The organism is Acholeplasma laidlawii PG-8A, from assembly GCF_000018785.1.
Classification (GTDB): domain Bacteria; phylum Bacillota_I; class Bacilli_A; order Acholeplasmatales; family Acholeplasmataceae; genus Acholeplasma; species Acholeplasma laidlawii.
The window spans coordinates 1,095,755-1,153,425 of sequence record NC_010163.1; the positions used below are offsets into that span (position 1 = coordinate 1,095,755).

Annotated in this window: 53 protein-coding genes and 1 riboswitch (2 of these 54 running past the window's edge); of the genes, 8 read left to right on the plus strand and 45 right to left on the minus strand. The window is 31.4% G+C overall.

Features of this window, described 5'->3' with window-relative positions; translation table 11 throughout:
- From ACL_RS05260 to ACL_RS05290, 7 genes are all read right to left on the minus strand, one after another.
- Nucleotides 1-730: the 5' portion of a glycoside hydrolase family 16 protein gene (locus ACL_RS05260; RefSeq protein WP_012243004.1), read on the minus strand. 1,727 nt of this gene lie to the left of the window's left edge; only the first 730 of its 2,457 coding nucleotides appear in the window; it begins with the start codon at nt 728-730; the stop codon falls past the left edge of the window.
- 13 nt (nt 731-743) lie between these two features.
- Nucleotides 744-1,913 (minus strand): ROK family transcriptional regulator, encoded by a 1,170-nt coding sequence (locus ACL_RS05265; protein WP_012243005.1) that lies wholly within the window; start codon nt 1,911-1,913, stop codon nt 744-746.
- Between the two features lie 96 nt (nt 1,914-2,009).
- Complete coding sequence (locus ACL_RS05270; protein ID WP_012243006.1) at nt 2,010-4,829, minus strand: hypothetical protein; 2,820 nt, start codon at nt 4,827-4,829, stop codon at nt 2,010-2,012.
- Between the two features lie 53 nt (nt 4,830-4,882).
- Complete coding sequence (locus ACL_RS05275) at nt 4,883-5,752, minus strand: carbohydrate ABC transporter permease (RefSeq protein ID WP_012243007.1); 870 nt, start codon at nt 5,750-5,752, stop codon at nt 4,883-4,885.
- On the minus strand, nt 5,752-6,696 hold the full coding sequence (locus tag ACL_RS05280) for a carbohydrate ABC transporter permease (RefSeq protein ID WP_041634198.1): 945 nt from the start codon (nt 6,694-6,696) through the stop codon (nt 5,752-5,754). The genes ACL_RS05275 and ACL_RS05280 overlap by 1 nt, the downstream gene beginning before the upstream one ends.
- A gap of 5 nt (nt 6,697-6,701) precedes the next feature.
- Entirely contained in the window at nt 6,702-8,150 is a 1,449-nt protein-coding gene (locus tag ACL_RS05285; protein ID WP_012243009.1) for an ABC transporter substrate-binding protein, read from the minus strand.
- 248 nt (nt 8,151-8,398) lie between these two features.
- Nucleotides 8,399-10,540: a UvrD-helicase domain-containing protein gene (locus ACL_RS05290; RefSeq protein ID WP_012243010.1), complete on the minus strand. Its 2,142-nt coding sequence runs from the start codon at nt 10,538-10,540 to the stop codon at nt 8,399-8,401.
- Nucleotides 10,541-10,842: 302 nt separating this feature from the next.
- Between ACL_RS05290 and ACL_RS07305 the strand changes: the two genes are divergently transcribed.
- Nucleotides 10,843-11,628 (plus strand): sce7726 family protein, encoded by a 786-nt coding sequence (locus ACL_RS07305; protein WP_012243011.1) that lies wholly within the window; start codon nt 10,843-10,845, stop codon nt 11,626-11,628.
- 5 nt (nt 11,629-11,633) lie between these two features.
- Here ACL_RS07305 and ACL_RS05300 read toward each other — a convergent pair whose 3' ends face one another.
- The 13 genes from ACL_RS05300 to ACL_RS05360 all read right to left on the minus strand — a co-directional run bounded on the left by ACL_RS05300 (nt 11,634) and on the right by ACL_RS05360 (nt 23,048).
- Nucleotides 11,634-12,662 carry a hypothetical protein gene (locus ACL_RS05300; RefSeq protein ID WP_012243012.1) on the minus strand — a complete coding sequence of 343 codons (1,029 nt, stop codon included), beginning with the start codon at nt 12,660-12,662 and terminating at the stop codon, nt 11,634-11,636.
- Nucleotides 12,663-12,680: 18 nt separating this feature from the next.
- Nucleotides 12,681-13,718, minus strand: coding sequence for an XRE family transcriptional regulator (locus ACL_RS05305; protein WP_012243013.1), 1,038 nt, complete (start codon nt 13,716-13,718; stop codon nt 12,681-12,683).
- Between the two features lie 17 nt (nt 13,719-13,735).
- Nucleotides 13,736-14,047 carry a type II toxin-antitoxin system RelE/ParE family toxin gene (locus ACL_RS07605; protein ID WP_012243014.1) on the minus strand — a complete coding sequence of 104 codons (312 nt, stop codon included), beginning with the start codon at nt 14,045-14,047 and terminating at the stop codon, nt 13,736-13,738.
- Between the two features lie 459 nt (nt 14,048-14,506).
- Entirely contained in the window at nt 14,507-16,000 is a 1,494-nt protein-coding gene (locus ACL_RS05315; protein WP_012243016.1) for a flotillin family protein, read from the minus strand.
- A gap of 120 nt (nt 16,001-16,120) precedes the next feature.
- Nucleotides 16,121-16,366, minus strand: coding sequence for a GlsB/YeaQ/YmgE family stress response membrane protein (locus ACL_RS05320; RefSeq protein ID WP_012243017.1), 246 nt, complete (start codon nt 16,364-16,366; stop codon nt 16,121-16,123).
- A gap of 169 nt (nt 16,367-16,535) precedes the next feature.
- Nucleotides 16,536-16,787 carry a hypothetical protein gene (locus tag ACL_RS05325; protein WP_041634208.1) on the minus strand — a complete coding sequence of 84 codons (252 nt, stop codon included), beginning with the start codon at nt 16,785-16,787 and terminating at the stop codon, nt 16,536-16,538.
- A 69-nt stretch (nt 16,788-16,856) separates the two neighbouring features.
- The gene (locus tag ACL_RS05330) at nt 16,857-17,183 is read right to left on the minus strand and encodes an SHOCT domain-containing protein (protein WP_012243019.1); all 327 of its coding nucleotides are present in this window, start codon (nt 17,181-17,183) and stop codon (nt 16,857-16,859) included.
- Nucleotides 17,184-17,214: 31 nt separating this feature from the next.
- Entirely contained in the window at nt 17,215-19,209 is a 1,995-nt protein-coding gene (locus ACL_RS05335; protein WP_012243020.1) for an InlB B-repeat-containing protein, read from the minus strand.
- A gap of 397 nt (nt 19,210-19,606) precedes the next feature.
- Nucleotides 19,607-20,200: a GIY-YIG nuclease family protein gene (locus tag ACL_RS07310; RefSeq protein WP_012243021.1), complete on the minus strand. Its 594-nt coding sequence runs from the start codon at nt 20,198-20,200 to the stop codon at nt 19,607-19,609.
- Between the two features lie 123 nt (nt 20,201-20,323).
- Nucleotides 20,324-20,572, minus strand: a complete 249-nt coding sequence (locus tag ACL_RS05345; protein ID WP_012243022.1) for a hypothetical protein — start codon at nt 20,570-20,572, stop codon at nt 20,324-20,326.
- Between the two features lie 37 nt (nt 20,573-20,609).
- On the minus strand, nt 20,610-21,461 hold the full coding sequence (locus ACL_RS05350) for a type II restriction endonuclease (protein WP_012243023.1): 852 nt from the start codon (nt 21,459-21,461) through the stop codon (nt 20,610-20,612).
- On the minus strand, nt 21,458-22,228 hold the full coding sequence (locus ACL_RS05355) for a DNA-methyltransferase (RefSeq protein ID WP_012243024.1): 771 nt from the start codon (nt 22,226-22,228) through the stop codon (nt 21,458-21,460). Before ACL_RS05355 ends, ACL_RS05350 begins: the two co-directional genes overlap by 4 nt.
- On the minus strand, nt 22,221-23,048 hold the full coding sequence (locus ACL_RS05360) for a DNA adenine methylase (RefSeq protein ID WP_012243025.1): 828 nt from the start codon (nt 23,046-23,048) through the stop codon (nt 22,221-22,223). The genes ACL_RS05355 and ACL_RS05360 overlap by 8 nt, the downstream gene beginning before the upstream one ends.
- Before the next feature lie 250 nt (nt 23,049-23,298).
- Here ACL_RS05360 and ACL_RS05365 point away from each other — a divergent pair, with 250 nt between their 5' ends.
- Nucleotides 23,299-23,877 carry a recombinase family protein gene (locus ACL_RS05365; RefSeq protein WP_012243026.1) on the plus strand — a complete coding sequence of 193 codons (579 nt, stop codon included), beginning with the start codon at nt 23,299-23,301 and terminating at the stop codon, nt 23,875-23,877.
- Here ACL_RS05365 and ACL_RS05370 read toward each other — a convergent pair.
- The 6 genes from ACL_RS05370 to pfkA form a co-directional block, all read right to left on the minus strand.
- On the minus strand, nt 23,872-24,252 hold the full coding sequence (locus ACL_RS05370) for a (deoxy)nucleoside triphosphate pyrophosphohydrolase (RefSeq protein WP_012243027.1): 381 nt from the start codon (nt 24,250-24,252) through the stop codon (nt 23,872-23,874). The two genes, ACL_RS05365 and ACL_RS05370, sit on opposite strands and share 6 nt — an antisense overlap.
- On the minus strand, nt 24,236-27,196 hold the full coding sequence (locus ACL_RS05375) for a DEAD/DEAH box helicase (RefSeq protein WP_012243028.1): 2,961 nt from the start codon (nt 27,194-27,196) through the stop codon (nt 24,236-24,238). Before ACL_RS05375 ends, ACL_RS05370 begins: the two co-directional genes overlap by 17 nt.
- A gap of 35 nt (nt 27,197-27,231) precedes the next feature.
- Complete coding sequence (locus ACL_RS05380; RefSeq protein WP_012243029.1) at nt 27,232-28,371, minus strand: nucleotidyltransferase domain-containing protein; 1,140 nt, start codon at nt 28,369-28,371, stop codon at nt 27,232-27,234.
- A gap of 17 nt (nt 28,372-28,388) precedes the next feature.
- The gene (locus tag ACL_RS05385) at nt 28,389-30,248 is read right to left on the minus strand and encodes a polysaccharide biosynthesis protein (protein WP_041634919.1); all 1,860 of its coding nucleotides are present in this window, start codon (nt 30,246-30,248) and stop codon (nt 28,389-28,391) included.
- A 355-nt stretch (nt 30,249-30,603) separates the two neighbouring features.
- Nucleotides 30,604-31,974, minus strand: a complete 1,371-nt coding sequence (gene pyk, locus ACL_RS05390; protein WP_269460507.1) for a pyruvate kinase — start codon at nt 31,972-31,974, stop codon at nt 30,604-30,606.
- 17 nt (nt 31,975-31,991) lie between these two features.
- Nucleotides 31,992-32,942, minus strand: a complete 951-nt coding sequence (pfkA, locus tag ACL_RS05395) for a 6-phosphofructokinase (protein ID WP_012243032.1) — start codon at nt 32,940-32,942, stop codon at nt 31,992-31,994.
- A 273-nt stretch (nt 32,943-33,215) separates the two neighbouring features.
- On the opposite strand from pfkA, the gene ACL_RS05400 reads away from it, so the two are divergent.
- From ACL_RS05400 to ACL_RS05410, 3 genes are all read left to right on the plus strand, one after another.
- Nucleotides 33,216-34,460 (plus strand): 6-phosphofructokinase, encoded by a 1,245-nt coding sequence (locus ACL_RS05400; protein ID WP_012243033.1) that lies wholly within the window; start codon nt 33,216-33,218, stop codon nt 34,458-34,460.
- A gap of 120 nt (nt 34,461-34,580) precedes the next feature.
- Nucleotides 34,581-35,918, plus strand: coding sequence for an NADP-specific glutamate dehydrogenase (gene gdhA, locus ACL_RS05405; protein WP_012243034.1), 1,338 nt, complete (start codon nt 34,581-34,583; stop codon nt 35,916-35,918).
- 92 nt (nt 35,919-36,010) lie between these two features.
- Complete coding sequence (locus tag ACL_RS05410) at nt 36,011-37,462, plus strand: O-antigen ligase family protein (RefSeq protein WP_041634220.1); 1,452 nt, start codon at nt 36,011-36,013, stop codon at nt 37,460-37,462.
- A 25-nt stretch (nt 37,463-37,487) separates the two neighbouring features.
- On the opposite strand, the gene ald is transcribed toward ACL_RS05410, so the two are convergent.
- From ald to ACL_RS05440, 6 genes are all read right to left on the minus strand, one after another.
- Nucleotides 37,488-38,594, minus strand: a complete 1,107-nt coding sequence (gene ald, locus ACL_RS05415; RefSeq protein ID WP_012243036.1) for an alanine dehydrogenase — start codon at nt 38,592-38,594, stop codon at nt 37,488-37,490.
- 20 nt (nt 38,595-38,614) lie between these two features.
- Nucleotides 38,615-39,613, minus strand: a complete 999-nt coding sequence (locus ACL_RS05420; protein WP_012243037.1) for an oxidoreductase — start codon at nt 39,611-39,613, stop codon at nt 38,615-38,617.
- A 131-nt stretch (nt 39,614-39,744) separates the two neighbouring features.
- Nucleotides 39,745-39,847: riboswitch (purine riboswitch) on the minus strand.
- Nucleotides 39,848-39,921: 74 nt separating this feature from the next.
- A complete protein-coding gene (locus ACL_RS05425; protein ID WP_012243038.1) occupies nt 39,922-40,287 on the minus strand; it encodes a Fur family transcriptional regulator in 366 nt (121 codons plus the stop codon).
- Entirely contained in the window at nt 40,288-41,103 is an 816-nt protein-coding gene (locus ACL_RS05430; protein WP_012243039.1) for a metal ABC transporter permease, read from the minus strand.
- Nucleotides 41,096-41,791, minus strand: coding sequence for a metal ABC transporter ATP-binding protein (locus tag ACL_RS05435; protein WP_012243040.1), 696 nt, complete (start codon nt 41,789-41,791; stop codon nt 41,096-41,098). Before ACL_RS05435 ends, ACL_RS05430 begins: the two co-directional genes overlap by 8 nt.
- 4 nt (nt 41,792-41,795) lie before the next feature.
- A complete protein-coding gene (locus ACL_RS05440) occupies nt 41,796-42,722 on the minus strand; it encodes a metal ABC transporter substrate-binding protein (protein ID WP_012243041.1) in 927 nt (308 codons plus the stop codon).
- A gap of 91 nt (nt 42,723-42,813) precedes the next feature.
- On the opposite strand from ACL_RS05440, the gene ACL_RS05445 reads away from it, so the two are divergent.
- Both ACL_RS05445 and ACL_RS05450 read left to right on the plus strand, forming a co-directional pair.
- On the plus strand, nt 42,814-43,281 hold the full coding sequence (locus ACL_RS05445; RefSeq protein WP_012243042.1) for a methylated-DNA--[protein]-cysteine S-methyltransferase: 468 nt from the start codon (nt 42,814-42,816) through the stop codon (nt 43,279-43,281).
- Nucleotides 43,278-44,153 (plus strand): GNAT family N-acetyltransferase, encoded by an 876-nt coding sequence (locus tag ACL_RS05450; protein WP_012243043.1) that lies wholly within the window; start codon nt 43,278-43,280, stop codon nt 44,151-44,153. The genes ACL_RS05445 and ACL_RS05450 overlap by 4 nt, the downstream gene beginning before the upstream one ends.
- Nucleotides 44,154-44,199: 46 nt before the next feature.
- Here the strand turns inward: ACL_RS05450 and ACL_RS05455 are convergent, their stop codons facing one another.
- The 7 genes from ACL_RS05455 to ACL_RS05485 all read right to left on the minus strand — a co-directional run bounded on the left by ACL_RS05455 (nt 44,200) and on the right by ACL_RS05485 (nt 51,171).
- Nucleotides 44,200-45,783, minus strand: coding sequence for an ABC-F family ATP-binding cassette domain-containing protein (locus ACL_RS05455; protein ID WP_012243044.1), 1,584 nt, complete (start codon nt 45,781-45,783; stop codon nt 44,200-44,202).
- A gap of 79 nt (nt 45,784-45,862) precedes the next feature.
- The gene (locus ACL_RS05460) at nt 45,863-46,552 is read right to left on the minus strand and encodes an LrgB family protein (protein ID WP_012243045.1); all 690 of its coding nucleotides are present in this window, start codon (nt 46,550-46,552) and stop codon (nt 45,863-45,865) included.
- Nucleotides 46,545-46,889, minus strand: a complete 345-nt coding sequence (locus ACL_RS05465) for a CidA/LrgA family protein (RefSeq protein WP_012243046.1) — start codon at nt 46,887-46,889, stop codon at nt 46,545-46,547. The genes ACL_RS05460 and ACL_RS05465 overlap by 8 nt, the downstream gene beginning before the upstream one ends.
- A 189-nt stretch (nt 46,890-47,078) precedes the next feature.
- Nucleotides 47,079-48,152, minus strand: coding sequence for a bifunctional diaminohydroxyphosphoribosylaminopyrimidine deaminase/5-amino-6-(5-phosphoribosylamino)uracil reductase RibD (gene ribD, locus ACL_RS05470; RefSeq protein ID WP_012243047.1), 1,074 nt, complete (start codon nt 48,150-48,152; stop codon nt 47,079-47,081).
- A gap of 109 nt (nt 48,153-48,261) precedes the next feature.
- A complete protein-coding gene (locus ACL_RS05475) occupies nt 48,262-49,230 on the minus strand; it encodes an electron transfer flavoprotein subunit alpha/FixB family protein (RefSeq protein ID WP_012243048.1) in 969 nt (322 codons plus the stop codon).
- A gap of 14 nt (nt 49,231-49,244) precedes the next feature.
- Nucleotides 49,245-50,039, minus strand: a complete 795-nt coding sequence (locus ACL_RS05480; RefSeq protein WP_012243049.1) for an electron transfer flavoprotein subunit beta/FixA family protein — start codon at nt 50,037-50,039, stop codon at nt 49,245-49,247.
- 4 nt (nt 50,040-50,043) lie between these two features.
- On the minus strand, nt 50,044-51,171 hold the full coding sequence (locus tag ACL_RS05485) for an acyl-CoA dehydrogenase family protein (RefSeq protein ID WP_012243050.1): 1,128 nt from the start codon (nt 51,169-51,171) through the stop codon (nt 50,044-50,046).
- A 126-nt stretch (nt 51,172-51,297) separates the two neighbouring features.
- On the opposite strand from ACL_RS05485, the gene ACL_RS05490 reads away from it, so the two are divergent.
- Complete coding sequence (locus ACL_RS05490) at nt 51,298-51,993, plus strand: Crp/Fnr family transcriptional regulator (RefSeq protein ID WP_012243051.1); 696 nt, start codon at nt 51,298-51,300, stop codon at nt 51,991-51,993.
- A 44-nt stretch (nt 51,994-52,037) separates the two neighbouring features.
- Here the strand turns inward: ACL_RS05490 and ACL_RS05495 are convergent, their stop codons facing one another.
- The 6 genes from ACL_RS05495 to ACL_RS05520 all read right to left on the minus strand — a co-directional run.
- Nucleotides 52,038-52,469: an acyl-CoA thioesterase gene (locus tag ACL_RS05495; RefSeq protein ID WP_012243052.1), complete on the minus strand. Its 432-nt coding sequence runs from the start codon at nt 52,467-52,469 to the stop codon at nt 52,038-52,040.
- A 159-nt stretch (nt 52,470-52,628) separates the two neighbouring features.
- Nucleotides 52,629-53,216 (minus strand): hypothetical protein, encoded by a 588-nt coding sequence (locus tag ACL_RS05500; RefSeq protein WP_012243053.1) that lies wholly within the window; start codon nt 53,214-53,216, stop codon nt 52,629-52,631.
- 84 nt (nt 53,217-53,300) lie between these two features.
- Nucleotides 53,301-54,305, minus strand: coding sequence for a YeiH family protein (locus ACL_RS05505; protein ID WP_012243054.1), 1,005 nt, complete (start codon nt 54,303-54,305; stop codon nt 53,301-53,303).
- 134 nt (nt 54,306-54,439) lie between these two features.
- Entirely contained in the window at nt 54,440-55,579 is a 1,140-nt protein-coding gene (locus ACL_RS05510; protein WP_012243055.1) for a C39 family peptidase, read from the minus strand.
- A 109-nt stretch (nt 55,580-55,688) separates the two neighbouring features.
- Nucleotides 55,689-57,518 (minus strand): hypothetical protein, encoded by a 1,830-nt coding sequence (locus ACL_RS05515; RefSeq protein ID WP_012243056.1) that lies wholly within the window; start codon nt 57,516-57,518, stop codon nt 55,689-55,691.
- Between the two features lie 9 nt (nt 57,519-57,527).
- Nucleotides 57,528-57,671, minus strand: the 3' portion of a protein-coding gene (locus ACL_RS05520; protein WP_012243057.1) for a hypothetical protein. The gene runs 1,350 nt beyond the window's last position; only the last 144 of its 1,494 coding nucleotides appear in the window; the start codon falls outside the window, past its right edge; the stop codon is at nt 57,528-57,530.

The following is a 57,671-nucleotide window of genomic DNA, read 5'->3' on the forward strand; positions in this document are numbered from 1 at the left end:
AGTCTGTTTCAAAATCAGGTACACCTGCCCATGCATCTGGAAACCAGTTACCAATATTAAATTCTCCTGCATGATCTGGTACATAAGAAGATTGTGATGAAACTAATACATCATCAATATAATAATCAATACGTTTTGGATCTGTAAACCAGTCAAAACGGTATGTACGCCACTCAAAATCATTTTGTGCAAAATCTAAGGTATTAGACACTGTACTATATTCTGTTAAACTAATCCAGTTTGTAGTCCATACTTTTCTAAAGTCATTTTCGACGTTACTTTCGATATCTATTTCATGGTTCATACCATTATCATAATAGTAAGTCCACATAGCAGTAGTTGAACCAAAACGTGGCATAATACGCATACGTACTTCAAATCTACCAGGACCTAGTGCTTCTCTTGTTGTAATCATTGCACCTGTACGTCTGCCATGATTATTTCCAATACCACGAAGTGGACCATCATACAAGTCACCATTGGTTTGAAGAACTACAATACCGTCATTTGTGTAATGGACGTTTTCATAGATGACACCACCATTACCTACACCCCACTTACTATTACCAATAACCCACATATTCGGGTCAATTCCGTTATCAAAATCATCAAATACAATATTCTCTAAATCTAGATATTTATCTGGATCAAATTTTGGTTCTTCTTTTTCTACACAACTTACCAATAGGATAGAAAGTAGAAAAATCATGATTAAGCTTATTTTCTTCATATATTTGTCCTTTTTACTTTTTAGCAACGACACCAAATGCATTGGTTACACCCACATGGATGGCACCATAAATAATGTTTTCATCACCTAGGGTCGTAAACTTAATACTAATGTCTTTAATCTTTGGATCAAGTCCTTCTAAGACCCAATCGAGATATTGTTGACCTAGTGCTTTAATTCGGCCCCCAACAAAGAATTGTCTGTAGTTAAATATATAACTTAAGTTAGAGATTAACTCTCCTAACTTATGTGCAGTATATTTAACAACCTCTAATACTAATGCATCCTTTTCATAGAATGCTTTTACTACATCCCTATATCTAAACTTTTCACCAATCATTGTTGATTTCCCCATAAATTGTTGATAAGTTATTTGTTTTTTTATAGAGTTAATCGAACATATAAGGTCATACACTAAGTTATTACCAAATTGATCATATGTAGAGATAAGTCCAAACTCTGCTGCATATCCATGATCACCTTCAATAATCTTATTTTCATTAAGAATCGCACCACCCATACCAGAGTCCACATATATAAGTATTCCATTTTCAGTGATACGCTCTATTTTTCCATAATGCTGCTCACCAATAATTGCTAAGTTAATGTCATTTTTTAAAATGACATTAAGATGAAGTTTTTCTTCAAAGAATGCTCTAACTGAGACATCTTTAATTAAATTAAACTTCACTGAATTTTCAATTTCATCAGTAAACTTATTAATCTGACCAGGTGCAGATACGATAATTGAGATGATACTTAGAAAATCCTTTTCAAATTGTTTTTTCTTATTTAAGATAATTGTGCATATTTCATTTAAATCATCTAAGTTTAAAAATTCTCTGTCTTCTATAATCGTTTCATCAAAGATTTCTCCATTTAAATAAGAAAAGACAATTTTAATATAAGTAGATCCAAATTCAACAACACCTAAAATACCTGCTTCTTGTTTGATTGCATAAAGGGTGCGCTTATATTTTTCATTTTCATTATCGCTGTCTGCTAGATTTTCTACCAGATTCATACCTTCCATTTCAGAAAGTATCTTGAACACAGCTGTTTTAGATAATTTAAGGGCTTTTGCAATATGTGTTGCAGATAATTTTTTTGTGTATAAGAGTCTTAAGATAGACTCGATATTATTTTCCCTAATACCAGTATTTTTTACACCTTGTGCTGTCATTTTTTAAATCTCCTTTATTCCTAATTTATTAACATACTGATTAGGCAAACCACTTGCATAAGTGATTTGCCCAACCAATATTCATTTATATATCTGTTATGCTTGTTTTAATACAGGGGTGCTACCATCAATGATTGTCCATACATCACTACTAAAGTTTACATAAGTTGCTGCTGCAACAAAGCTTTCAGCACTAATGATATACGTACCATCATCTGCTACACCACCAAATGATACTAAGTTTGGAGTACCTACTGTGTCAACATTTGCAAACACATTTTCTAAAGTACCAAAGTTAGTAACTACTAGACCAACCGCTGTTGGGCCATTATCAGATACTGCTTTACCTAATACGATAATATTTTTAAGTAGTCCGTGGTTATGTTCTACAATTGCACCACCGTTTGCACCCCAAACATAAACTTCAATGTCTACAACAACATCTTGAATTGTTCCTGAGTTATTTGCAGCGAGTGCACCAGACCATGCGTTTGCTTCAAGAAAGCCTTCAAAGTGTGTGTTTTTAACAACACCAGTTTCTCCGATATAACCAAAGAAACCTTTATTCCATCCACCACCTGGCATATTGATACCTGAGATTTTATAACCTTGACCATCAAATACACCTGTAAATGGAATACCTACGATTGCTTCATCTTCATTAGGTGCAATACCAACTGCAGTCCAGTCCGTTGTTAAGACAATATCATTTTTAAGTTTATATGTTTTTGATAAAGCTTCTGGGTCAGTTTGACCAGCCAGTAGACTTAATAATTCTGCTTCTGTTTCAATATAAACTACTACTTCAGGTAATACGGTATCCTCATTAATTAATTGAGGTACTTGACCATCTACAATTAACCAAGTTGCACTATCAAAGTTTACATAAGTTGCTGCTGCAACAAAACTTTCAGCACTAATAATGTGTGTACCATCATCTGCTACGCCACCATTAGATACTAAGTTTGGTGTACCTACTGTATCAACATTTGCATATACATCTTCTAGTGTACCGAAGTTAGTAACAACTAGTCCAACTGCTGTAGGACCACTATCTGATACAGCTTTACCTAATACGATAATATTTTTAAGTAAACCATGGTTATGTTCTACAATCGCACCACCATTATTACCCCAGACATATACTTCAATGTCTACAACAACATCCATAATAGTACCTGAATTATTTGCAGCGAGTGCACCTGACCATGCGTTTGCTTCAATATTACCTTCAAAGTGTGTATTTTTAACAACACCAGTTGTTCCAATGTAACCAAAGAAACCTTTATTCCATCCACCACCTGGCATACTAATACCTGAGATTTTATAGCCTTGACCATCAAATACACCTGTAAATGGAACGCCTACAACACCTTCATCTTCATTTGGTGCAATACCAATTGCTGTCCAATTAGAAGTTAAGACAATATCATTTAATAATACAAATGTTTTACTTAAATTGTCTGGGTTTGTTTGTCCAGCAAGTAAGTTTAATAATTGTGTTTCTGTTTCAATATATACTGTATCATCTACAATTTCAGGATTATATACACCTGTAAATGTTTTTTCAGCACTAATTTCAGTACCATCAATTGTCACTACTACTGTAAATTGGAAGTTTGCAGAAATTAAAGCTGTATCAAATGTTACTAAACCTGATTCGCTTACTGATACGCCTGCCACTGCTTCTTTAAGTGCATAAATAATAACTTCACTACCTTCTGGGTTAATGACTTCTGCATTTATTTGTAGTTCACTTGATACTTCAACATCATGATTTAACTCAGTATTTTTAATTGTAATACCTAATTCAGGAACGATCACTGGTGGAACGAATCCTTCATGTTTTAATAATGGATATGTTCCATTTTCAATATACCAAACATCTGCATCAAATGAAGCCCAAGTTGAAGATGTTTTCATATCTACTGTAGGTAACATATACATTGGGTTTGTTGATGGACTAAATGCTGTATAGTTAGGTGTTTCAAGTGCTTGGTAGTCACCATACACTTCAATCATTGATCCATCATTAGCAACCACTAAACCAGCAGAACGACCTGATGTATTAGGGTTTGTTTCACTAACAACTTTACCAATACCGTAAGCATATTGGATTAAACCTCTATTAACAGATACTAGCGAACCTGCGGATGTACCTGTTACAGTAACTCTTACATTAGATACAACATTTTCTATTAAACCTTCGTTAATACCTGCGATACCACCGGACCATCCAGTTGCATTTACTATACCTTCAAATGTTGTATTCTTAACAATTGCAGTTGCACCAATTTGAGCAAAGAATCCTGCATTAAATAATGGTTCTTCACTTTCAACTAATATGCCACTAATTGTAAAACCATTTCCATTAAAGATACCATTAAATGGCGTACCTGGAATGATTTGTCCAGAATCAGTTTCAACTTCAGCAATACCAATTGGTGTCCATGGAGCTGTTAGTTCAATATCATTCATTAATACATAAGATAATGATAAACCACCTTCATTTGTATGAATTGCACGTAGTTCTTCTTCTGTTCTAATTTCAACAACTTCAACACCAACATTTACAACTGTAAACTCTAGTGTTGCACGAATTGTTGGATCATATACAGATGTTGCTACGACTGTAAATTTCATACCATCTTCAACAGCATTACCAACATTTAACTTATTACCAGTAATGGATACACCGGATACAATACCTTGGATACTAAATCTAATTTGTTGATTAGATCCTTCAGGTAATGCTTTTGCAACTAGTGTATGTTCACCTGGTGCTACAGTCGTTGAAGTCATATTAAATTCGATAGATTCAACATCTGGCACTGTAGTTGGTGGTTCTTCACTTGGGGTACAAGCGACTAACACAAGTGATAACACCAATAACATCATTGTAATTATCTTTTTCATTTATTTACCCTCTTTTTTTCTGTACTTATTGAGTACAATTTAATTTTAATTTATTAACCTTTTAATCCGCCGGCTACCATGTTTTCCATGATAGTGTTTCTAAATGCTATAAAAATTGCTAAGATTGGTACAATCGAGATAATCATAGTTGCAAACATTTCTGCGTATGCACCAGTTGAAACCATTGTTTGTGTTAAGTATCTAATACCTACTGCAAGTGTTGGATAGTTCTTTAGGTATATGGATGGTGTAATATAATCATTCCAAATACCAATACCATAAATAATAGCAAGAGATATCATAATCGGCTTGGCCATTGGTAACATAATTCTTAAAAACACTTGAAAATCAGAAGCACCATCTACAAATGCAGCTTCTGCATATGTAGGGCTTATGTTTTTAAAATACCCATGCATAATAAAGAATGTAAACCCAAATGAACCAGAATATAATATTAAAATCCCGAAAATAGAATTATATAAACCTAAGTTTTGCATCAATCTAAACTGTGCAGGCAGTGTACCTACAATCGGCATAATAAGCGTAAAGAGCGCTACACTATATAACAAATTACGTCCTTTAAATTTATAACGAGCAATGACATATGCTGCCATCGTAGATAATAACGTGTTAATTACAGTAGCTGCAAGTGTGATACCTACACTTAATAAAAACATATGCGTAATATTAAATGTACCTGCAGAAGTTTGCATGTTATAACCTAAGACACTCGTATAATTTCTAAAACTAAAACTTTGTGGTAATGCCCAAACATTAGTAAAGAATTCTTGATTGGTTTTAAATGAGTTTACAAACATCCAAGCAAATGGGAATATTAATGTAAATGCGTATACTGAAAATATTATAAATATGACCCAAAGTATTATTTTTGCTGGTGTTGAATAAAAGCGATGTGATTTCATTAGTATTCAACCTCCGTAAAGAATCTATTTAATGTCTTTCTAGTAAGTAATATTATCGGTAACCCAAATAAGGATAATACAATACCAAATGTCGCCATATATGCAATGTTTTGATTTTGAAGAACTGAGTTATATATTGCTAAGGCAATCGTATTTGTATCACCACTTGTTGGTGTTAAGAATAACGGTTGTAAGAGTGCAGTAAATACTGATGTCATACCTAGAATAAAGGTTGTTACAATGGTTGGCCAGATAAGCGGTATTACAACTGTTGTAAACTCTTTAAAAAATCCAATACCTTCTAATTGACCGTATTCCATTAATTCTTCTGGAATACGTGCAATCGCACCAGTCATTAGGATAATATTAAATCCTAAACCTACCCATACGCCATATACAAAGATCATAATTTGATTAGTAGGATAACTACCAAACCAAGATGGTACTACAACATTTGAATCAAACATACCAAAGAACCATTTATATATATCATTAACAGGTCCAAGGTTTGAATCAAATGTAAATGAGAATGCCATCGTCATTACTACAATAGGTAGAATGGAAGGTAGGAAGTATACAACTCTGAAGAACCCTGAAAATGGTAACTTCTTAAATAAGAAGTAAGAAAATGCCATCGATAAAGGTAATATAATTAAACTATTAACTGGCATATAGAAAAGCGAGTTTATAATAGTTCTTCTTGTCCATGGATCATTGATTACGCGGTCAAAAAACATAATGTAGTTATCAAATCCACTATAGATATACTTACCCTCAGTCCAAGAGAATTTTTGGAATGTCAAAACAATAGTATCGATGTTAACATACCCAAAGAACAGTAGAAACTGTAATACAGGGTATGCTAACATAAGCGTAATAAAAATGCGTTGTTTAGTCTTTTTCTTAAATATTCTCTTTTTCTTTATTTCGATACTTTTTTCCACTTAGTTTATCCTGCTATTTCTGATTGCCATTTTGACCAGTTGGCTTTAATGTGATCATAACTTTCTATAAAGATGTTACGAACATTATATTCATTACCTGCCGCTAACCAACCTTCTGGGTTTGTTAGATAATCACGGTTATTATAATGATTAAATAATGTTGCATAATATTGTAGATTTTGTGGTGGCCATTCTAGTCCCACTTTACCTTCTAGTATCATGAGTGAATTACTATAAAGGTTGAATTTTTGACTGTTTTGGTTAATTTCAATAATTGATTTAGAAAACTCTGATAGGTTTGAACTATCTAATTCTACCGTGTCATAGTTCATAGCAAGTAATACACCATTAGTTTTTTCTGTGAATGTTGCAATACTTTCATCTTTTGCTAGGAAGAGTAAGAACTTCTTAGCAAGCTCTTTATTTGGGGCTTTCTTAGGGATAATAATTGAGTCACCAGCACCAACAGTGTAGTTTACTCTAATTGGGTTGCCTTCATTATCTGTTTTAGCACCTGCTACAAATGGTGCTGGCATCATACGCATTTCCATAATATCCGGATTGATATTAGAAATCATTTCTGATTCTAACCATTGTGCATTAGGAATCATTGCTGCATAGCCATTTAAGAAGTCCATTTGAGCTGCCATATATTGTTTACCAACAGAATCCTCAACAGAATACAATGGATTTTTAGCAACCAGGTTCGTCCAAGCTTCTAAAGCCTTGTAGTGACCTTGATTGGTTTCAGGGTTAAAGATTTCACTAGATTCTGCTTTTTTATAATCATTAAAGAATTCTGTACCATTGATTTGAGCCCACCAGTCAAATACTAAGTAATCCCAGTAGTAAGTTTCTTGACTCCATACAAATGGTTTAATAGTAGCTGCATTAGGTTTTAAATCTGTTGGATCTACTTTGATTTTTGCATTATAGATAGTTTCTGATAATGCCACTAATTCATCATAAGTTTCTGGAACTTCCCAACCGTTTTCTCTAAACATTTTAGCGTTATATACAATACCACCTACACCGTTTGTCCAAGGTAATTTATAGTACTTACCACCAAACTTAGCTGTTTGAAGTAAACTTTGGTCTACTTTATCTTTTAATAAGACACCATCTTCTACTTCTTGTTCCATTAGATCATCTAGTGGTTCAATATGTCCTTGAACCGCTAAAAACTCCCAGTTAATACCGTGGGAAAAGAAAATGTCATCGTTTGAACCGTTTTGTAATCTGTTAGGAATATCAGATGCTAAATCTGGATTTGCCTCTACTGTTACAGTTACACCTGGGTTCTCTGCTTCAAATTGTCTAGCTAGTGTATTGATCCATACTTGACCATAACCACCTAAATAGACAGAAATCTTCAAACTATTTGGATCACTTGTTGTACATGACGCTAATATAAGTGCGCTTAATGCAATCAGTGACAGAAATATCTTTTTCATATTACTTACCTCTCATAAGTCAATTTAGTTTACTTTAACATTAGTATATCACATGATGAAATCGTTTACAAGTAAATTTAATTAAAAAAATAGTTATTTTAGGTTACTTATTCATTTTGATGTGATTATGGTGTAAAACCGTTACCATAAATTAAAAAGACAACCCTTGTCTCGGGTTGTCTTCTCTTCTTATCTTATTTATTTAATTGTTACGTGTCACATAGTTTAAAACTTATTTTGTATTATACTTAAGCTATTTTAGCATCTATTAAACTTAAGTGTTTATCATTTAGATTTAGTGCATGATAAAGTTTTATCACAGCAACATAATACCTGATTTTATCTCTGTTTGTTAAACCTTGGTAGATTTCAATGTTTTTCTTGGCTTGATCTTTTTCGTTTTTAGATACAGACTTTTCATAGTCATGTTTATGGTGTGTTGCAGATAAATATCTATAGATATCATGAACACTCTTAAACTCAGAGATGGTAAAGGATTTATCTAATAACTTTTGGTTTATGAGATAATCATAGTCCCTATCCATATTAAACCCACCTGCAGAACCACCTGATAAATAACCTGCAATCCGGTTTCTTTTTTCATTAAATGCCACATCTAATGTCACCTTTAATGTATGTTGGATAAAGTATCTAAATGCTTGCATATAGATATCTATATTAGGGTTTGTCTCTTTACCATTTAATATTTTATCAAAGTTAATGATAAGCTCTATGAGATAAGTAAGCTCATTATATAGTTTAGGGTATGCCTTATACTTAATTTTTACTTCTTCAAAGATATGATGTTGTTCCATTCTTAAATAAGTATTTGTAGGTATATAAATAATATCTTTATAGATGGACTTTTTAACACTAATTTTAATCCAGTTTTCTTTTATTTTCTTGAGTTCTTCTAATACTTCATGGTTACTATTTTTTAGATCATAAAGATAGACTAAATCTCTTGCAGTAAATAAGAGGTTATATACAATCTTTCTTGATTGTTCTAATTGATTAGTTAATAGACTTGTTAGATCTTTAATGAAGACATATTTAAAATCTAGACCCTTAGTTTCTTCTAGTGTGAGCACATTCACACTAGAAGGCTCTACTTGGTAAACCTTCATATAACTTTTAGTTTGTAGGAATATAATAAAGTTTTTAATTGAAATATCTTTGGATATCTTCTGATAAAGACTAATTAGTCTCATATAAGATGCCTTAGTTTGTTTATCTAAACCTAATTCATCCATCGTACGTAGCATGAAGGTTAAAAAGTTTGTTTTATCGATTAAAGGATCTTCTGCATAGTTAGATAGTCCATCCACTAATCTATCACAATCTATCATTTCTTCTTTATCTATATAATTTAATAAACCCTCTTTTTCTAGTCTTTTAATCATTGATGGTTTATCTTCATTTGATACAATCACTGCAATATCAAAAAGTTCTGTTTCAATCTCATCTTCATTTAGTTGTTTGATGGTACTTATCATTTCTTTATAGATTTCTTCTTCACTTGAAAGTATATTTAGATTTGGTTTAAAGTGATCTTGTCTCATATATTTGATTTCTGGAATTAAGCGAGACGTATTCTTTTCAATCATACTAGCAAACCTTAATATAGATAGATTTGTCTTGTAGTTATCAACTAATACTTTTCTTTCAAAGTTCTTATCTAAATACACATCATATAAATAAGTAGACTTAATATCTATATCTTCCATTAATTGATCATCATTACCCAAAACATAAATGTTTTGGGTATTGTCAAATAACTTAAAGACAAACGCCTTATTACCACCATAGATATCTTGTGCATTATCAATAAAGATATGGCTATACATATTATGATACTTATTTTGAAGTTCCTTATCTTCAGAAAAGAGTTTGAATGCATAACTTACAAAATCTTCATTTAAAGAAACTTTATGTGTCTTTAAATAACTTTCATAGATATCATCTATTTTATTCTTATAATTCATAAAAATACTTGGTTTAATCTGATATGCTTCATACTGTTTCTTAGTAATCATAACCTCTTTAGTGATATCATCTTTAATCTTATCTAGTACTTCTTTGCTTAAAAACTTTTTATTATAACCTTCATAGTCTAAAATAACCTTTAAAGCAAACATTTCCAGTGTAAAAATGGATATGTTTGAAATATCTAAAAGTTCATCTAATTTATTCATGATATTATACATATCATTTACTGTTGTTGTAAGTATAAGTATATGTTTAGGATTTAATTTAATTTGTTTCACTAAGTAGTCTATACGTTCTACTAAAACGTGTGTCTTACCAGTACCAGCACTTCCAATTAATAAAAAATATGGTGCATCTGTTTTAATTGCGTACCTTTGATCTTCTGTGTAGTTATAATTCATAGAAATTCCCCTAACTTCTATTGTTGTGTCATAGTAGTATTATATCATGTTCCATATGGCATCAACCTTTATCAAAAGATGATATTTTTTTCTTTTGATATTCTGAAAAAACAACAAGAGCGTATATTCTAGTAACTTTTTCTCTTGTTTTATGGATGACTAAAGTATCTTAATTTATCAAATTTATTCACTTAAACATATTGCCTTAACCATATTTAATTTTGATTTATACAATTTGATTAATCAAGTGTTTTATGGTAGAATCAATACATTAATAATCGCTAAAAGGAGTTAAAGATATCATGTTTAATTTAGATACCATCAAAAATTTATATTATGTATATTCTCCTTTAAAATCAAATCGTGAGTTAGAAAAAAATTATATCACAACTACACATAATGAAGCCCCTTCAAATGTTTCCATTCGAACACATTACAATGATATAATTCTCAAAAATTTTCTAAATGAATCAGTCATAAAGGCAGCTTTTATTCAAAAATATTCTTTTCAAAAATCGCCAGATTCTAATGTCACAGCATTTGAGATTAATGTAGGTGGTAGTAGAGCTGACCTTTGCTTATTAAATGGTAAGAGTGTAGTATATGAAATCAAAACTGAATTTGATACATTTAATAGGTTAGAATCTCAACTACTAGATTACAGAAAAACTTTTGAGTATATCTACTTAATTATCCCAAAATCAAAGTTAGGAGAAGCTCTTAGCTATCTTACACCAAATGACGGCATCATTATCTATTCTCAAAATAGACATCAAAAAATCCTATTTAAAGTTTACAAAGATGCTATAATAAATCCTCTAATTGATTCTAGATTTCAACTAGAGCAATTAACCAAAGCACAACTTTATAAACTAACAGGTGAAAAAAATGGTGATAAGAATGTATTGGTTGATAATATCTTATCAAGTCACACTGCTGATGAAATTAACAAAATATATATTGATTTCATTAAATTGAAGTTTAAGAAAAGATGGACTTACTTATATCATCATAGAAATCATATTAATCCCCTGGATTATCAATGGTTTTTCAAAAACAACATTGACTCAAGCATAATCTATAGATAGTAATTCTATAGATTTTTTTTTATTTGCGTCAAATATCTTAACATAGTATAGTAATTCCATATTGCCCAGTTTCCAAATTTTTCTTTCATGTAGTTTTCCTTCATTAGAGCATAGGCCTTACATTCACCATCAGGATCTAGTTTGTGTTCATATTTTCTAATTAATTGGTCCATGACATATTCAAAACCGCTTGCTCCTTTTTTAGAATCTACATTCAAAACAGAAAAAAATTGGTTTTGATTGTAGTCAAACATTAAAGATAAGGCTGACCCTTCACCATTGCTACCTGTACTCGGTAAAGCATTTTTATATCCAAGATAGTCAGCTACTCCATCAAAATTATATTCATCATAGTTTTTTAAGATGCTGTTATCTATCAAATCTGTAAACACACCATCTTTAAAACTTCTATTTGCTATGCTCTCCTTTCTTGGCGAGTGCAGAATTATATTTTGATATTGTCCAGTCCTATTGTTTAAATCTTCAATATCAAAACAGTATGGTTCAATGGATTCTTCATTGATATCAAATATGAATAAATCGCTTCGTCTTAATATGTTATCCAAATTAGTAAAGTGTTTTTGAAATTTATCAGCTGCTATTCTTATGGCGATAGTATTCGTAAATTTCTGTAGTTCTGTTACAAAATCCACCAATAAGTTGGAGTCATCAAAATACTCTCTAACACCCTTCACCGATATTACTGGCACGCCATAGTTAGATAGCGCTACTTTTTTCAGCATTTCAAAATATTCTTTGTGAGTAGATTTTCGATTTTCGAACGAGAAAGTTAGTTTTTCGTTATCTTTGTATCTATACTCATTCTCAGCGAAAACAAATACATCAATGAAATATTGATAACCAAGATTTTCATCATAGTATTCAAGCAACTCATCAAATGAGTTTACTTTTTTATTGATTTTATCAAATATGACTTCTATTATCGGTGCAATATTACCACCAAATAAATCTCTATACTCTGTAAAAATTTTGTTTTCATACATTCTATTTTTCATAACTGGCAAATAAATCATTTTAAAATCCTCCTTTTACTATTTTTTTAAGTGATTCATTTCATTGTATTCAATTAATTTATCATGTTGTAAAAAAGACACAACAATACCTGGTATTACTTTATTCTTCTTTGAAAAAATAATTATTTCTTCATCACTGAAATTACGTTTTTGAGTAAATTGACTATAAAGTTCCTTATCAATTAAAAATTCTTTTGCCTGTTTATTCGCCAACTCTTCCACTTCTTGTTCATCATCAAGAGTTATATTGTACTTATCTTTTCGAATATCATTATTTTTAATATGTATGAGTTCATGAATCAATGTAAAATAATATCTATCAATTTGCTTATATCTATCAGACAACAAGATAAGCGGTCTTCCATGATAATCCCTAACGGCTCCACGTATTTTAGCATTAGGAATTGATTCGTAAAAGACAACTAGTATACCCAATCTATTGGCAAATTTGGTAATGTTTTGTTTAGCAAGTTCAAAATCTTTTGTGTAGATCAAGTTCTTTATCATGTGAAATTTTCGTAAGAAATTGTCATGATTAAATTCAGGTAAATTTTCAATATCATTTTGCAACTCTATTTCCTGTTCAGCCAATTTTACCCACAATAATATTGCTTCTCTTGTTCCTCCATCTTCATGGAAACTATATTCTATTTGATTAAATAAACCATCAATTTCTTTTACTGATGAAATACCCATTATGCTCAACAATGAGGTGATTTGTTCTTTAACTGACAGTTCCATACCTTTAAATATATGTTTGAGTTGGTATTTTCTAACAATTTCCATAGCATCATGGGTGTCATTCGATTCCATTCTTAATAGATGTAATCTATGTGCAACTTCTAGATCCATCCAAAATTCAGCTTTTACTCCTTTGAATACTTTTTCCAGTTTAAGGGCGAACTCTTCTGTCAATTTAACCTTACCGTTAATTACATTTGAGATATGTCTTTGACTACTCTCAGTGATAGCTGCAAGTTCTTTTTGAGTAATATTATTTGACTCCATATATTCTTTAAGTATATTACCAGGAGAAACCATAAAATTAAAATTCATTATTATATCCTTTCTGCTCAATGAGTATCAACTATATCGAGTATCAATATCTCATCAATATCATTCTCATCTAGTTTACTTTCATCTGGTACAGTAAAAATAAGACGATAATTTCTAGATAGGTCAATCGACCAACAACCTTCGTACTTTCCAGTTAACTTATGTTTCCTGGGAGGAGGATTGTGAGAGATTAGCGATAAATTTCTAACAGCACGTAACTCGGTTAGTCTAGAAATAAGATTACTATAAAGTGGTGCATAGTACTTTTTTATTAATCTATCATTAGTCAATATTTTTGCCAATTTATTTGTATTGAAATTGATTATCACCTATTGCCCCTCCTATCTACCCTTACATTATAATTGATTATACATATTAAGTCAATATAAATAGTAATTAAGGGTAATATTAATTTTGACATAAATAAAAGCCTTGAATCTAAATAGATACAAGGCTTTTACATTAGTGGTTGAAGTTTATTTAAAACCTTATCCCCACTATGAATATAATTCAGATCTACATATCCGGGGAGATTAGCTAATGATCTCAATTATACTTTGGTTTTTCAATAAAGATTTAAATGTAATTTTAAAGCGTTTTCACAACACAGATATCATTATAACAAACTTTTTATGTTTTGTTAAGCCATTATCGGTATATTGGTTGTTTTTATCAAGATTATGAAAAAATTGTAAGTTTAGATATGTTTTTGAGTGAATATTGATTAAAATAATCAAACCTGAGCTAAGTTTCAGGCTTAACTCAGGTTGATTGTTTGATTATTAGTTTTACTTTTTATCTTTTTCAGTTTTTGGTTCTACTGGTTTTGAAGTGAGTTTACCCGATGCATATCCTGCTAACAACGAGGTTAGATCAATACCAGTTGATTCTTGAATAGATGATAAGATTTGAGTGGATGAATTAACGATATCTCCAACTAACTTAGTAGAGTTACCATCACCATACATAGTGATTTTATCTACTTTAGCAAGTGGTGATGCTGCAGCACCAACAATCTTAGGTAATACATCAGAATTTAAGATTAATTCTAAGACCGCTGCATCTTCCATTAACTTCATCGCTTCTGCTTTTTTCTCAATCGCTTCAGCTTCTGCAAGACCTACCGCTTGAATACCCTGTGCACGTTGTTCTTCAGCAAATCTTTGAGCTTCAGCAGCTACTTTAATAGACTCAGCTCGTTTAGCTTCTTCAATATATTTAGCTTCAGCTTCTTTAGAACGAATATAAAGATCAGCTAAAGCCTTTTGTTCAGCAGCATAGCGTTTCGCATCCGCGTCTTTTCTAACGACTGCATCTAAACGTTTTTCTTCAACTTCAATTTCTTTTTGTTTTAATTCAATCTCTTTTGTACGTTTAGCAATCTCTGCTTCTTGAATTGCGATATTTACACTCTTAGATTCATTAGCACTTTGAATTTGATACGCAGCATCTGCTACCGCTTTTTGTGTATCAGATTTTTGTTTTAAAGCTGATTGACGTAATTCTAAATCTGTATTTTGCTCAGCAATTTTTAACTCAGCAGTAATTCTTGCTTCGTTGGCTAATTCTTTTGCTTGCGCTGTTGCAATCTCTACATCTTTTTCAGAGTTTGCACGGGCAATAGAAGCTTCTTTTCTAATTTGAGTAACATTATCAACCCCAAGGTCTTCAATGACACCATTTTTATCACTAAAGTTTTGAATGGTGATATTAATGATTTCAAGACCCATACGGTTCATATCTTGCATTGCAGAGTTATATACTTGTTCTGCAAACTTTTCTCTGTTTTGAACAAGTTCTTTTAACTTCATTTGACCAATGATTTCACGCATGTTACCTTCTAATATTTCTTTAGTAACTACACGTATACCTTCTAAGTCTCTAGATAAAAGAATTTGACCAGCTAAACGGATTGAGTCTTCATCTGTCATAATACGGATGTTTGCTACCCCATCTACAAAGATATTGATAAATTCATTTGTAGGTACAGCAGAATCTGTTTTAATATCTGTTTGAATTAATGATAATGGGATCGCATCAATTCTTTCTAAGAATGGAATACGTAATGTACCCTTTCCTATAACTACTCTTGACTTCTTAGGTCCTGTAATAATATATGCTTGGTTTGGTTTAACCTTAACATAGGATGCTGCAAATAAAACGATCAAAATGACCACAACGGCAATAGATATGCCGATGATGAGTTCTTCCATATGTACTTTCCCCTCTTTCGTATGGTTATGTTTTAACACTTTAGAATAATTATACATGAATTTATACATGATTCCTACTCATTCAATAAAAAATTTTACGTAATTTTTATACTTCAACTTAAGACAACATAAAAACCCTATAAACTTGTTAAATAAACATACAAATTTATAGGGTTATTTAGTACTTTATTACCTTTTCTTAAGTGCTTTTAAGATACTAATAAATACTATAGCGCCTAGAATAGATATAAAAAATCCTGGCCATGAGATATCAGTTGTTGTAAAGTTTTTAAATCCACTTGCAGCCCAGCCTCCTAAAAAGGAACCTATAATACCTACTATGATATCTGCAATAAGTCCTCTTTTATCCTTAGTTATCCAACCTGCAACGATACCAGTGATTGCTCCAAATAAAATCCAAATCAGTAAATTCATCTTTTCGCCTCCTATATTAACGTACTCCCATTATATGTTAAATAGTATGTATCTCCTAATCATTATACAAATAAAATTTACTTTTTATTGGTTTTAATTTTGACATGTAAAAAGGTATTTGATTTTTGTCAAATACCTTTCCTTTGAGAGTCATTAATTTGTTAATTGATTATTCTTTGCTATTAATAGCATCCACAACCTTGTTAAACTTACTTGTTACCTTTTTGATACCTTTGTTGATATCTTGATTGAGTTTGTATGATGGGTTTTCTTTAAAGATTGCTATTACATCATATTTATGTGCATGTATTGCACTTTCAAAATCCCATCCATTTTTTGCTTGATCGTTGATGAGTTCAGCTAACTTTTCTGAACGTAGTTTTGTATCTTTGACGCCTTTAATGATTTCTGTTTTATACATGATCATATTCCCCCTATATCATGATTTTCTTTAAGACCATCATACCATATTTTATTTGCAATGTATTCATTAAAAGCCTAATATGCGTTTTCTACTCTCGTGGTATTCTTCTTCAGAAATGATACCTTTATTATAAAGTGATTGTACTTTATTTAGTTGTGTTTCTATATCATCAGTACTTCTTGATGTACTACTACTACTTGTAACATATGTATTGTCTTCATTCTTAAGTCCAGAAATACTTACAAGTAGTGTTATCAAGTAGATAATGAATGATACCCATATAAAAGGCATGATGAAAGCTAGAAAAAATGAAAGTATTAACCCAATGATACTGATGACCATTGCTGGTTTCCATTTCTTTAATACCACCAAAACTATTGCTACTATATCCATTTAGTTAAATCTCCTTTATTATTATTGTTATTTAGTCGATAACTACTTTTGTTCCAATGTATGCACTAATTTGTTCATAGTTCATCTCATCTTTTTGAATATCAAAAATCGGTATTAGACTTGCATAATCACTTTCTATACGTGATTTTAATGCTGTTGTAATATTTAGTGTGAAGTTAGAAATATTACTATTTTGACTTGTAATGTCTACTGATAATTCATCATACTTTTCTACTTGAATAAATAACATAGGAACTACTTTAGAAACCTTTGTTAATACATCATTTTCCATGACATAAAAGTATTGAATTCTAAATTCTATATCATATCTTCTGGATGCAGTTTTCAGTGTAAATCCACCAAATGATTTTGTCTTAAACGGAGTTGTACCATTGTTGACATAAACTTCTTTAATTTGAGTTTCGGTATCTGTTTCATACTTAATGTTTGTAATACCAGTTTGGCTATCTAAATTAAACCATAGTGTATTATATTGAATTGAAGATAAAGTCTCCTTGACTTCGTATCCTAAAAGTTTACCAGTAGATTTTTGGTATAACTCTACAATCGTTCCACTAAAGCCTAAAATAGCCCCCGCTTTATTTCCTACAACGGATACATATGTATCATCCACTTTAAATTGAGCAGCACTCGATAATGATTTTCCAGCTACTGTCATGTGTTCATATATTGAACCTTCAATATGTCCATTTTCATCTTCTAAAACTTCAATATAAGAAGTTCTAAATCCTAAATATTTTGATGCGATCGTAAAACCATCTTCAAAAACTTCATATTTTACACTATTAGCATCACCAATTTGGATACGGCCATCTTTATCAGAAGTAACCACATTATAGTTTAATGCTATTTGAACAGTTTGTTCACCAAATACAGGTATATTTGCTGTGTAGTCTACAACGTAACTCAGTACTTCACCTTCTAATGAAATATACACATTATATATGCCTAGTTTAAATTCATAGTTAGAAGTATCATCAGGGTTACTATCTAAATAGTTGTTAAATGCTACAACACTTGCTGAACTTATAGTGTCAATTACTGACAATACAGTAAATAAGGTTTCTGCTTGTTCTAGGTTATCTAGTACCATTTGCCATTGTTCACCATATCCACCAAAAGTAATTTGATTAGTATTTACAAATGTAGCATAATTTGAATTTAATTGTGCTTGTGTCTTTAATACACCACCTGCTTGCATATGTGTAGGTAATATGTCTTGTGGCTTAAATTTATATGTATTTAGGAGACTAGATAAGTATTGTCCGATTGCAACTTGTTCATTCCAAATAGCGTAAATTTTCAAATTCGAAGTCATTGTAATAGGCCACTGAACTTCTACCTTAGTAGATAAATTCGTGGTCCAACCAGCAAATTTAAATCCTTCTTTTGTAGGATCTTGTGGTTTATTAATTGACATATCTTCATCTACTGTAATTGCATTCACAGCTGAGCCGCCATCTACATCAAAAGTTAATGTATAAGTAGGTGTTATATATTGCCAATTTGCATAGAGTGTTAGATCAGATGTAACTTCAATGCTATTTACTGAATTTCCAGTAAATTCATCTTCTAAATACCATCCCTTGAATTCGTGATTTGCTTTGTTAGGTGTTGGAAAATCACTAAATAACGTACCTTCATTAACTTTTCTAGTAACTGTACCTTCTGGGCTATTTGTTACAAATGTTATTGTGTATATATTAACCTTATTAGTCCATTTTGCGTAAATAGTCATATTTGAGTTCACTACAGTACTTGATGTAGCTTCTTCAGTCTTAGCATTATTTGTATACCATCCAGCAAAATCAAAATTCTCTTTAGTTGTAGTAGGTAGTGTACCTAAAGTAGATCCCTCATTGACTGTTTTATTAGATACACTTGTTCCACCGTCAACATCAAATGTAACCGTATAAGTCTTTAATTCAGGAGCCGGTTCATCTCCACAGGCAACCAGCACAAAGGCAGCCATTAAAAATCCTAATATGATGAAAATTTTCTTCATTTTTTCCTTATCCTTCTTTCTTTTATTTGTTATTTGTAATAATAAACAATGACTATTAGGTTACTTTTTTAACTTGCCAAACTGAATATAACAAAAAAAGATTCAACAGTGCGTTGAATAACTATATTATTAGTTGATTCTATTTTTCTAAGTATATCCATAATTATCCCCGTTATTAAGCATTTACTTTATTTAATTGTTTATCTTGATTTAATTATAACATGATAATATCATTTTTTAGTTGACCAAAAGTATAATCTTTAAATCTATATTTAGTTTTCATTTGCTTATTCCCCTAAACAGTTGTTATTACTATTAGATCATTTATATCAAATTGTGTCAACAAAGTGATCTGATATAAAAAAAGACCTTAATAAAAGATCATTTATTAATTAAATTAGGAATGTAGATTATAACTTAACATGTCCTCAATTATGTTAAATATTTCGATACCTTTTTCAACCGGTAGTTTGAAAAACTCTCTTTTTTTGGCTTCAGTTTCTTTTCTTAAACTTGGATTCACTGTATCTATAAATGAATGAATACCTTTTTCAATTACAAGAGATTCTTTCATTGATTTGGTCTCTATAATCTTTTCCACTTTAAAAGGAAAAGGTACAGATGAATTATATAAAGATTTCATTCTATTTTTAATTGAGTTTGTTCTACCTATCTTTACCCAACCAGGAATTGATTCATTTGAAACTAAATACACATAATCTTTTTTGCCTTTTTCCAATTCAGAGAAGTAAACTGCATCAAGTTTCATTTGATAAACCCCTGGTTCAATTCTATGAATAATTTCAAAGCGATTTAGATTTTGTAACGTTTGTCTGATCTTTGCCTCTATATGAAAATTATTTGGATATACAGATTTAAACTCATCAAAAAAAGCATTTATATCCTTTAGTGAGAATATATTATGTTTAAACTTACTTTTTATGACCGTATAAACAAGATAGTTCCAACCATTTAATCTTTCAACTTCCATATAATCTCCCCTTAAAACTATACTTTAATATAATTAGATCATGTTTTTACTTTTATGTCAAATTAATTATGTTTTTATAGAAAAAACCAATACAAATCACTGTATTGGCTTATGTTAATCGTATTATAGACTTTGAATTTTTTGACTTACCAAACTATCTAATAGTTCAACATCATCATTTTGAGTATATATTTCATATATTTCTTGAATTATTTCTAATAAAGTAGGTTTTACTGCTTCAGTAATTTGACCAATATTATTCTCATAATACATCATTACCTTATATGCAATAAATACATGTGTAACATATAAATCTTCATTTTCTAATTGAGATTCTAGTTTTTTTGTAAAATCTAATAAATCAAATGCCATATCATCATCTCCAGTAAGATGATTATACTATAAATTACTATGTATTAAATAGTTTATGGAGCACTTTATGTTCTAGATCATATAAGGTATATAAATGTTCTATATCGTTATAAGCTTCCTCTAAATTCTTTTTAGTGGATAACCAGCCTTTTCCATCAGTAATCCAAACAAACGATACATTGTCTATCTCTTTGATATCTTTGGCTAGTTTAGCATAACTTCTTGAAGTCTCGTTTAATTTAGAACCACTTGTTCCATAGTAGTTAGTTTCTATAAGATATATATGACCCATTTTATCTTTTATCACAAAATCAAAACGCTTGTTTGATTTTGTGTCTTTTAAAGTATTAGATATATCTACACCAAATTCCTTATATATTTTACTTGTATTAGCTTCTTCAAGTATGTCTATGCTTGGAATATCTTTCAAGTTCTTTAAAACAATCTGCGACATCATTTTGCCACTTCTATTTTTTCTACTATTAGTATCTAGTCCAACTTCAACACCAGTGACATAATCTACTAGGTTTTTGATACGTTTATCGTAAAACAAGTCTATAAGTCCTGTTTTTCTAATAAACTCTATATAATTGACATTCGGATCATAATAGTTGAAATTATAGGATTTCATTACTTCATCTAACACTTGAATGTTGTTTTCCCTAACTGCGAGTAATACAGGTATAACAGTTATGATATTCGGGTGTTCTTCTAATAACACTTTAAAAGCCTCATCAAAATTATCTTTTCCGATAAGGTAGTTTAATGTATTAAGTTTTAATTCTATGTGCTCTACTATACTAAAGACTTTTTTAAAATCAACAAAATAATCATATGTTGATAAACCCTCTTTTATAGATTCTATAATGTCATCAAATGATCTTTTCATTTATCCACTTCCCCAATGCTTTCTAATCTTTTAATACTCAAATTTAAATAGTCTTTCTCAAAATCAATGCCAATATATTTTCTGTTTAGCATGATACTAGCTACCCCTGTTGTACCACTACCACTAAATGGATCTAGTACAACATCACCTTCTTTAGTGGATGCTAGTATGATTCTTTCTAGTAGCGCTAAAGGCTTTTGAGTTGGATGTTTACCTAATCGCTTTTCAGAGGGTTTTGTCAAACTGAAACGCCAAACATCCTTCATTTGTTTATTGTTGTTTAATGATTTCATGAGGCTATAATCAAAATAGTTTTTACTACCTTTTTTTCTTGCCCAAAGCACCGTCTCTGTTGAATGAGTGAATGCTTTTCTAGCAAGGTGTGGTGGTGGGTTTGTTTTTTCCCAAGTGATATTATTAATGATTTGAAATCCCTCTAGTTCTAGACAAACACCGATAATATAAATATTATGAAGTGTTCCAGATATCCATATGGTACCTGTATCTTTTAATATCCTTTTACATTTGTTTAACCAAGTAGTGTTATATTTAATCTTTTCTTCAATGGTCATTTCTGTTTTATCCCAGGTAGCTTTATTGACAGATACCATCTTGCCACCTTGGCAAGTAATACCATTATTAGATAGAAAATAAGGTGGATCTGCAAAAATCATATCCACAGATTTTTCATCTAACTCATCTAGAATTTCAAAACTGTCTCCTAAATAGAGTTTGGCATTTCTATTATCATAGTATGGTTTATTCATAGTTAATGATAATGACTTCTTCTACATTTCCACGACCATTTGGATTTGAATTTACAACACGCTTTGCAGGGACAACATGTATCTTGTAATCTTTATAAAGATTTCTAATAAAGTCTGTATTATGATTACTTAACATCACTTTCACACCACGCTTATCCAATGCTTTAAATGTTTCAAATAATCGTATTTGATCTTCTTTATTAAAATCGCCTTGAGCATAGGATGTAAAGGAATTTTTATCTTCCCAAGGATCATATGGTGGATCAAAGTACACAAAGTCATCTTTTTTAGCATCCTTAACTACTTCTTCAAAATCTAGATTGTTTATATAGACCTCATTAGATCTTAAGTAGTAATGAATGCTTGTTATGTTATCTAAATCATAAAGTTTTACCTTATCTCTTTTTCCTGAAGGTACATTATAAAATCCTTTTTTATTGACTCTATATAAACCATTAAATCCTGCTTTATTTAAGTAAATTACTCTTGCGGCTTTTTCAAATGGTTCAAGTGCACTATACCCTTCTAATCTGTCCATCTCTCTAACTTCATAATAATATGTTTCATTATGATTCTTTTCATGATGATCTAACTTTAAAAGTAATTTCTTAAATTGTTCATTATCTTGTAGAGATATGTAAACAGATATTAAATCCTTGTTTACATCATTGATATAGGCTACATTAGGAGCAAACTCAAACAAGACTGCACCAGCACCAACAAATGGCTCATAATATGCATTAAAGTGATAAGGCATAAGTTCTTTGATATGACTTAACATTTGTCTTTTCCCACCAACCCATTTTAATACCGGTAACATTCCAACCTCTTTCAATAACAAGAGGTGTATTCCTTAAAGGTACACCTTTAGGGAATTGTCAGTTTTTCAATAAATATTTCACTAAAGCCACAAACCTTAATAACTTGATCAATTTTATTAAAAATGATAGGATTAATATATATCACAAAACGAGTTAACAAAGGTGTACCTTTTAGGAAAAAAGAGGTATTTTTTTATGCCCATTTAATGCTAGAATGGTAACTATATTATTTTAATAGGAGCTAGCATCATGACATACGCATATATAAGAGTTTCTAGTAAGACTCAACTTATTGATAGACAACTATCAGAGATACACAAATTAAACATACCAAATAAAAATATCTTCGTAGATAAAGAAAGTGGTAAAGATTTTAATAGAAAGCAATATAAAAGACTTAAAAGTAAACTCAAAAAAGATGACCTTGTTGTCATAAAAAGTATTGATAGATTAGGTAGGAACTATCAAATGATCATCGATGAATGGGCATATATCACAAGGACTGTAGGTGCAGATATAAGAGTATTAGACATGCCATTATTAGACACTAGATCACACCCAGAAAACTTAGTAGGTAAGTTTATTAGTGATATTGTTCTACAAATACTTTCTTTTGTTGCAGAAAATGAGAGAGACAATATTAAACAAAGGCAAGCTGAAGGTATTAGAATAGCAAAAGAAAAGGGCATCCACATGGGACGCCCTAGATATGTTAAGCCAGATAATTTTGATGATATCGTTAGTTCATTTAAAAATAAACAAATAAGTCTTAATGAAGCCATTTCAACACTAGAATTATCTAAATCAACGTTTTATAAGTATTTATAATTTTTCAATAATAGGTAAATCAGCTGCTGCAAAATCATAGTCAGCCATTTCTTCCTTAGTTAAGAATTTTGTATCTAAGTGTTCATTGGGTTTAAATTCACCCGAAACATATTCAGCAAAATATGCATGTAATGTAATGATAAATGAGTTATACTCATGAACTACAGTAGTCAAAAAGTCAGTTACTTTAATTTCAACATTAAGTTCTTCTTTAATTTCTCTAGCTAATGCTTCTTGATGTGTTTCACCTGGTTCAACTTTACCACCAGGAAACTCCCATTTACGTGCAAGTTCGCCTTGGTCTTTTCTTTGTGCAGCAAAATACTTATTATCTTTTTTTATAACAGCTGCTACGACTTCAATTTGTTTTTTCATTTTCTTTCTCCTTCGTGTAATCATATGTAAGTCTTTGATAAATATCATTTGGTACTCTATGTTCAAATTTAAGTTTAAACGAAATTGGTGCTTCACCCACGTATTCTTCTACAAAAACTTTCCCTAAATAAGTAAAGTCTCTACTATAGCCTTTACCCTTAGTTGCTTCTGTTGCAGATTTTCTAACAAATAAGTGGAGGTTAAACCCTAATTCTTTATGGTTAACTAAATTCTTACCTGTTTCATTTGTGGTTCTTGTAGAACCAGGTGATTGCCAGTGGAATGTATTTTGATCTATAAAATAGTCATCATAGTTAATACTATCATGTACATCGCCTTTTACCAAATTAACTGTTAAGTAATATTCTTTTTCAATTCTAATTAAGCCTGACATTAATAGCCCTGACACATTTTTATCAAACAATGACAGTGTATAGATTTCAGTCTTAGAATACTCATGATAAAGATCTACAAATGGATAAGGTGCCACTTTTCTATCAAACTCATGATGATATCTAGCAAGACCATAACTAATTGTATTGTTGATAATATCTGTGTATCTAACGTTTTCAAAAATATTACTAAAATCATCGGATACTCTGATTTGACTATTTGATTTTTCTATAACCTTTATATTATTCTTTTTATCCGTTACTGAACCAAATTCTAGGAGTAGGTTTTTTACCGAGTGATTAAAGCTATCCAGGTTAGGGTTATCAATGTATTTTTTCATTTTTGAAAATAATTCATTCATTTCTAGTGCTTTATAATGAGTTAGTTCCCTTAATATTGCATATTCATAAGGGCGTTTAATTGGTAACATACTATCGAGATATCCAATTAATTTAATAAATGAATCGTGTAATGAGGAATCTTCTAAAATACCTTTTTCCTGTGATGCTACAAAACTAATATAGGATTTTTTCTTTTTTATGAACCTAATCGGATCAAACTCATCAAATGCAAAGTCTGTTAATCTAGGAACACGTCCTAGATTTTTCTTTTTATCTAGATATGCTTCCTTTAGATAAGTGATCTCGTTAAAGTCAGTAGCCTCTAATTGTGCTAATATTCTTTCCTTTGATACTTTATTCAAACTAATAAAAGTATCTCCCGGTATATCAAAGAAATCATTTGCTGTAGATACAATCAAATCATCCTTATCATAGGCTTTATCACCAATAAGTGCAATCGGAAGTAAAAAGTTCTTGTTATGGTTTGCAATAAAGTCTAATACTGTTAAATATTCTTTATCTTTATATTTTCTTAAACCTCTACCAAGTTGTTGCGTGAAAATAATAGATGAATTCGTCGGTCTTAGCATTAGTATCAAATTCACTGATGGTATATCAATACCTTCATTAAATATCTCTACTGTAAATATATAGGATAAGGGATCATTTGGATCTTCTAATCTTCTAATAGTATCTTCTCTGTCAAGTTCAGCCGTTCCACCAGTTAAGGCAATAGATACTAATCCTCTTTCATTAAAAGCATTAGCCATATATTCAGCATGGGCAATATTCACACAATAACCAAGTGCTTTGGTCTTATCTCCAGAATGTTTGTACTTTTTAATATTCTCAATAATTAACTCTACACGAGCCTTGATATTTAGTTTTTCAGCTAGTTTATCTATTTCAGTATTTAAATTAATATTTTGAATATCCGTTGTTGCATCTTCTATACCAAAATAGTGAAATGGTACTACAAGTTCTTTTTCTAAAGCTTGTCTTAATCTAATTTCAACTGCAATCTGATTATCATATAATTCATAAATATTTCTAGAATCGGTTCTTTCGGGTGTCGCTGTCATACCTAATAAAAACTTAGGTGTAAAGTAACTTGTGATTCTCTGATAACTATCTGCAGCACTACGATGTGCCTCATCTATAATAATATAGTCAAAATAGCTAGGATCAAATAGGTTTAAGTTATCAATTTTAGAAATAGTTTGAACAGATGCAAAAAGATAATCACTTTCTAAATCTTTTTTAGAACCTACAAATTCACCCATTGATACTTCAGGCATAATTGTTTTGAATGTTCTAAGTGCATCCCTTAATATTTTTCCTCTATGTACAACAAATAATACCTTTTTAGGTCTTAACTGGAAAACATCAAATGCAGATAGGTATGTTTTACCAGTTCCAGTGGCAGCAATAATAAGTGCTTTATTACCCCCACTATTTCTAATGTTATTTAGGCCCTCTAAGGCCATTTCTTGCATTTCATTAGGTTTTATTTCATTAACATCTACTTGTTCAATAAAATCTTTAAGTTCGTTATTTTCATCGATATTAAATCCTTGCATCGCATCCACAATCTCGTGATCAGGATTTCTCTTGATAAATTCAAAAAAGAAGTCAAGCATTGCCTTTTTGCCTTCATCAACCATTCTTTTACTCTCATAGAGTGTTTTATATTCTTTTATGACTTTAGGTGTTAATTGTAGGGATTTAGGGTCATTAAATAATTCATCAAAGTTATCGATGATATTTTCTTTAGTTTTGTCATCATTTTTGGCAACATACTTCAAATTCCACTCGTGGTTATTTTTAAGTGCATACTGAGTCATATTACTTGAACCAACTACAATTTCAAAATGATTTCCCATATCGAATATATATGCTTTTGTATGAAACTTTCTAATACTTGTTAAAGCATCATATAGTTTTGCCTCTATATAGTTTTGGTCACCTATCATTTCAAGTGCTCTAGGTGTAGTACCAAACTCATAATTAGTTGTTATAAGTTTTCCTTTGACACCTCTTTTACCTGCATCTATAAGATCATCTATGATGAGTTGCAAGCCAGAGTCACTAATAAAAGCCACGCTAAAAGAAAAACTTTGACATCTTTTCAAAGCATCTTTTAAATAATGATAAAAGCTTGATTTTAAATTGTTCGTAAGAAGTTCTACGGGTTGTTGATTTATTTTCACGTCTACCTCATAAATTCTTGTTAACTTTATTTACATTAAATACCTAAATAATCATATACACCTTTAACACCATCTACTTCAGTGTCATTGGATATTGATTTTAATCGCTTTTTAGTATTCTTAACTTTAAAGACTTGTTTTAGTATTCTAACAAACCACGCCCATGGTAAAAGCCATGGGTGTTTTTTTAAGTAAGTATAAGTTTCTTTGATTCTATCTCTACTCGGGAAAACTTCGCTAAAGAAGAACCCTAATTTAGATTTTTTAAGTCTTGTTTGTTCGTGCGTTCTTTTTGTTAGATACATATCATGTTTAGTACCAGATCCGTGAATACCACTATTCATGATGTAATCTATGACGTGGTAGTCTTGTTCTTGTGGTTTTATTTGATTGGTAAATATTTGATTTAGTCTGATAACTTTATCATTAAAGTCTTTTAAGTTATAAGTTATTAGGTATTCATTTAATTTATTCAAATCCATAATAGACTCATAATACTCAAAATACACCTTCATATCTAGTAAACTACGAATACCTACACCTGAGGTGCGTATATGTCTAATTAAATGTGTTAATAGATAAACATATTCGAAAGCTGGTTCTAACTTATAAGTATAACCATCTACTTGATATACGTGATCCCACACATTTTTAAGTAGTGCTTCATTTTCATATTCATTGCTAGAAGTGATACTTTGGTGTAGTTCTATAAAGTTACCATCAGCTGTTTCATAAACATGATGATGTGAGGTAGCACTTTTAAATTTGTAGTTATGCTTAATTAATACTTTTTTAGCCACATCAAACATATCAAGTGGTACAACAACATCAATATCACCCATACCACGCATATAACTTTCAGGATACAACTCTTTTAAGTGACTACCCTTCAAGAATACATGTTTAATCTTATGAGTGTTAAAAAGGCTTTTTAAATCCTTAATGATAGCTTGTTGCTGGATATCTTTAGATACAAAAGCACCAAATGCTTGCAACAGCATTTGGTGATATTTTGGCGTCTTAAAACTGGACTTATCGATTGTCTCAAATAAAAGTCCTACTAATCCGTTTTCGAATATAATTTTTGTAAGTTCTAACTCATCTTGACTATCAAACTTATAGGTTTCTTTCTTAAAACTTAAATCAAGTAAGTGATATATGAGTTCATTTTGCATCAATATATAATTATCCTCTACTTGTTGTTTGGAACATATGATGAAACTATTTGTGATACATGTAGTTTCACTTCATCATTTGTTAAAGACTCTAGATTATCTAATAAGTGTGTTGTTAATTCAACATTTAAATGATTACCATTACCATTTTCAATGAAGATTAATTTGTTTTCTGTTTTATGAATATTTGGATCATTTACATCCAGTAGAAGTTCTTCATAAAGTTTTTCACCTGGACGAAGACCAACGACTTCAATTTTAATATCTTCATCAACTCTGTATCCTGCTAAGCGGATCATCTTTTCAGCAAACTCATAAATTTTAACTGGTTCACCCATATCTAAAATAAATAACTCACCATTTTTAGCATAAGCACCACACTGTAAAATTAATGAAACTGATTCAGGAATCGTCATAAAGTATCTAGTGATTTCTTTATGCGTTACAGTGACTGGGCCACCATCTTCAATTTGTTTTTTAAATAGTGGAATTACTGAACCGTTAGAACCTAGTACATTACCAAATCTAACCGCCGTAAAGCTTGTTTCACTATGTTTTTGTTCATTAAAGATAATGAGTTCAGCAAAACGTTTTGAAGCCCCCATAATGTTTGTAGAACGCACCGCTTTATCACTACTTACTAAGACGAATTTTTTAACGCCGTACTTCGTAGAAAGTTTTGCTGTATTCATAGTACCTAAAACGTTTGTTCTAACGGATTCTACAGCACTATCTTCCATTAAAGGTACATGCTTATAAGCTGCTGCATGAAATACAATGGTTGGTTTAAATTCTTTAAAGATTTCTTCTAATCTCACTTTATTATAAACACTACCAATACGTACATCTAGTTTTGGATATTGTTTACTGGAATCTTTATACACTTTACGATTTAATTCCATTTGAATTTCATAAGCATTATTTTCATAAATATCAAAAATAATTAATTGTTTTGGATTCAGTTCAAATATTTGTCGACATAACTCGCTACCAATAGAACCCCCGCCACCAGTGACTAAGACAACTTCATCACCGATAAAGTCTCTAATTCCTTTGTTATCTAGTTTAATAACTGGTCTATTGAGTAAATCTTCAACTTTTAAATCTACTAACTTCGATACTTCATTTTGGTTTACATCTTCAATTAAGTTTAATTTCTTAACCTTAATGTGTAGTTGAATCAAGCTGTTTACAAGTTCATGGAATCTATGTTTTGGAAAGTTTTTGATTGCGATAATGACTTCTTGAACTGCGTATCTACCTACAATTTCTTTGATATTATCTAAAGTACCTAATATCGAAATACCCATAATTTGTCTTCCGACTTTTTCTTTATCATCATCAACAAATCCAATAAGCACATTGTTTAAAGATTTATTTTTGTATATTTCTTTAACCACCATTTCACCAGCAGAACCTGCACCAATAATCAAAGTTCTAACGCCTGTTTCATGGGAAACTTTTAATCTAAGACGGTATGCAACCAAACTAGTTGTTCGTCTGATAATACGTGGTATGATCATCCCGGTTATTTCAATCAATGTGATTGTAATAAATGCAGACTCTGACATCACTTCTATATTGAACAAGAATATTGCTAGTACTAATAAAATATTTGTACCAGTTACAACAAGAATCATTCTAAAGAAATCCTCAAATGAAGCATACTTAGAAATAATTCTATAAATCCCAAATATTTGGTTTAATAAAATTTTGGCTGGTATGATAAATGCAAAAGCTAACCATAGTGCTTTATGGTCATAATTGAGTTCAATACCTCCGCCCATGTTTTTAAATACCCAAATAGTTAGGTAATAGGATATAACTATGGTTGCTATATCGTATAATACATATTTATAAACTTTTAAAAAAGCCATAAACTTCTCTTTTCTTGACATATAATCTCCCCTTAAATGTCTTTTTATATTGATATCCCACATCAAATAACACTGAAATACTTTTGATTAGTCATCAATCAGTTTTTTATATACTAAAAGTATATCATATATTTCGCTAGAATGCATAACTAAAATACAATCTACTATTTCAAATCAGATAAAGGCATCATGATGCTTTTATGTTGGGACCAATTTACCAAATAAATCATGTGATTGATGATAAACTTAGGTATCATTTTACAGTGTTTGGCTTTAAGTTTTATATGAAATGCTTTTATAAGGACAAAAAAAGAGGATTGTCGTTAGATAATCCTCTTATGAGTTGTTTAATTAATTATTTGATTTCTAATAATTTAGTTGAACTATTAGTTACTTCTAATACGAAGTCACCTTCAACCAAACCTAATTTATCTAAGAACTTAGACGCTTCATCTTTACTTAATACTGGGTATACACCAAAGTGAAGTGCTAACGCTCTAGCTTCTTTAGCATTTTTTACAACAGCAATGTTAATTGCTTGTGTATGGTATGCTGCAAATGATTTAGCTACATCAACGCCTGTTGTAATTACAACATCTACTTCATACTCTAATACTAATTTAGCTGCTGATTGAGCGATTGCATCAATATTAGAATCTCCCATGAAGTAACCATCTAAGAACACTTCATAGTCTAATGTTGATTCAGCTTTTGCATCAATACTTGCCATTTTTTTAACTGATTCAATTGGGTAATCACCAGCTGCTGATTCACCACTTAACATTGTTGCAGAAGTTCCTTCTCTAACTGCGTTAAATACGTCAGATACTTCAGCTCTTGTTGGGCGTGGGTTTTTTTGCATAGATTCAAGCATTTGAGTAGCAACGATTACTACTTTACCTAATTCTAAACATTTGTCGATCATTTCTGATTGGTACATTGGTACTAATTCACCTTCAACTTCGATACCTAAGTCTCCACGTGCAACCATGATACCATCAACAACATCTAAAATGTCATCTAGGTTATCCATACCTTCTTGGTTTTCAATTTTAGCAATAATTTGAACGTCTTTACCACCGTTGTTATCCAAGATATCACGAACAGCTTGAGCATCTTCGCCACGTCTTACAAAACTTGCAGCAACAAAGTCATAACCCATAGTTGCAGCAAATTTAATATCACTTGCATCTTTTTCGGAAATGAAAGGCATATTTAGAACAACACCTGGAATGTTTACACCACGTCTTGATTTTACTGTATGTGTGTTTAAAGCTTTAGTTACTAATTCATTATTTTTAGTATCTTTTTCAATCACTTCTAATGTTAGGTAACCATCATCAACAGAAACGAATTCTCCTACTTTCATATCGTCAAATAAACCTGGGTATGAAACAGAGAATCTTTCTTTGTTTCCTAATACTGGTGTAAATCCGATTCTAACGATTGAATTTTTTTGGATTTCTACTTTACCATCAAATTCGTGTGTACGAATTTCTGGTCCTTTAGTATCAAGTAAGTAAGCAACGTGTGTGCCTAACTCCTCGTTAATTGATTGAATCGTTTTTAAACGGTTCCCGTGTTCTTCATAGTCTCCGTGTGAAAAGTTAAAGCGTGCTACGTTCATACCAGCTTTAACAAGTTGTGTCATGACTGCTTTATCTTCTGATGCAGGTCCTAATGTACAAACAATTTTTGTTTTTCTCATATTTTTTTTACCTTTCATTTTTTCTTTTTTTGTAATTATCTTAATTTCTTAATGAGATCATATAGCTCAACGCGTTCTTTTGGATGGTTGATGATATCAGATAATGGTGATGTTACTAGTTTATCATCTTTTATACCAACACATTGTCCACTCACACCTTTGGCAAGCATTTCGACTGCAAATGCACCCATACGTGATGCTAAGATACGGTCTTCAGCAATTGGTGTTCCACCTCTTTGGATATAACCAAGTACTGTTGCTCGTGAACTAAATCCAGATTTGATTGAGATTTCAGCAGCAAGTTTATGCACATCAAATTGTTGTTCAGTGACAACAATGATGGCATGGCGTCTGCCTTCTTCATTATGTTTTTTTAATGTTGAAATTAACTTATCTTTATTAATTGGGTTTTCTGGTGTAATAATGAACTCAGCACCACCACAGATACCTGCATATAATGCTAAATCACCTGATGTTCTACCCATAACTTCAATAATACTACAACGTCTATGTGACGATGATGTATCTCTTAGTTTATCTATTGCTTCTACAATTGTATTTAATGCAGTATGGAATCCGATTGTATAATCTGTTCCATAAACGTCATTATCAATTGTTCCAGGAATAGCTATGGTTTGGAATTCTAGTTCATGGAGTGCTTGAGCACCTCTGTAACTACCATCACCACCAATAACGATTAAAGCATCAATACCACGATTACGTAGATTATCGATTGCTACCATTTGAACTGGTACTTCTTTAAACTCAGATACTCTTGCAGTACCCAGTTTTGTACCACCAATGCTTAACATACCTGAAACATCTTTGGCAGCTAGCGGTATAAAACGATCTTCTAAAAGACCTCTATAACCATCCATAATACCAAACATCTCATGACCTTCTGCAATACCTGTACGCACAATTGCACGAATTGCTGCGTTCATTCCAGGTGCATCGCCGCCAGAAGTTAAAACTGCTATTTTCATATGTCATACCTCCTTATACGCCGTTACATATTATATCATGTTTTGTGCAAGAAATTGTGCAAAATCATGAATATTTCTTCCAATGAATAAATTATTCTAAATTAAGGGAAAACTCATGGTCGTTTTACAACAATTTACATGAATTGAACACTTTCTTATGACAAATGTTGTAATAATTGAACATTTAACGCTTAAGTGTTTGCAATAAAGGGTATTCTTTGATAAACTTATTAGTGGAAATTTACTAATAAATAATAAAAAGGACGGTATACTATGAAAAAATTAGTTGGTGCTGCACTCTTAGGACAATCTGGAGGTCCAACCTCAGTGATTAACGCCTCAGCAGCAGGTGTATTTTTAGAGAGTTTAAAGCATGATGAGATTACAGAAATCTATGGTGCTCAACACGGTATCAAAGGTATCTTAGATGAAAACTTCTATGATATTAGAAAAGAAGATGTTGAAGAATTAGAAAGATTAAAGTATACTCCATCATCTGCAATTGGTTCAGTAAGATACAAATTAAAAGATTACAAAAAAGATCCAACAGACTATAATAAATTATTAGAAATCTTTAAAAAATATAACATTCGTTATTTCTTCTACAATGGTGGAAATGACTCAATGGATACATGTTTAAAAATTTCTAAATTTATGAAAACAGCTGGTTGGGAAATGCGCGTTGTTGGGGTACCTAAAACAATCGATAACGACTTAGCAGGTATCGACCATTCACCTGGATATGGTTCAGCAGCTAAATACGTTGCAACTTCTATCATGGAATTATACTTAGATGCTACAGTTTATAACACACAACAATTCATTATTGTTGAAGTAATGGGTAGAAATGCTGGTTGGTTAACTGCTGCTGCTGCACTTGCTTCAGTTGGTGGTGTTAAACCAGACTTAATGTATTTACCAGAAACTCCATTTGATATGGACAAATTCTACAACCAAGTAGGTGAATTACTAAAAACTGGTAAATCAGTATTTGTAGTTGTATCAGAAGGTATTAAAACTGCTGAAGGTAAATACATCCCTGAATATGAAACAGAAATCGCTCGTGATGCATTCGGACATGCGAACTTAGGTGGTACTGCAAGTGTACTTGCAAACCACGTAGGTGAAAAATTCGGTGTTAAGACTCGTGCTATCGAATTCTCATTATTACAAAGATCAGCTGCTCACATTGCATCTCAAACAGATATCAATGAAGCATTCAAAGTTGGACAAATTGCTGTTAAAAAAGCAATCAATGGTACAACAAACAAATTTGTAGGTATCCAAAGAGTTCCTGGGGATAAATACAAAGTGAAGTATCCTCTACTTCCATTAAAGATTGTTGCTAACGCAGAACGTAAAGTACCATTAGAGTGGATCTTACCTGATGGACAAGGTTTAACTCAAGACTTTATTGATTATGCATTACCATTAATCCAAGGTGAAACTAAATTAGAAAAAGTAAACGGGTTACCTCGTTTTGCTAAATTAAATAAAGTTTTAGCACCTAAAAAATAAGTTCTAAATTGTAGAAGCCTAACCAATTTCGGTTAGGCTTCTTTCTTTTTAAACGCTTCTAAAGTCTTTTCATCTTATATTTGATACAATATATATAACAATAAAGGAGCCAACTTACTTATGATGCATGAACACTTAACATCTATTTATAATGAATTACAGACTAAATATAGTTATCAAAAAGAGTATCTTCAATCTGTATATGAATTCTTTGAATCTATTTCAGAGGTTATTGAAGAAGATCCTAGAATCATTGAAACAAATATTATACGTAACATTGTAGAACCAGATCGTATTATCACCTTTAAAGTTCCTTGGGAAGATGATAAAGGTGCTAGACATGTAAATACAGGTTACCGAGTACAGTTTAACCAAGCACTAGGTCCATATAAAGGTGGTATTAGATTTACACCTAAAGTCAATGAATCCATACTAAAATTTTTAGGATTTGAACAAACCTTTAAAAACAGTTTAACAGGTATACCTTTAGGCGGGGCTAAAGGTGGCGCTGATTTTGATCCAAAACATAAAAGTGACCAAGAGATCCTAAGATTTTGTAGATCTTATATGATGGAACTACATAAGTTTTTAGGTCCCAACATGGATATTCCAGCAGGAGACCTAGGGGTTTCACAAAAAACAGTCGGTTATATGTTTGGGATGTATAAACGCTTAACTCAAAGACATGAAGGCGTATTTACTGGTAAGGGCACTAAATATGGTGGTTCCTTAGCTAGAACTGAAGCTACAGGTTACGGTATTATTTATATGGTACTTGCTGCTTTAAAAACTTACTTTCAAACAGATTTAAAAGACAAAATAGTTATTATATCCGGTAGTGGTAATGTTGCCATACATACAGGGTATAAGGCTCAAGCAATGGGTGCTAAAGTGGTTGCTATGTCTTCTATTGATGGTGTGATACACCATGAAACTGGTATTGACGTGTCTTACTTAGAATATATTAAAGATAATAATTTATCAATTAAAGATTATACTTTACGTTATCCTTCGGCAATTTTCGCAGAAAATCCTAAACGCATTTGGGAAATTAACTGTGATATTGCACTACCTTGTGCAACCGAAAATGAATTAGATTTAGAGGAAGCTAAAAAGTTAGTAGATAATGGCATTATGTTACTTGCAGAGGGTGCGAATATGCCAACTACTTTAGATGCTACACACTATTTTCTTGATAACAACATTCTATTCATTCCAGGTAAGGCATGTAATGCAGGTGGTGTATCGGTCAGTGGACTAGAGATGCAACAAAATGCATTACATACTTATTGGGATTTTGATACAGTTGATCAAAAACTACAAACTATCATGAATCGTATTTTCGAAGATATGTATGAAACTGCTAGAAGTTATGGCGATGATAAAAATTTAGTTAAGGGTGCAAATATTTTATCCTTTAAACGAGTTTATCAAGCTATGCTTGAACAAGGTCTATAAAAAGAAGCATAATCTTATGATACTCGTAACTTAAGATTATGCTTTTTATGTTATAATTTTTATTAACAAATGAAAATGAATGAGGCTTAACTTTGAAAGAAAAAATTGAACAACAATTAGGTGGACGTATATTCCCGGTCTTAATGATAGGTATATCATTTATGATTTGGTCTTACAGATATTTTGTACCTACAGAACACTTGATGGTGATCTCATTTTTTAGTTTATTCTTATTAAGCATACCGTTTTTTCTAATATCCTTTTTCTATAAGAACACAATTTATACCTTACCAATTATATTTGGTTTGGTATTTTCTTTAGGTATACATAATATGAATTTGGACACTTTTGATTTGGCACTTATCGGATTTTTAAATATTGGTTTAATCATTATTGGTATGATCGTTCATGTCATTAAGTTTAGACCACAGTTTAAACTAAAAACTTTAGGTGCTTCTATGATTATCGTATCTATTAGTTTTATCTTACCTGAGTTTGCAAAACCATTTGTACCTGTAGGTATGATGTTATCCTTATTAGGTGTCTTATATTTAATTATATATCTATATTACGCCAATACCATAGTTGGTAATCAATTACACTATTTAATGCGTATCTTCATGTTAACGGGTCTTATGTTAACATTCCAGTTAATCTTAATGTGGTATGACGGATTTCTAGCTTGGGAAGGTACAGACTTTTTACTAGATTTCATGAGCATGTTTAATCTAGGTACAGGTAGTGTACCTGGTTGGGGTAATATAAATGATTTAACTATCCATGTAGTTCTCTTCTCTGCAAGTGTTATTTATTACTTATATAAATACCCAACAAAACTATTCCCTTGGTTATACTTAGCATTTTCTGCCTTTTGGATTTATGTATCCAATGCCAGAGGTTCCATGGTCACTGTTTCAGTCCTAGGGTTGGGTGCAGTTGTTTACGCAGTATTCAAACGTAATAAAAGACAACTTATAAACTTAATTATTACTGCAATTATTGGTGGTATAGTCATTCTAGTGTTTTTACCCACTGTACAACAAATATGGGACTCATTCTTTAATACAATTGATTTTGATAATCCAGACTCCATGTTAAGTGGTAGACTCACCCTTTGGTTCTATCATGAAGACTCTGCTTGGTTATCCTTCCTAAAACATCCAGTTGTTGGCACTGGTTGGTATAATCAAATATGGATATTAGGTGAAGCTGAAAACCGTATTACGATTTACCACTCAACATTTTTCCAAGTGCTTGCAACTGGTGGTGTAGTAGGTATTGGAGCACTCATTTATCAATTCGTATGTATTGGTCGTATCTTTATTAAAAATATACGATTTAAAGCCGTTTCAGCATTCTTACTAACCTATGTATTAAGTCAACTTCATGGCTTGCTTGATAATACTCAGTACATGATTCACTTTTCTGTGATCACTTATATTACCTTTGCCGTATTTGACAATTTAGGTAGTGAAGATGACTTCGTACCTAAGGAACTTCAAGTTTCAAAAACACCTCATGATCCAAACATAAAAACCGTGTAGACTCAATGTGTCTACACGGTTTTATTTATCTTAAGGATTCAAATGTTATAAATTCTTTATGAAAACTTTCTGCTACATCTTTTTGAGTGATGTATCCTTTATAGGTATTGAGTCCTTCATTGATCGAAGGATTTTCTTCTACTGATTTTTCTAAACCCTTATTTGCAATCTCTAGTCCAAACTTTAAAGTTGCATCATTAAGTGCAATCGTTGCTGTTCTAGGTACAATACCTGGCATGTTAGCTACACAATAATGTGTAATACCAGAAACTTTAAAGACTGGTTCTGAGTGTGTAGTTGGTCTACTTACTTCAGTTGATCCACCTTGATCGATTGCGATATCGACAATCACAGTACCTTTTTTCATATCTTTATAATATGCTTTTTTAATGAGTTTTGGTGCCTTCTTACCAGGTAATAGGACACTTGAAATCACTAAATCTGCATCTTTTAATGAAGCAATAATATTTGCTTCATTAGATATGAGTGTTGTTAATTTAGGATAGATTTGTTTTAAATCGTCTAATCTTTTCTCATTAATATCTAGAATCGTGACATCACTGCCTAATCCGTAAGCATTTTGAAGTGCTGCACTACCTGCAACACCGGCACCAATAATAGTAACTTTTGCAGGGTTGACACCTGTTACACCAGAAATTAATAACCCATTTCCACCATTGTTTTTATATAAGAATCTAGCGCCTTCTAAAACAGATAGTCTACCTGCAACCTCACTCATAGGTTTTAATAAAGGTAGCCCTGTTTCATCACGTACAGTTTCATAAGCGATGGATGATACGCGTTTCTTTAACAATGTTTTTAATAAGGGTTCATCTGCCGCTAAGTGCAGATATGTAAATAGAATTTGACCGGTTCTAATGAGTGGATACTCACTACGAACTGGCTCTTTAACTTTAATAATCATTTTTGACTTATGCCAAACTTCTTTTGCACTGTCTATAATGACAGCGCCTCTTTTTTTATATGCTGCATCGCTAAACCCTGAGGTTTTGCCTGCACCACTTTCTACCAAGACTGTGTGTCCTGCTTTTACATAAGCTCTAACAGCATCCGGTGTTAACCCAACTCTATCTTCACTCTCTTTTACTTCTCTAACTAATCCAATAATCATGTGTTTTACTCCTTTATAATTTATTTGGAAATAAGACCCCTGGCTCTTGTATATTGTTTCGGTAATAATTGATCGTCTAATTGAAATATAAAATATGGTTCTTTTAATAATTTACGGCCAAAATACGCCATATCCATTGTGCCATCTAAAATAGCGGCTTCTGCCAGTAGCGGATCATCAATTTGTCCACCGCCTATCGTTACTAGGCCAGTTTCCTCTTTAATAATCTTTGCATAAGGCAGTTGGTATCCCGGATAATCTTTTACAGGTGTAGGTAGAATACCTCCACTTGATACGTTTACGATATCAATTTTATCTTTAAATGTATTTAAAATACTTGCCCAATCATAAGGTGTCATCCCTAGATCGTGATACTCGTATCCTGATACTCTAATTTGAAGAATTTTTTCTTTTGGAAAATAAAGTAATACTTCATCAATAATTTCTTTTAAGAATAAAGTACCATCTTTATATTTATCTGTTCTTTGATTTGTAACATCAGATATAAATTGTGCAATTAAATACCCATGTGCACCGTGAAGCTCAATACTATCAAAACCTGCCTCATTGGCACGACGTGCTGCTTGGCCAAATGCTTTAACAATTTCTTTAATACCCTCTTCATCCAACATCTTAGGGGTCAAATTCTTATCTGAAAAAGGTACATCTGTACTAGATACAATATTGTCGGTGCGAGATTTTCTACCTGCATGAGAGATTTGAACACCAATTTTTGCACCATACTTGTGTACTGCATCTACGATTTTCTTTAGTGGTGCTACATGTTTATCATCCCATAAACCTAAATCTTCATAACTAATACGTCCATTTGGTAATACTGCAGTAGATTCAAGCATAATATAACCTACACCACCGATTGCTCTTGTGACATAATGTACATAGTGAAAATCAGTTGCTACTCCATCTTGTTTTTCTACAGAATACATACACATAGGGCTCATCATCACACGGTTTTTAAACTCTGTATCTTTAACCTTAATTGGTTCTAATAGTTTCATATGTAACCTCCACTTACTTCTATTTTAACATGCGCTATATCATTAGATTACCCAAATCACTTAAAAATCAATCCCGTAGTAATTGAAATCCACCGTCATTAACGGTGGATGGATTGTTTATTTTAATTCATTTTAAGAAGGAGTATGTACGTAGTCTTAGTTTATCGGAACTAAGGTAGAAACTTAACTACCGAATATTAGTTAATTATACGGTACATAAGATACATGTTGAAATTATAACCTATTCACATAAAATTGTAAAGCCTAATGTTTTACAATAATTTAGATTATCAAAACTTCACATAATCTTATTCTTGACAGTTTTTACATATACCGTAAAGATTTAAATCATGATGTTGAACTTCAAATCCGTAAGTAATTTTAATTTCTTCTATCAAACTATCGATATGACAATCAAACTCATATTTCTTATGACAATTCTCACACACCATGAAATGGTGGTGTTCAGCTTCATTTAAATAGTAATACGCTGTATTGTCTAAGTAATTTCTAGAAACCAGTGCATCTTGATGAAATATTTCTAAGGTTCTATAAATGGTAGACAAATTAAGTTTTTCTCCACCGAGTGCGTTATATATGTCATCAGCACTTTGAGGCTTTTTAGCTCTTTTTAAAGTATCATAGACCATTTGCCTTTTAGTTGTTAGCTTCATTTATGTAACCCTCCTAAATATAACTTTTTTAATAATAAACAAGACAAGAAATACAAGTGTATATAATATGACAATAATACTTCCTGCAGGTTGCTTCATGATGTGTGCAAGAATTAGTCCTGTACTAATGACTAAGGTTGACACCACACTTCCAATAATCATAAGATCTGGAAATCTTCTTGCAAATAAATTTGATGTTACAACAGGAAATATCAGTAAACTAGAAATTAATAAAACCCCAATACTACGTACACCAATAACTACAAATACTCCAGTTAGGGCTGCAAATATGTAATTATATAAATCCACTTTAATACCACTGAATTTTGCATGTTCATAATCAAAGGTAATACTAATAAGTTTTCTATAACTTAGGATAATGAATAATAACGTTAAACCTAGTAACGCAAGTGTTAAATAAACATCCGCTTCACTTCTAAACCATAAGTTACCAGATATTAAACTTTCTAAGTCAATACTAGAATTGGTATATCTAATTAAAATTAAACCGATTGCAAAACCGACACTAGATACAATACCGATTGCACTATCTGCGTGTATTTTTGTATACCTAATAAGCCATCTTATAAATATCGATGCTACAATGACAATCGGTATAGCAATATAAAATGGGTTATCTATAAAAAAGATACCAACAACTAGTGCAGCAAAACTTACATGACTTAGTCCATCTGCGATTAAACTTTGTTCATTTAATACAACAAAAGGACTTAATAAACTTGCTGTAAGTCCAAGGAGTAAGACAATCATAATACCATACTTTAGGGTATCAAAAATCAATAATAGATCAGTCATGATGGTGGCCCTCGTGTTCAAATTTGTTGTAGTCTATGTATGTACCAAAGAATTTAATTTCTTGATCCACATACATGACTAAACTATTTTCCAAAATAACATCTGTTAAATCATGTGTAATATGAATAATCGTTAGATTGTTATTTCGTCTAATGTCTTTAATCAGTTCATAAAAATATTCTCTAAAATTAGGATCAAGTGCACTAGCAGGCTCATCTAATATGAGTACTTCTGGATTTGATATTAAACTTCTAATTAAATAAATACGTTGTAGTTGACCACCGGATAAGTGACTTACCTTTTCATTTAATAGCGATGTATCTAACTTCATTTTAGTTAACCACTCAACGATGAGTGCTTTATCACTTTTAGATATGATAAGGCGTTGTTTGGTAAACCCTGTATAGATAAACTCTAATACGGTTAAAGGGATATTTCTTTTAATGGTTAATTTTTGAGGCACATAACCCATGTTTAGATCTTGCATGATGATTTGTCCATGTTTTGGTTTGATTTGGTGAATTAAGCTTTTAATTAAGGTGGTTTTACCTGCACCATTTGGTCCAACGATGTTTAAAAAGTCATTTTGGTGCACGGTAAAACTTGCATGCTTAATGACGTCTAAATAACCATAAGAAAGGGTTACATCTTTATATTCAATTAAACAATTTGAACAATTAGGTTTCATAGTTTTAATTTGCCATTTCTAAGTGATTTATATTTCTTTCAATTAATTCATAGTAACCAATATTATTTTTATAATCTTCTTTAGATATTTTATGGAAGGTGTGTAGTTCAAGTATTTCTATATTAGGTATTTGTGCTTTAATATAGTTTACTGTAGTTTGATCAGGTGTTTCTTCCATATACATTGTTGTTATGCCATTATTTTTTAATGCACTAACAAATGCTAGTACTTGAGCACTGGTTGCTTCTGTATTAGGTGATACATTTTCATCTAGTGCAATAATATTTAAATTAAATGCTTCACTAAAGCCGTTTAGTGCATTATGTCCAATAAAATAAACATCTAAAGGTACTAAAGTTTCTCTACTATCATGATATGGTGTAATTAGATTGGTAAGTTTATCATAATAGTCATGTGCATTTTCATCAAATACTTGTTTTAATTCCGGATATAGTTCACCTAAGTAGTCACTTAGATTTTGTACAATTGTTGCTACATAAAACGGATTAGATATAAAGTCAAATCCGTGATCATGGTCATCATGCATATCTTCTTCATGATCATGCCATGTTTCTTCATCATGTGTTACTTCTAAATTAAGTAACACTTCAAAAGATGTAAAGGCACCATCACCGATGACACTAGATACATTATTTTCAGATACTAACCAAGGTGATGCATTAATGGATGTATAGATAAAGATATCTGATTTCTTTAAATCTACTAAATCACTGCTACTTGGTTCATAAGTGTGATAGTCCATATGGATGGGTTGTAGCGTTTTAATGGTGAGTTCATCACCTGTAACTTGCTTAACAATATCATATGTGAAGTAATCAGATACAACAATATCATAATGATATGATGAGCCACAAGCATATAAAATTAATAAAGGTGATAAAATAAAAAGTGTAACAAATAGTTTTTTCATGTCGAATTCCCTCTTTTGCGAATCATTTGCAAAAGTATTATATCACACAAAATAGACTTTGCAAACGATTTGCAAAAGAAAGGTGCATGCAATGTTGTATTATGATTTCATAAGCTATGGTGATTGGACCTTTACCATTAAAGTGTCCAAAAACGGTTTAAAATCTATTGATATTTATAATCATCAAGACCTTTCAAATTTAACCTTAAACAAAGAAATAACTGCACCGTATATTCAAATACTTGATAACTATTTTAAAGGTATACCCATACCTAAAGATATTAAACTTGATTTAGAAGGTAGTTCATTTGAAAAATTAGTGTGGCAACAATTAATTGAGATACCTTACGGAAAGACTGCATCCTATAAAGATATTGCAGTTAGAATTTCAAACCCACGAGCATATCAAGCCGTTGGTAATGCGGTGGGCAGTAATCCTTTATTGATCGTCATACCTTGCCATAGGGTGATCAAATCAGATGGCAGGTTAGGTGGATTCTCATCAGATATTCAGTTAAAAATAGATTTATTACATAAAGAAGGGGGAAAGTATTTATGAAGAAACTTTATGATTTTTATCTAAACCAATTGAAACATACCCATTATGTTGAACTAAATTTTGAGCAGTTTGGAGATATGCTTACTAATTTAGAATATATTGTACAACGAGTAGATAATGAAATTTGTGGTCTACTCATCTATAGTGTAGATGAGTTTGTAGATATCAATTTAGTTATTGGTGAAGCCTCTAGCTATAAACCACTGATTCAGCAACTCATTGATAAGACCACTAAAGATATACGTATTCACTATCATAAGCCTTACCACTTAGCATGGTATGCTAAGGAACATATGATTCACCCTAATGAACAAGGGGTTATTTATGATAGTCAGTTACATAAGACCTATCTTGAACTAGGTTTTAAAGAAACTTCTATTCAAGAAACCTACTTTTTAGATTTAAAACAATTTAAATTAGATAATACAATTAGTGAAAAATTAGAGACACTTAATTATAAAGGTTATGACGTGACACTTTATAATCCACTTAAACATAAGGGTATGGATATCTTTTTAACTAAACTTCAAAGTGACTCTTTTAGATACGCGATTATGGCTAATTTATCTAGAAAGCGACCTGATCCACTTTTGATTGTGACAAAAGATAATCAAGTCATGGGATTTTCAGGTCCACTATTAATAGCTAACGATTTTAGGGGCATGTTTTCTGGTATAGAAATCGTGAGTGAAGTACGCGGTCTAGGTTTAGGTAAAATACTTTTCCAAAAACTTTGTCAAACCCTTCAACAAATGGGTGCTAAGTATATGACACTTTTTACAGGAAACAAAAACGCTGCTAAATACATATATTTAAGTGCAGGATTTGAAATTGTTCAAAAGTTTGCACTTATGGTGTATGAAAGACATTAATAAAAACAGGTGAAGTCATATGAATATGATTTCTCCTGTATTATTTTTATCTGTTTTCTAAGTATGTTTCATAATCAACGATATGTTCAATGAACTTACCTGCTTCATCAATTTCAAATAAGCGTGTAGCTGTTGTTGACACTAATTGATGATCTTGTGTAGTAAATAATAACACACCTTTAAATTCTTGTAAGCCTTTATTTAGTGCTGTAATAGATTCCATATCTAAGTGGTTGGTTGGCTCATCAAGGATAAGTGTATTTTTTTCTTCAATCATAAGTCTAGACATTAAGAGTCTTACACGTTCTCCACCACTTAGTACATTAATTTTCTTTAAAGCGTCTTCGCCACTAAATAGCATACGTCCCAAAAAGCCTCTTACATATGTATTTTCTTTGTTTTTAGAATAATCTGTTAACCAGTCAACCATCACGGTTGGCTTTTTAAATTCAAAGTTGTTATCTTTTCTAAAGTAACCTTTAATAACAGTCTCGCCCCATTTAAATGAACCAGCATCTGGTGTATCTACTTCATTTAAAATGTTGAATAAGACAGTTGCTGCTTTATCGTTTAAACCAATAAATGCAACCTTATCTGTTTTACCTAATGTAAATGTTACATTGTCTAAGACTTTTACACCATCAATTGTTTTAGATAAGTTTTCCACTTTTAAGATATCATCACCTAAAGATTTTTCATACTTAAAGTTAATATATGGATATCTTCTTGTACTTGGTCTAATTTCTGTTAACTCAATTTTTTCTAATGCTTTCTTTCTTGATGTTGCTTGTTTAGATTTAGAAGCATTCGCGCTAAAGCGAGAAATAAAGTCTTGTAATTCTTTAATTTTTTCTTCACTCTTTTTGTTTTGTTCTTTAGCTTGTCTTAACATTAATTGACTAGACTCATACCAAAAATCATAGTTACCAGCATAAAGAGTTACTTGTTTATAGTCAATGTCTGCAATGTGTGTACACACTTTGTTTAAAAAGTATCTATCGTGAGATACAACAATGACTGTATTTTCAAAATCCATTAAAAAGTTTTCTAACCATAACACAGCTTTAGTATCTAAGTGGTTGGTTGGCTCATCTAGTAATAAAACATCTGGTTGATCAAATAAACTTTGAGCAAGTAATACTTTAACCTTATCATTGCTTGATAAGTCTTTCATAAGTTCATAATGCTTTTCAACATCAATACCTAATCCAGTGAGTAAAATAGCTGCATCAGACTCGGCATTCCAACCGTTCATATCATCAAATAAACTTTCTAGTTCTCCAGCTTTAATACCGTCTTCTTCACTAAAATCAGGTTTAGCATAGATTTCATTTTTTTCTATCATGATTTGGTATAACTTTTTATTACCCTGAATTACTGTATCAATGACAGTAAACTCATCATATTTAAATTGATCTTGTTCTAAAAAAGATAATCTCTGATTTTGGTCCATAGTAATGGTACCTCTTGTAGTAGGTAACTTACCAGCCAATATTTTTAGTAACGTAGATTTACCGGCACCATTAGCGCCAATAACACCATAACAATTACCTTTAGTGAATTTTAAATTGACATCTTCAAATAAGATATCTTTACCGATTTGATACGTAACATTTGACACATTTAACATAATAAAAAAACCTCCAACATGATAAACCTTACATATCATATCACAAGTGGAGGTTTTATTCTATTTATATGTTATATTTTTATACAATCCATGTTAATAATTGATAAATCAGTGGTGCAGCAATCACAGTTAAGAGCCCTGTAATGATTAATGATAGAGTTGCAACGGATGCATCAAGATCACCATATTCAATCGCTTTGGTTGTACCTACTGCATGAGAGGCAGCACCTAAGGATAAACCACGTGCAATTGGGGATGTAATTTTAAATAATTTAAAGATAGGTGGTGCAATTAGTATACCTAACACACCTGTTAACACAACAATAACAACCGTTAAGTTTTTAATACCGCCTAGGCTTTCAGATACTGCCATAGCAATCGGTGTAGTTACTGACTTAGGAATCATCGTTGCAATCATTTCATCTGTCGTATGTAGGATAAATACAATACCTGCAATGGTTAATGCGTGTACGATAACACCTACAATTAAAACACTAATAATGGTCTTCCAATGTTTCTTTAAAATCGGTAGTTTTTCATATAAAGGAAGTGCGAGTGAAACTGTTGCAGGTCCTATGAAAAACGAAATCATTTTAGTACCTTCTTGATACGTGTCATAGTTAATATTTGTTACACATAAAAAGATAACTATAAATGTAGAGGTGAGTAATAAAGGGTTTAGTAAAGAGATTTTAAATCTATCTTGTAGATAATAAAATCCTACATAAACACCAATAGTTAAACCTACGGTCCAAAGTATATCATTCATGTTTGATACCTCTTTGTGCTAGTAGTGAGGTGACAATTAAAGTAATGGTTGTAGAAATAATTAATACTAAAACTAGTTCTACCCAATGAAGACTAATTAAATCAAAGTATTCCATTAAGCCAACCGCAAGTGGAACAAATAGAAACGCCATATATTTTTGAAGAAAACACGCTACTTCTTTAATGTGATCCACCTTTATAAGTTTCAATAAAAGTGCTAAAAAAAGTAAGATTAATCCAATTAAACTACCTGGAAAACTAAATGGTAGATAATAGGAAATAAGTTCTCCTAGTAACGTAAATACAATTAAAATAAATAGCTGAAATAAAATCTTCATGTATGGTCCTTATAAGTTATTTTTTTGATGCGTCACTATTATACGATATTTCAAAGTTGGTTGCATCAAATCCTATAATGAAAATCAAATTATGTAAATTTGTTTCACTTTTCTTACATTTTGATACATTTCATGTATATGTATACCTAATAAAAAGGACGAACATGATGTATATTCGTCCAAAGATGTTTATTTAAAATAACCTTCAATTAAGATGTCCTCATCAAATTGTGTATAAGTAACATCTTTTAATACATGGGCATCTTTCATTAAAGATACACCTTCCCCACCTATTGGAGTAAGTGCATTTTTTCCACCTATGATTTTAGGTGCTATAAATGCATAAACTTTATTCACTAAATTAGCTTCTAAGAAACTCGCATGCGTATATGCACCACCCTCAATGAAGATACTATCTATTTTTGCTTCACCTAGAATCGTCATAAGCTTATCTAAATCAATGGTTGGCATTTGAATGATTTTAACACCCAAATCCACATAGCTTTGATCATATGTTTCAGAGACTATCCAAGTTGGTTGGGTTTTAGCTGTTTTTACAACATAAGTACTCTTTGGTGTTTGTAGTTTTGGGTCTAAGATTATTCTTACTGGGTTTTTAGATTTCTTACTTCTTCTAACATCGAGTTTTGCATCATCTTTAATGATTGTGTTCACACCAACAAGTATTGCACTATATTTATTTCTTAAATCATGAACATATTTTCTTGATTTTTTATTAGTTATCCATTTAGAATCAAAATCTTTAGTTGCTAATTTACCATCTAAAGTCATGGCATACTTCATGGCTACAAATGGTCTTTTAGTTGTAATATAGTGAAAGAATATATCGTTTACTTTTAAACCTAGGTCATCTAAGATACCATAATGTACTTTGATGCCGGCATCTTCTAGCACTTTAACGCCTTGTTTATAGACTAGTGGGTTTGGATCTAAGTTTGCAATATAAACTTCTTTAATACCTTTTTCTATCAGTTTAAATGCACACGGTGGTTGTTTACCATGGTGACTACATGGTTCTAGTGTTACAAACATCGTTGCACCAGCTACATCTTCTGTTGCATGATTAATTGCATCCACTTCAGCGTGTACTTGACCAAATGCCTTATGATACCCTTTACCAATGACCTTACCATCTTTAATGATAACCGCACCAACAAGTGGGTTTGGATTCACAAATCCTTCGCCTTTTATTGCTAAATTAAACGCTTGTTTCATGTATTTCGTCTGTAATTTTAAGTCCATATATTTTACCTTCTTTACTCTATTTATAAGAGAAATCTATATGTTCTATTTTACCTTTATAGCGCTTATAAGTATAGTTATTTACTTTAATGAACTCATGTGTGTGACTTTACTGTATGAGTTTAAGTAATGCTTCAACAAATGTTTTAGCATCTCCTATATAGCTATAGTCAGCTACATCAAAAATGGGTGCTTTAGGGTTGTTATTTATAGCAACAATATAATGAGACTTTGTAATACCTGATGTAAACTGAACTGCGCCATGTACACCGAGTGTGATTAATAGTTTAGGTGCAATCGAACTACCTGATTGACCGATTTGATCATCAACACTAAAAGGTGGTAGATCCGTAAGTGGTCTCGTTACACCTATTTTGGCACCTAATTTTGTAGCAAGTAGATTAGCTTTTAAAATATGTTCTTCGCCTGATATCCCACGACCTAATGCAATGACTCTATCTGCATTTGCAATACTATCTGATTTTGAAAGTAATGGTATTTCTTCATATACTGTAATACGTTTGCTTTCTTTAAAGTTTAAATCATCAACTATGGTGATTTTTGTATCATTACTTTGTGTTTCGGTAGCTATGAAGACGTTAGGTCTAACTGTTGCCATTTGTGGAAAGTTGTTTGGGCAAACAATTTCACACATAATATTATCACCATAAGATGGTTTTATTTGTATGAGTAAATCATCTTCAAACTTAAGATCAAGGCAATCAGCAGTTAGACCAGTTAATAGTTTTGCTTGTAATCTTGCACTAATTGAACGACCGATTACTGTTGCTCCAAATAACATACTATTGGGTTGATATTTGTGATTTAGTTGAGATAATAAGTCTGCAATTAATGAATCTGGTGCTTCCTTTAATCTATCATCACAAACAGTGATGATTTCATCTGGTCCATAATTTATGAGTTGTTGTTCTAATGTTTGTTCTTTTGTTTGAAATAGTACAACAATCACTTTTTTATTTTCTTTAATTTGATTTGCTTTTGTAATTAGTTGTTTGGTCACTGGCTGAATAATATCTTGATGATGTTCAGCAACTATCCATATATTTTTATGTATCATGCAATCCACCTTCCTTATATGATGTTACGTGCACGTAATACTTGTAGTAATTTACGTGCAGCACTATCTGGGTTTTCACCAAGTAATTCTGTTTTTTTAGCAACCTTTGTTGGATTCCAAACTTTACGTACAACCGTTGGAGAACCTTTAATCCCAATTCTATTAAAGTCAAGTTCAAAGGCATGCTCATCCCAAACCTTTATTTCCTTTTGATAACTTAACATAATATTTCTAGGACTTGGGTATCTTGGTTCATTTAATTCACTTCGAACGCTAAACACTGCAGGTAGTTCAACTTTAATGGATTGTTGCATATGTTCCATTAACCTAACCGCTTCAATAGATTGTTCATCTACTGGATTTATTTGACTGATATAAGTAACTTGTGGCCAATCTAATAATTCTGCAACAATTGGTCCTACTTGACCCGTATCAGCATCAATAGATTGTCTACCAAAAAAGACTAAGTTTACGTCTTTAATCGCCTTAATTGCTTGGCTTAAGACATAACCGGTCGCAAGTGTATCTGCTCCACCAAAGCTACGTGAACTGAGTAATATCGCATCATCAGCACCCATCGCTAGTCCTTGACGTAAAGTAATTTCAAAGTTTTTAGGTCCCATTGACAGTAAAGTAACTTTTGCATCATATCTATTTTTAAGTTTGAGTGCTGCTTCAACTGCATTTTGATCAAAAGGATTCATAATCCCTGGTTCTGATGAACGCATCATATTTTTAGTGACTGGATCTATTTTTAAGTTATTGGAAACTGGTACTTGTTTCACACATACAACAATATGTAGACTCATTTTTTTACACCCTTTCCATTTGGACTGATTTTGCGATTTCAATGACCATTTTTTCTAGTGATCCTTCTGCAATCTGTAATGCCCTAGCATCTCTTAGTAGATGTTCTACTGGATATTCATTACTATAACCATAGCCACCTAATACTTGAAGTGCATGATCACATGATGTAAATGCTGCACGACTACCATAAGATTTAGCCATTGTAGAAACCTTATCATAAGGTTTTCCCTGACTTTTAAGTTTAGCAGCCTCTTCATAAAGTAATTGCGTGTTTTCTTTAGCAATAGCAATCTCAGTGATTTTATTTTGAATAGAAAACAAATCGATGATTGGTTTATCAATCGCCTTTCTTTCGGTAGCATAATCCAGTACGATATCCAATGCATGCTGACAAATCCCCGCTGCAATAGCACCCATATTGATTCTTGCATCATAATGTGCACTATCACCAATCATGACACCTTCACCAATTTTACCGAGCATATACTCATCTGTTACTTTAACGTTTTCTAAAAATATTTCACCTACAGGGGTTCCCCTCATGCCAAAGAAATCTTCTTGTTTTCCATACTTAAAACCTGGCATATCCTTATCAACTAAAAAACATGTCAGTTCATTTTCTGCAGTTTTAAGTAATACTAAATACACTTCAGCAAGTCCACCATTTGTAATCATTGTCTTATTACCATTTAATATCCAATAATCACCTTCTTTGACCGCACTTGCAGTATGTCCCATCACATTGGAACCACCTTGAGGTTCGGTAGAACCAAAACCAAAAATACGTTTATTGGCTTCGGGAAGATATTTTTCTTTTAAAGACGCTTTACCATATTTTTTAAGTTGATCCACTGTCTTATAGTGACCTTCTAAAGTGAAAGCAACACTAGCACTGTTTGATGCAACATCAAATATAGTTTGAGCTTCTGCTACCGGATCAAAATCTGCACCTCCAAACTCCTTAGGTACAATCAAACCTAAAAATCCTGTTTCAACAATTTTATCCCAAAGTGTTTTAGGATATCCTTTTTGTTTATCAATTACCATATCCAAGGGTTTAATCTCTTTTCTAGAAAAATCAACAACCATTTGGTGCAACATCTGTTGATGTTCTTTTAACACTACACTCATATTTTTGCTCCTTTGATTTATTTATACATAGTTTATGACTATCACCATTATAAAGAAATCAAAGTTATAAATAATTGATAGTTGTCAATTTATTGATATAATGTAATAAAGAAAGTTGGTAAATATATGGAAGAGAAAAAATTACATCCACACAACTGCATTGATAGACTTGAACTATTCAACACACTTACAAGTGAACAACGTCAACTAGTGTTTAAATTGATTGAACACCGACATTATAGTGCCGGACAAATGATTTATAGTCCAGGTGAAAGTGCTGGTTCTATCCATATTATTAGTAGAGGAAAGGTTCGAATCTATCGACTCTCTGAAAGCGGTCGTGAACAACTTATAAGACTTTTACTCCCAGGTGAATTTACTGGAGAGCTTGCACTATTTAAAGAAGGCATCTATGAAGCTTATGCTGAAAGTCTAGAAGATACAAAGATATGTATGATCCACCATGACGACTTTAAAAACTTACTTAAATCCTACCCTGCCATATCAGTTAAGATGTTATCTGTTTTAGCAAAGCGCTTAAGTATCTCTGAACAACAATCAACCTGGATGTCTACAGAAACATCCAAAGAAAGACTAATTAACTTTCTTATCCGAAGTGCAACACTCAATAAGCAAGGTGAGATGGTAGTCTATCTACCTATGCCTAAAAAAGATCTTGCATCTTATTTAGGCACAACTCCCGAAACCTTATCGCGCCAATTTACAATATTAAAAAAAGACGGTGTCATTACACAGTCATCTAAAAATTATGTAAAGATTCATGGTTTAAGCCATAATGATATTACATGTGAGATTTGTTAAGCACATATAAAAAACGCACTTTATGAGTGCGTTTTATTTATAAGTTACCTATTCATCATATATTTTTCTAATCTGTTTTTTGAATCTTCACTTAATGCTTCCGATTTTTTAGTATCATTATTTACTTGAACCAAAACAGATTCACTCGTCGATACTAATTTACCATCTTGATATAGTGATTGTAAAAAGGTTACAGAACTATTACCAATTTTTGTAATACCTGTACCTATTTCTAGTTTACCTGGCCAATGTATTTCAGCAATGAAATTCATTTCGATATGTGCAATCACAAATGAGCAGTTTTCATTTAGTATGTGATGTTTAGGCTCGTAAACGATTTCAACACGACCAGTTTCATAAAAGGTGGTAAACACTGCATTGTTGACATGGCCTTGTTTATCGGTATCACCATATCTTAATTTATCGTGAGTGATATATGGAAATTCGTTTAAGTTTAGTTTTGGAATACTTCTCATGTTTATCTCTTTTCTATTGATTCACTATTTTTACTAGTATAAGGATATCATTTACATGAAATCATTTCAACTAATCGAAACTGACCTTAGTAAAATAAGATAAATTATGTTACATTTAAAAAGGGAAGTTATGATGATAACTTCCCTTTAGACTTTAATTTATGGTATAAAATTATCTTGATTTTTGGCACTAATGACTTTAAATATAAAACCAAGTAGGATTGGAACAATCATGTTCACCCAAAGCAACATATGAAGACCAATACCTGGATATGGAAGTTCATATATCTCACCAGATAATCTAAAACGCATCGCTTCAATCAGATTAAATACAATAATTAATAAAATTAGTACGAGCGCAATGTATACATAATTGAACTTCTTCATATACTTGTATGCGATAGCTTTTGTGATTTCACCTTGACTGATAAATGTATATATAAGCAGTGATAAGGTAATGATCGTGATGATAAAAATTGCTGTAATACATAATGCAATGATTGGTCCTTCTTCAAATGATGTATTAAACCAAGTTATGACGAGATACCCTGTATCACTTGATGACATACCACCTTCAAAATCTACAAATGGTAAGAAAAATATAAACAGATTTACAATCATTAATCCCATAAATATGTATGCTACCATTTTAAATGACTGATGATCGATAGGTGCTGCATATTTAATTTTTTCAGTTTTAGTGATGTCTTTTAAGTCTTCTTTTGCTAGTTCTTTTAATTTATGCATGTTTTATTTTCCCCTTATATTGAATATGTTACTTTAAGCCCCTTCATATTTTAACATTAATATAAACGGAAATGAAATAAATAATTAAAACATAATGGATAAAACTACAAATGAAACAATTACAACAGAGACATCAATAATAACAGCAACCATCATTGGTTTAACACCAACACTTGTTACTTCTTTAAAACTTGTTTTTAAACCAATGGCACCAAGTGCGGTTGCCATAAAAAATTTAGAGATACTTGAAATAGATAAGACCCAATCATCTGATAATATATTTAAACTTCTAACACCAATAAATGCGATAAATCCTAAAATAAACCATGGAAAAATTGCTAATATGTTTACTTTTTGATTTATCTTTGAAACACCTTGATTTTGATTTTTACGTGCATAAATATATGAGAATATAATAACGATTGGAACAATAAATAAAGTTCTTGTGAGTTTCACAATCGTTGCTAGTGCACCTGCAAGTTCTGAGAATGCATAACCAGCTGCAACAACTGAAGATGTATCATTTACCGCAGTACCTACCCAAAGCCCAAATGTTGTATCTGTCATGCCAAGAAATACACCAATCCAAGGAAATACAATCACAGTAAGTAAATCAAAGATAAAAGTTGCTGATAATGCATAAGCAATATCTTTATTATCTGCTTCAATGACCGGACCTAAAGTAGCAACCGCAGTACCTCCGCAAATGGCTGTACTAATGGATAGCATGCTTGTTAGTTTCCAGTCAATCTTAAATAATTTTCTACAAATATAGCCTACACCAAATGCAGTAAGAAAAGTAAATCCTAATAGTATCAGTGCATATTTTCCTGCTTCAAATACTTGGCTAAAACTTAAGGATATACCTGCTAAAATAATACCTGTTCTTAAAATATATTTAGCGGACCAATCAATACCTGAATCTAGTACATCATACTTATGTAACAATGGATTTAATAACATCCCTAATAATAAAGCAATTAATGCCATACCAATTAAATCTACTGGTAACACATTGTTGATAGCAAGTGATACACCTGCAATCATAAGACTAACCAAAACCCCTGGTGCATATTTTTTAATCATCATGACGCTCCTCATCTTGTCATAAAATAAAAACCCCTATGACGCATAAAATCGTCACGAAGTTTTTATCTTTGTCATATTTAGTTAACTCTATTTTAACAAATAAAAATAAATAGTGTTAAGAAACTATAAATCATTTAGATTGTCTCAGATTTTACAATAATATAGGTATATTGACGCCATACTTTTAAGACTTGTTCCATCGGATATTTTCTTTCAACTTTACTATCTTCATATTCTGCAGGATCATTGAAGACACCATGCCATACACCATTGATTTCTTCAAATCCTTTTAAGACAACCAAATGTCCTGCAGGAAATGCCATGATAGCTCCGTTTAGTTGATCTGCTGATGTTGTTGAAATTGAAAAAACAACTGGTATATCATTTAATATATAGTCTATAACAACACTAAAGTCTTCAATATACTCAACTCTTGCAGCTATACCATCTAGTGATCCTGCATAACTTGCATTAAAGGTCCAGTTGCCATAGATCCCTTTGCTATTGTCATATACTTTTTTAGCCATCTCTTGTTGTGTAAATGTATAACCATAATGATTTAACACCATAGCAACCGAGGTTGGAGAACAAATAACATTACCAATGTTTGGAATACTTAATTGTTGCATCGGTGCAACATCAATGACTTTATTGGTTAGTTTTGATGCATCATAAGTTAATGCACTATCTACGCTTTTGGTTGTAACACTGATATTTTTAATTTCTAACTGGTCTGCACTACCTGCAATAACGGTAAATTTAAGTTTAATATAATTATTTTTACTTGGATCTTTATTAATTAAAGTATCAATACTTACACGACCATAAGGATCATCTAAACTATTAAATGACATATGGTTTTCATCTTTAAATAAGCCCATGATTTGGTAACTACCAAAATCAGTACCATCACCTAATGCAATAAAGAAAGTAATTCTTGCATCTTCTAGGTTTTTAACATTCCATGATAAAACCAATTCATTAAAGTGATTCACTTCAATCGGTTCACTTTCATAAGTAGCTTGTTGGGCTGCATCCTCTAGTACGATACTTTTGTTTGAATCAAGTGATAAATTAATTATGGCAGCCTCTTCTTTTACATACCATAATTCATCTGCATAAATCGTCTTAGTACCATCTACTTTGACTTCAATAGGTTCTTCTATAACAGGTTCGTCGGTGATTTCTTCATCTGTATTAGAATCACCTAGACTACATGCAGTAAGTAAACTTGATAATAATATAGTAAGTATGGTTATTACATAACGTTTCATAGTTTTAAACTCCTTAGGGTATAGAACTCATAAATTATATACTTATTATAACATCATATGAAATCTATCAAAAATATAAGCGTATCTAGTAAATTAGATACGCTCATTTTTATTTTTTATTTTTATAATCCGTTAATGTTTTTGTAACATTTGATTTGATACTTTGTTTAAGTTTTTGATGTGCTTCTTTTAACTTCTTTAATTTAAGTTGTTTTTCTTTTACCAACTTTTCACGTTCTTGCTTTCTCTTAAGCGCTTCACGTTCTTTAATACGTAGTTTTTCTTGTGTCAGTTTTAGTGCTATCTTTTCTTTTTCAGCTTTCATGCGCTTATTTTGAATTTCTCTATACGTTTTAATCTCAGCTTGATACTTATCTTGTATATCTTTAATCGCTTTATTATTTTTAATTCTTTGATCTTGTAATGCTTTTTTACTTTTTGAAGTTTCTGCTTTTTCAAGTGCTTTTAAAGTCTTATTCACTTCTTTTTGCATGTTTTGGATGAGTGTTTCATCATGCTTTTCACCAGATTTAATGATGCTTTCAATAGCATCTTCTTGGAGTTCAGTAAGTAAGTTAATCCATTTATCTTCTAGTAATACAGCATCTGTAAAAAGTTTTTCTTTAACTTGTCTCGCAGCCTTCGTCATGAGGTATCTGTTTAATGCTTCCTCATACTTTTTAACAGGATGCTTGTAGGTAAGTAGTTGACTAAATACATCATCATCTTGATTAAGTTTTAAGTAAGCATTAAAGATTTGGTCTGCAATTGAATATTGATCCAGCAACACTTGTTTTAAATAGTTCGTGTTTTCTGGATTATTATCAATTACTAGATTAGCAAGTTCTTTTCTACTCATCAGTTGTTTTGCTTTTTCTAAATGATACTCTGTAGCAAGATTAGCTTCTAATACCATTTCAGGTATCGTTACATTCACACGTTCTACATAGGTTTCTGCATCACCTTTTATAGGTGTAAGGGACTGGAATGATACATCCTTGCTGTCAAGTAAGGAAATCCCCATATCACTATGTACAAATACACTTGTAAAGAGTGCCATTAAACCTTTATCAATATCATCAATCGAGGTGTCACTTAATGCTTTACTAGCTTCTTGAAGTTGTAGTGTAAAATCTAATACATTTAATCTATCTAAATAAAGCCATAGGGTATATGCATTTCTAAAGTCAGCATTTTTTTGAATCATTTGTGTTTTTAATATCGGTGGAACTACTTTTTTATAGCGTGACATGATGCGCATAAAGTCACTGTGAAACATTCTAGATACCACTTTAAATGCAGCCTCAGTTCTCTCCAGTATACGTTTATTATGTAAATCAACTTCACCTGAATCAAATGTTTCTTTAGCATTTAACTCAAAATTTAAAGTATAGACAGAGTTACCTAATTTAAACTCGTTTTCTAGGTTAAAATTGGTTTGTTTATATCCATGGATATGGGTGTGAATTGCTTCAATACGTTTAAGTAGATAGTGGTATAAACGATCAATTAACGTCATAATTAGTCTATTTTCATAAATACCGTAATCAAGTTCACTCACGGTATTTAATACTTTAGAAGGATATACTTCATCATCTTCATTAATATCTTTAATGTACTTAGTATTTCTTAGTATATGTCTTACAGATTCATTACTGGTACGTCTTGTACGTTCTACTGGAAGTATTTCTTCCTCATATTTAAGAGTATTTCTAATGTTACTAATAATTTGGTTTAGACTTGGGAAAAAAGATTCGATTTTAACAATCCAATCTTCATCAAACTTTTTATATTCTAACTTATCTAAATGTTTAATTAAATCCTTATCTTGAATCGATAATGGTTTAAGAATTTGAGGATAGTATCCTGTATCATAAACAATATCTATACTTTTAGATAGTTCTTCTTGAAAGAATTTAATACGTTCTTTATTATTCATGACTCACCACTATATTTGTTTAATAAACTTTAAAATCATGTCTTTAGATTCTTTAAGTTGATTCTTACCAAAGAGTTGATCAAATAATTGTAGTAACGTTTCGAGTTCATTTTTTAAGAATGGTAAGTTTAATGTTTCAAATTTACGAATAAT

Excerpts from the sequence above, each read along its gene's own strand:
- ACL_RS05265 (WP_012243005.1), bottom strand. The coding sequence starts at position 1,913 with ATGACAGCACAAGGTGTAAAAAATACTGGTATTAGGGAAAATAATATC.
- ACL_RS05270 (WP_012243006.1), bottom strand. The coding sequence starts at position 4,829 with ATGAAAAAGATAATTACAATGATGTTATTGGTGTTATCACTTGTGTTA.
- ACL_RS05275 (WP_012243007.1), bottom strand. The coding sequence starts at position 5,752 with ATGAAATCACATCGCTTTTATTCAACACCAGCAAAAATAATACTTTGG.
- ACL_RS05285 (WP_012243009.1), bottom strand. The coding sequence starts at position 8,150 with ATGAAAAAGATATTTCTGTCACTGATTGCATTAAGCGCACTTATATTA.
- ACL_RS05290 (WP_012243010.1), bottom strand. The coding sequence starts at position 10,540 with ATGAATTATAACTACACAGAAGATCAAAGGTACGCAATTAAAACAGAT.
- ACL_RS07305 (WP_012243011.1), top strand. The coding sequence starts at position 10,843 with ATGTTTAATTTAGATACCATCAAAAATTTATATTATGTATATTCTCCT.
- ACL_RS05300 (WP_012243012.1), bottom strand. The coding sequence starts at position 12,662 with ATGATTTATTTGCCAGTTATGAAAAATAGAATGTATGAAAACAAAATT.
- ACL_RS05305 (WP_012243013.1), bottom strand. The coding sequence starts at position 13,718 with ATGAATTTTAATTTTATGGTTTCTCCTGGTAATATACTTAAAGAATAT.
- ACL_RS05315 (WP_012243016.1), bottom strand. The coding sequence starts at position 16,000 with ATGTATAAATTCATGTATAATTATTCTAAAGTGTTAAAACATAACCAT.
- ACL_RS05320 (WP_012243017.1), bottom strand. The coding sequence starts at position 16,366 with ATGAATTTACTGATTTGGATTTTATTTGGAGCAATCACTGGTATCGTT.
- ACL_RS05325 (WP_041634208.1), bottom strand. The coding sequence starts at position 16,787 with ATGTATAAAACAGAAATCATTAAAGGCGTCAAAGATACAAAACTACGT.
- ACL_RS05330 (WP_012243019.1), bottom strand. The coding sequence starts at position 17,183 with ATGGATATAGTAGCAATAGTTTTGGTGGTATTAAAGAAATGGAAACCA.
- ACL_RS05335 (WP_012243020.1), bottom strand. The coding sequence starts at position 19,209 with ATGAAGAAAATTTTCATCATATTAGGATTTTTAATGGCTGCCTTTGTG.
- ACL_RS07310 (WP_012243021.1), bottom strand. The coding sequence starts at position 20,200 with ATGGAAGTTGAAAGATTAAATGGTTGGAACTATCTTGTTTATACGGTC.
- ACL_RS05345 (WP_012243022.1), bottom strand. The coding sequence starts at position 20,572 with ATGGCATTTGATTTATTAGATTTTACAAAAAAACTAGAATCTCAATTA.
- ACL_RS05350 (WP_012243023.1), bottom strand. The coding sequence starts at position 21,461 with ATGAAAAGATCATTTGATGACATTATAGAATCTATAAAAGAGGGTTTA.
- ACL_RS05355 (WP_012243024.1), bottom strand. The coding sequence starts at position 22,228 with ATGAATAAACCATACTATGATAATAGAAATGCCAAACTCTATTTAGGA.
- ACL_RS05360 (WP_012243025.1), bottom strand. The coding sequence starts at position 23,048 with ATGTTACCGGTATTAAAATGGGTTGGTGGGAAAAGACAAATGTTAAGT.
- ACL_RS05365 (WP_012243026.1), top strand. The coding sequence starts at position 23,299 with ATGACATACGCATATATAAGAGTTTCTAGTAAGACTCAACTTATTGAT.
- ACL_RS05370 (WP_012243027.1), bottom strand. The coding sequence starts at position 24,252 with ATGAAAAAACAAATTGAAGTCGTAGCAGCTGTTATAAAAAAAGATAAT.
- ACL_RS05380 (WP_012243029.1), bottom strand. The coding sequence starts at position 28,371 with ATGCAAAATGAACTCATATATCACTTACTTGATTTAAGTTTTAAGAAA.
- ACL_RS05385 (WP_041634919.1), bottom strand. The coding sequence starts at position 30,248 with ATGGCTTTTTTAAAAGTTTATAAATATGTATTATACGATATAGCAACC.
- pyk (WP_269460507.1), bottom strand. The coding sequence starts at position 31,974 with ATGAAAGGTAAAAAAAATATGAGAAAAACAAAAATTGTTTGTACATTA.
- pfkA (WP_012243032.1), bottom strand. The coding sequence starts at position 32,942 with ATGAAAATAGCAGTTTTAACTTCTGGCGGCGATGCACCTGGAATGAAC.
- ACL_RS05400 (WP_012243033.1), top strand. The coding sequence starts at position 33,216 with ATGAAAAAATTAGTTGGTGCTGCACTCTTAGGACAATCTGGAGGTCCA.
- gdhA (WP_012243034.1), top strand. The coding sequence starts at position 34,581 with ATGATGCATGAACACTTAACATCTATTTATAATGAATTACAGACTAAA.
- ald (WP_012243036.1), bottom strand. The coding sequence starts at position 38,594 with ATGATTATTGGATTAGTTAGAGAAGTAAAAGAGAGTGAAGATAGAGTT.
- ACL_RS05420 (WP_012243037.1), bottom strand. The coding sequence starts at position 39,613 with ATGAAACTATTAGAACCAATTAAGGTTAAAGATACAGAGTTTAAAAAC.
- ACL_RS05425 (WP_012243038.1), bottom strand. The coding sequence starts at position 40,287 with ATGAAGCTAACAACTAAAAGGCAAATGGTCTATGATACTTTAAAAAGA.
- ACL_RS05430 (WP_012243039.1), bottom strand. The coding sequence starts at position 41,103 with ATGACTGATCTATTATTGATTTTTGATACCCTAAAGTATGGTATTATG.
- ACL_RS05435 (WP_012243040.1), bottom strand. The coding sequence starts at position 41,791 with ATGAAACCTAATTGTTCAAATTGTTTAATTGAATATAAAGATGTAACC.
- ACL_RS05440 (WP_012243041.1), bottom strand. The coding sequence starts at position 42,722 with ATGAAAAAACTATTTGTTACACTTTTTATTTTATCACCTTTATTAATT.
- ACL_RS05445 (WP_012243042.1), top strand. The coding sequence starts at position 42,814 with ATGTTGTATTATGATTTCATAAGCTATGGTGATTGGACCTTTACCATT.
- ACL_RS05450 (WP_012243043.1), top strand. The coding sequence starts at position 43,278 with ATGAAGAAACTTTATGATTTTTATCTAAACCAATTGAAACATACCCAT.
- ACL_RS05455 (WP_012243044.1), bottom strand. The coding sequence starts at position 45,783 with ATGTTAAATGTGTCAAATGTTACGTATCAAATCGGTAAAGATATCTTA.
- ACL_RS05460 (WP_012243045.1), bottom strand. The coding sequence starts at position 46,552 with ATGAATGATATACTTTGGACCGTAGGTTTAACTATTGGTGTTTATGTA.
- ACL_RS05465 (WP_012243046.1), bottom strand. The coding sequence starts at position 46,889 with ATGAAGATTTTATTTCAGCTATTTATTTTAATTGTATTTACGTTACTA.
- ribD (WP_012243047.1), bottom strand. The coding sequence starts at position 48,152 with ATGGACTTAAAATTACAGACGAAATACATGAAACAAGCGTTTAATTTA.
- ACL_RS05475 (WP_012243048.1), bottom strand. The coding sequence starts at position 49,230 with ATGATACATAAAAATATATGGATAGTTGCTGAACATCATCAAGATATT.
- ACL_RS05480 (WP_012243049.1), bottom strand. The coding sequence starts at position 50,039 with ATGAGTCTACATATTGTTGTATGTGTGAAACAAGTACCAGTTTCCAAT.
- ACL_RS05485 (WP_012243050.1), bottom strand. The coding sequence starts at position 51,171 with ATGAGTGTAGTGTTAAAAGAACATCAACAGATGTTGCACCAAATGGTT.
- ACL_RS05490 (WP_012243051.1), top strand. The coding sequence starts at position 51,298 with ATGGAAGAGAAAAAATTACATCCACACAACTGCATTGATAGACTTGAA.
- ACL_RS05495 (WP_012243052.1), bottom strand. The coding sequence starts at position 52,469 with ATGAGAAGTATTCCAAAACTAAACTTAAACGAATTTCCATATATCACT.
- ACL_RS05500 (WP_012243053.1), bottom strand. The coding sequence starts at position 53,216 with ATGCATAAATTAAAAGAACTAGCAAAAGAAGACTTAAAAGACATCACT.
- ACL_RS05505 (WP_012243054.1), bottom strand. The coding sequence starts at position 54,305 with ATGATGATTAAAAAATATGCACCAGGGGTTTTGGTTAGTCTTATGATT.
- ACL_RS05510 (WP_012243055.1), bottom strand. The coding sequence starts at position 55,579 with ATGAAACGTTATGTAATAACCATACTTACTATATTATTATCAAGTTTA.
- ACL_RS05515 (WP_012243056.1), bottom strand. The coding sequence starts at position 57,518 with ATGAATAATAAAGAACGTATTAAATTCTTTCAAGAAGAACTATCTAAA.